The organism is Clostridium lapidicellarium, assembly GCF_041224415.1.
In the GTDB taxonomy this organism is placed as follows: domain Bacteria; phylum Bacillota; class Clostridia; order Clostridiales; family Clostridiaceae; genus Clostridium_B; species Clostridium_B lapidicellarium.
The window spans coordinates 1-57,671 of the sequence record NZ_JBGFFE010000013.1 but is presented as its reverse complement, the minus strand read 5'-3'; the positions used below and the strand labels follow the sequence as shown (position 1 = coordinate 57,671).

Here is a 57,671-nt window from a genome sequence, read left to right as displayed (position 1 = left end):
TAAAAAATACTGGATTCGGAAGTCTTATCTATGCTGTTAAGCCAGGTGATGGATCTGCCCGTGAATATGCTGCCAGCTGTCAAAAAGTTCTTGGTGGATATGCAAACATTGCAAAAGAATACGCTACAAAAAGATATCGTTCAAACTTAATTAATTGGGGTATGATACCATTTACGATAGAAGATGATCCCAAGTTTAGGTGTAATGATTTTATTTTCATACCTAATATAAGAAAAACGCTTTTAAAAAAATGTCAAAAATTAGATGCCTATATTGTGAGAGACAAAATTGAAAAATTTACACTGAATATCCACAAGCTTACGGATAATGAAATTAATATTATATTATCAGGTTGTTTAATTAACTATAACAAAAAACAATAGAATTATCATAAATAAAGGCCACTTAGCAGAATAAACTGCTAGGGTCTTTTCTTTTTTTAATCAACATTGATTTCAAAGCAGGCAAATATAACTTAGTATTATCAAAACTGATCTTATATAAATGAAGGTAAATTAACATGGAAATAATATTTGACTTCAACTTCAAGCTAAATAAATCACAGGTATTTAAGACTTTAAAGTCCTATGGCGAGTTATTGGAAGAAAATAAAATGGCTGTGCGGCTTCTCACTACGGTGTACGAAACAACAGAACTCGTAGGTATGCTAATCATAGAAGAAAATGGTAATAGACACAATACTCACTTCCTGCCCGTTTGAAACAAGCTCTCAGCTTTTCACTCACATCTACAAAAAATCCAAAGAATTGAATCTAGGGTTAAGTTGCAGAATATCACCCAGCGATGGAGAGCTCCGCCTTGAATATCAAAAAAACATACTTGAAAAACTAGATACTAAAAATTTTTTGAATTTAACTATAACAGAAAGTTATACACTTCTTCTAGTTATTCCATAGCATATATACGTAACCGATGAAAATTTGCCCTTAAATAAAAAAGGCTATAATTGCTCATGATGTCCCAACAAAAATATCTTCAAAATAAGGACCATTTGACTTATCAGTTCAATTATCAATAATCAATTACATCTGGATTAGTAAAATTCACATATTCTGACTTTTGAAATTTTTCTTCTTGTTTCCATTTTATAAGCCCCTAATCTTAAACAGGAAATAAAATTCTAGCTATGTATATGACTGATGTAAGTGTACCAGCACTATAAATAGTCGATACCATTACTTCCTGAGATGTAAAGCTCTGCTTATTATAAATCCTAATCCAATCAATATAAAAATAAGTATAATATTATTTCCCAATATATCTTAACTTTTGTTTTATTAAACACTTGAAAAAAGATTTTATTACCTTTTTCTGTTATTTTTACAGCAAAAGCTCCCCCAGCAACTCTATATTTTTTTATTTATAGTATATAATGATTAATTCATAATTAAATATGAAATCATTATAATCATTCTATCAACAAATTTTCAACAAAAACTTAAAGTGTAAATTATAGTCGAATTAATAGATTAGCATTTACACTTTAAGCTCAAAAAACTTTTACCTAGTCGGACGGTATGACTTTTTAGATTTATTTGTTGAAATTCATTATTTTATATTATGTCAGCAAATGCGAGGCAATAGTTCTCCACCCGGCTGGGGAAGAAGCGTCTGTGAGCCAATTGCAGTTTTCATAATCACCTTGCCGGGCATGTCAGAGGTAACCTCACCTATGACTGCGGCATTTCTTGAATAAGGGCATTCGTGAAGTGTTTTTATGACCGACTGAGCTTCTTCCTTTGGTGTAAATACTATAAGCCTGCCTTCACAGGCCAGATACAGAGGTTCCAGTCCGAGCATACTGCAGATGCCGGATACCTCTCCGGCCACCGGGATCTTTTCGGCATCCAGACAGATTCCAACACCGCTCTGTCCTGCAATTTCATACAGTACCGTACCGACACCGCCCCGTGTGGCGTCACGGATAACGTGAATATTTTTGGTGGTATTGAACATTTGTTTAACCGTATCCCACAGCGGTGCACAATCACTCGTGATATCTGCATCAATACCAAACTCATTTCTGGCAAGCAGAACCGCACAGCCGTGCCGCCCGACATCGCCGGTCACTATAACGGCGTCACCTGGACGGGCCAGCTTTCCGGAAGTATTTGCACCTGCCATTATCTGACCGATTCCAGTAGTGGTAATAAAAATATTGTCCACCTGACCTTTTCCTGTCACCTTGGTATCACCAGCCACAATCCTTACGCCGGCTTCCTTTGCCGTCTTTTCCATAGCTGCTGCAATCTGTTCCAGTTTTTCCATGGGAAATCCCTCTTCAATCACAAAAGCACAGGATAGATAAAGCGGTTTTGCACCCATGCAGGACAAATCGTTGACTGTCCCGCATATGCTGAGTTTTCCGATGTTTCCGCCCGGGAACTCATAGGGAGAAACAATAAAACCGTCCGTAGTAAAAGCAATCTTCCCCCCCGCAATTGATAGGACCGCTGCATCATCCGCAGTCAGGTCCGGATTAGAAAAATGAGCTTTGAATACCTGATCAATCAGCTCCGACGTCTGCTTTCCGCCCGCACCATGAGCTAACATAACTGTTTTATACATTGAAATCTCCTCCATACTGATAATAGGCTGAACATGCACCCTCGTTGGACACCATGCAAGCACCCACCGGATGCTGCGGTGTACAGCCAGTTCCGAACATTTTGCAGTCCGGCGGCCTGCATTTTCCCTGAAGCACATCACCGCAGCGGCATGCAGGGTTGCTCCTGCCAGTAACCTTCGGTAGGCTGAACCGAAGTCTCGCGTCAAAATCGCTGTATACCGTCCGGAGCTTGAGCCCGGAACCCTTTATCATCCCAAGTCCCCGCCATTCGGCGTCACATGGCTCCATGACTTCATTTATAAGATTCTGAGCAAGTACATTGCCTTCGGGCTTTACGACTCTTGGATAACAGTTCCGGAAAAATGGCTTTCCACCTTGTGTCAACCTGATCACGACAGCAAGTGCGGTGAGCAGCTCGCTTGCGGTAAATCCCGTCACAACGCCGGAGATTCCCTTTTTAACAAGCTGTTCACAGACGTATGTTCCGGAAATAGCATTGACATGCCCTGGATAGAGAAATGCATCAGCACTGTCCTTCAGCGCCTTGTAAGCGTTCGGCATAGTTTTGTTGGCACCTAGGATAGTGAAATTTTTGAGGCCAGCCATTTTGGCCTTTTTGACAGCGAGACACGCCGCCGGCACCGTGGTTTCAAATCCCACCGCTAGAAAAACAATATTTTTATCTGGGTTTTTCTCCGCATATTCAATGGCATCAAGCGGAGAATATACCATCTTAATCGCCGCACCCTTCGGCCTGGCTCCGGCCAGACTCATCTTTGATCCGGGAACACGGATTAAGTCGCCAAAAGTACAGATGACAGTGCCATGATCGAGTGCGAGCATGACAGCCTCGTCGATAAAGCTGACCGGCGTAACACAGACCGGACATCCGGGACCGGAGATCAATTCAACAGCCTCGGGCAGGATTTTCCGGATACCCAGCCTGAAAATTTCATGGGTATGCGTGCCGCATACTTCCATAATGCGAATGTGCCGTCCATCATAAGATTCAATAATTTCCCTTGCGGATATATTCTGATTTCCCATTAAAGTGTCTCCATAATTTTATTGGTTTCATCAGCATCGCTGTCGGTAATTTTGGCAATAGCCATTCCTGCATGGACCATAACATAATCGCCGGGATCGAGATCCTCGATCAGGTCTACCGATACCTTCCTTTTGGCCCCGGACATATCAATAACCGCCGTACCTTCATCGATGTTGACAACCTTTGCTGATATTCCTACACACATAATTCATACCTCCAATTAATATATAGTCTATTGATTCAAACGATACATGGCAGCAACTGCCTGACCAAGTGAAATTCCTCCGTCATTCGGAGGGATAAGACTGTGAAGCAGCACAGTAAACCCACGTTTCCTCAACCGTGAGGCACACATTTCAGTGAGGAGCCGGTTCTGAAAAACCCCGCCGCTGAGCGCACACACATCGAGCCCTGTTACAGTTCTGGCCTTTTCACAGCCCGCCGCAATCATTTCCGCGAGGACGTCATGAAAAATATAGGCGAGTTCTTGGGTGTCTCCGCCCGAAAGCACTGAATCTGTCAGATATTTCACCAGCTCATCCGTACAAAGTACAAACCTATTTTTCCCGGAAACCAGTATTCGATCGGCCGCACCAAAAACTTTTTTCGAGATATCCGGATGCCGTTCGCAGTAAGTCTCGGCGGCAAACTGGAGAGCCATTGACGCCTCGCCCTCAAACGTCGAGACCTTCCTCACGCCGAGAATCGCACTGACCGCATCGAAAAGCCGTCCGGCGCTGGTTGAAACGACACTATTGATCTTCTTATCCACCATAGTCATCTGCACATGCATCATATTCTGGCTGCACAAACCAAGTGCGGATATAACATCGGTAGCTTTATCTCGATACAGGGCATAAATCATCGAGACAGCAATACGCCAGCCCTCCCGCGCCGAGGCATCACCGCCGATCTGTAAAAACGGGCGGATACTGCCAAGCCGTTCGAATTCTCCATAAGACGACTTTAAAAACTCGCCTCCCCAGATGGTTCCGTCGGTCCCATAGCCAGTACCATCGAAAGAAACTCCAATCACATCGTCTGCATAATCATTTTCCGCCATACATGAAACAATATGAGCATAATGATGCTGTATCTTCATAACTGGCAGGCCAAGTTCTTCTGCAACGGCCGTTGTGTTGTATCTAGGATGCATATCACACGCTACGATCTGCGGCTTTGCTTCAAGCAGCGTTTCCATCCTTTCAATAGATTCGCGCAGAGCACAGACGGTGCGTATATCCACCATATCCCCAACATAGGGGGACGGATAAAACAGTCTATTTTTTCCGATGCAGAATGTATTTTTCAGTTCGCCGCCGATGCCAAGAACCTGTCCATGAAAATCACCGGAGAGCATAAATGGCAGTGGTGCGTATCCGCGCGACCTCCGGATCATATAGGGTTTTCCCTGTAAAAAATCCATAACGGAGTCGTCGACCCTCATACGGATTTTTCGATCGTGCGACAAAACCACATCGCAGAATCCGGAGATCTCATGCAAGACATCCTCGTCGTTTCTACAGATCGGTGCACCTGATACATTTCCGCTTGTCATTACCAGACAGTCCGTCATTTGCACATCGTCATCATAATCAAAGAGAAGCATCTGTATCGGTGCATAAGGCAGCATAACTCCAACCATCGGGTTGTCGGGAGCAATCTGAGTGCAAAGACAGCTAACCAGCCTTTTTTTTAAAAGAATAATTGGCTTTTGGGGGCCATCCAGTATTTTCTCCTGTCCAGGGAGAATCACACACTCGCGTTTTACCGTGTCCAGATCACGCAGCATAACCGCAAATGGCTTCATCGGTCTGTTTTTTAAGGTGCGCAGACGATCAACGGCCTTTTTATTTGATGCGTCACAGCAGAGATGAAAACCGCCAATTCCCTTTACCGCTGCAATTTTTCCATCCATTATGGCACGTCTTGTATAAGTAATTGCATCTGCACCACGCTCCAAGCGACCAAGCAGATACACCTGAGGACCGCAGTCATTGCAGCAAACCGGCTGAGCATCGTACCTTCTGGTTTCGGCATGGGTGTATTCATATTCACAGGCGGGGCACATCGGAAATTCTCCCATACTCGTGCGGACACGGTCGTATGGCATTGAATCGAGGATAGTAAGTCTCGGGCCGCAGGCAGTGCAATTGATAAACGGGTGCAGGTAACGCCGGTTATTTCTGTCAAAAAGCTCCCGCTTGCACTTATCGCATGTGGCAATGTCCGGTGAAATGAAAATATCCCCTGATTCTTTTTCACTTTCAACGATTTTAAAGCTCTCCGCAGCCTTTTCATCAGTCTTGTTCACATCTATCTTCAAAATTGCCGATCTCTCCGGGGATTCATTTTGCAGTGCCTCCAAAAACGCATGGAGTGCTTTGTCCGTCCCCTGTGCATGCACTTCAACATAAGATCCCTTGTTGGCCACACCTCCCTTGATGCCGAACCGATCGGCAATTCTGCTTATAAACGGCCGGAAACCCACACCCTGGACAATACCATAAACTCTGATAATCAAAGAAGACATTTTTATCAATTCACTCCCTTCCCTTCCTTTACCAAACTATCCTTTATACAGTTCATTCTTCCAGTCTGCCAGATACCGCGAAATGTGGAAAATCAATAAATTGGCCATGATAGTGCCTGAGTGCACGTTTCAAAAAACTGTCACCTATAATCACGTCATAGCCGCCGTCTTCAACAGCAGCAGCGAACCGAAGCTCATCCGTGAGTCTGAAGTCACCCTCCTGTTTAAGATCGTCTTTCAGCATGAACCACGATGCAACTGCCACGTCGGCATCGGTACCAGCAAGTATTCTATTGCGCACCGAGTTTGCCAGCACTTGCTGATGGATCACAAGCACCCGTTTTCCTGCAAGTCCCGTTAATTTTCTATTCAGATCTTCTGAAATGAGAGGACAATCTATGATATAAGGTGTCCCGAAAGTTGTTTTCAGATATTCTGCGGTTTTAAGGCCGGCAGGAGAGACAACCAAGTTTTTCTCTGCGGCAGAGGCATGCTGTACACTGTCAAGACCGCTGCCCATTCCATAGCAAACAGCCCTGCCAAGACCGCTGTGCTCCACCGCTGCGGCCATAATGTCACCCGCACGAAGGTTGGAAAATTCAAGTGGTGTCACCCCCAGCACACCTACAGTACCACGTTTCACCGGAAAAGCCTCCGTGGCAAAATTCTGAAAAAGTGCCAGCATAGCATTCTCTTCACCCTCATCGTATAAGCCAGCCCCACTTGTCTCAACGGTTAAAGCCGGAAGCCCGGTTCTTTTTTCGGCCATATGCTTAAGTGCGCGGAAATCTGTTCCTATGACCGCCGGCACAGGTGTTCCGATAATCGCCGTAAACGCTGCATCCGTCTTTGACACGGCGTCCTGCAGTTTGGAAATCAACCGTTCGTCGCATCCTAGTATAGCATCCATATCACGCAGCCCTGCACTGAAAATAGCACTTTTTTTCTGAAACCAGCGCGGCTCATCAAAGCCGCACACATTGCCGGTGCATCCACCCGCATCACAGATTACAATAAGACCTCCCAGTTCGAAGAGCACCGATACAGCTCCTGATATATCGGGTGCAAACGGCGACAGATATTTGATCACAGTAGTCATTCAATCTCCCTCCTTACCAAGCGCCGTATCCAGCGCTTCAAAAAGTCCCGTTACGCCGGCATATCCGAAGGGCTGGAGTTCCTCATTCCAGCAGATTCCGACACATCCCGGATGATAATAGGCAGCATCTTTGCCGATAAAGGCATTTACGTTCGAATCGCATACATCGTAACAGAGCATGGTCGGGGAGAGATTGGAATAAATTTTAGTCTTCGGACTAAGCCGTGCAATTTTTTTGATGTAGGAAAAATTCATGTCACCCACAGTTCCGTAGATTTCAGAAACCGCGAATCCATATCGGATCAATGCCAGCGACAGCTCGAACGGATCAGCATTTGTCCATTCACCCACCGCAAAGATGACATCACCGTGATTTTTGTGAAATTTTTCAACTGAGGCAGACGCCATATCGTAATATTTTTGATCATCAAAAGTCACACCCACGGCCTGCCCAAAAAGATGATACTGATTACGTATTTTGTCCAGCTGATACATCCTCGTCAGTTCAATGCTCGGAATTTTCAGCTTTTTCTCCATATCCAGAGCGGCATATCTCGCCTCCTGGTTCAGTACAAGATTGAAGTTTGCCTGCGACATCTTCAAATATTCACCAAAATCCAGGCATCGGGAAATTTCGCGGATCTTACGCACGCCAGCCTGTCTTAGTAAGGAATACAGCTCACAGTCATCTCTCAGCGGTGAAAAATATCCGAGTATATTCACTGCATCCGGTTTTTTAGAGGCAGGTTTCAGCAGGGAATAAATCGACCGGCGCACCGCAACCATGGGCGGCAGACGCCCTTCCCGCGTCAGCGCATACATATAACAGGGAATCACGGGAACTCCCGCATACTCTGATGCCTTTTTACATACACGTTTCATATCCGTTCCAAGCAGTGCATCAACACAGGTAATACAGATCATAACGGCTGTCGGTGCCGTATCGCATGCCTCGCAGATCTCCCTGACAGCATCAGGAATTTTGGCCAGATGCCGGCCTGTGACAATATCAGTTTCATCCATCATCATGTAAAAAAATCGTTCATTGTAGCCCTCTTTGCTGAGTGCCGCCGTGTTTCTTCCACAGCAGCCCGGTGAAATAAGCAGCATCACGGAACCTGGAACAGCCAGTCCGGCACGTTTGACACCGAAGCCCTGTGCACCTGGAGAATTGAACGCCAGTGTTGCAGGTGAGCTGTAAATCAGGTGTGCAGACGAGAGCAGCTCACTCGGTATATTGGAACGCCCGCGGTGTGCCAGTTCTTCAGCACTTATGTAATAGGCCCTATTCATCATTTTCTTCATCCCCAAGCAACAATTCTGCCAGATCAAAAAATTTGCAGCTTACAGACAGTGAAGCATCCCCTTCTACGACGGTTTTCCCCATATCTTCATATCGGATAATGTCGTCACTTCTCGGAATATCCGCAACAATCGGCAAACCGGCATTTAAGGCAAATTCCCGAACCTTTTCTTCCTCATGATCCACATTTCTGCGGTTAAATACGATACCGCGCACTTTTGCATAACTGCGATCAGCAAAATTATGGACAGCGGTATTGATGTTGTTTGCAGCATAAAGTGCCATCTTTTCTCCGGAAGTGACGATCAGTACTTCTGATGCATACGCTTCCCGTATCGGTGCGGCAAATCCTCCACAGACAACATCTCCAAGTACGTCGTAAAGGATAACATCGGGACGGTATTTTTCAAAAAGATCCAGATCGTTTAGAAGGCTGAATGTGGTAATGATTCCCCGACCCGCACATCCGAGTCCAGGAGTCGGTCCGCCGGTTTCGATGCACAAGACATGTCCAAAGCCTTCCTTGGTAACTTCATCTAGACGATCCGGCTCATGGTCGAATTCCCGCAAATAATTCATAACTGGCATGACCCGATTCCCGGCAAGCAGGTTGAGCGTAGAATCTGCTTTAGGATCGCAGCCGATCTGGATTACCCTTTTCCCAAGAGAAGCAAATGCAGCGCTTAGATTGCTCGTAATCGTTGATTTCCCTATTCCGCCTTTTCCATAAACAGCTATCTTTATCATATCGCTCCCTCCAGTTTCAGTTTTCTATTGATCAAATTCGGTATCCGCTTCCGGTAGCACCTTCCGGAAAACGCCTCATGAGGCAGACTGTAAAACGGCACGCCGTCCGGACATATAGGCTTATAAAGCGGATCCGCTATGACACCGCCGGCCAGAGTAAACTGTCTTGCTGCACTGTCTTCGTCCGGAATAAGAATGTCACCTTCTGCCGTCAGCTCTCCCGTTGTTTCCAGCGGGCAGAGTACCCTGACCGACCTGCCGGATTCTGCCTCGACTGCACGTGCAAGCGATCCGGCGGATATACTTTCTCCGACAACTGCCAGTTCACCACCTGATACATTTCGCCGATCCGCACAGGGCATGCTGCTTTTCCCACTCTTTGCAGCACTTCTGAGCGCACGGGCGAGAATGTCGGCAAACCCGATTCCAAACGGGACACCGGCGACATATGGAGTACCAAACTGTTTTTGCAACACTTTTGCAGCCGCAAGACCGCTGTATGACACAACAAGATTGACATGTGCGCTGCCTGCCATGCTGATATGATCCAAATCGCTGCCCATCGCCATACAGGATACAATCCGAAATCCACTTTCGGCGAGCCACCGTTTGATGGATTCCACGCTGCCGTTGACAGAGAAATCCAGTGGTGTTGCCCCGATGATATTTGCAGAGAGATCTTTCGACCTGACAGCATCTCTGCGGCAAAAATGTTTTACGACAGCCTCCAGTGCACGGGAAACGCCGGAAAGATAGGAGTGCATGCCGTTTGTACTCACGCTGAAGGCCGGAATACCGGTCTTTTCACCGACCACCTTGGCAATTGCCTTAAAATCTGTCCCGATCATTATTGCCACCGGGGAACCGCATATGGCAATGAACCTCGGCGAGAGTTCACCTGCCGTATTCACAATGTCGCCGATCAGCCTGTCATCGTCACCTAGAATAGCTTCCGTCTCCGTCAATGCGGATATATAAACCATGCTGTCCAAATCGTACCACCTCGGCTCATCATGTGTCGTATATGTGGAATTGCAGCCTGACGCATCATGAATTACAGTCATGCCGCCTAGTTCAAAGAGAGCAGAGCATACACCCGAAATGTCTGCCGTATAAATTGATATAATTCTTGCTGTCTGTCTCATAAGCAGCTCTCACACCCCAATCCTTTATATTGGATAACTGTCTTCGTATCCTTTTCATGCAGATATGCATCAGTCATCATTTCAGCAAGACGGACGATCCCATCAAAGCCGTACATTCCACCACCTGCAACAATATTTACAAAATGACCTGTCTTATTGAAATACGCGGCTTTCTGGCCGATTGCCAATACCTCTCTGTCATGAATTCCGTGGGCGGCAAACCGCATTTTCGGGTGTACCGTCGAGGACAGCACAAGTTTCGGTTCATTTTCTTTCAGCCATATAAAATCCTGTTCGTCCTCATCAAGGAAACTGTCCGCATAAACTTTTTTTACCACAAAACCGTGCTCCATAAGCAGACGGGCCAATCCGAGCGGACGCGGTGTAGAGGTGTAGTCAATATCAACAGGCATATTTCCAATAATACGCCGTGCGTCTTCAAGTGCTCTGTCCGCCCTGTCCATAGCATCTGAAAAATCCGGCATCTTAATTTCAAGCACATTTGCAAGTTTTCTATAATTTTCCATGATTTCACTGTACGAATAGCTCAGCGGTAAATACAGATGATCCTGACCAAACCTTCTACGGAGTTCCTCACCAGCAGCAAACGCAGCGGGAAGATAGGTAATATTGACAGCACTTTCCGCCATTTTCAAATAGTCTTCATAAGTTTTACAAAATGTGATGTCCCTGATCTTAAATCCCGCACTGCGTATTAAGAAAATAAATTCACTTGATTCGTCGGTGGGCCTATCATTTCCGATTATATTGACATATTTTTTATTTTTCCGCACCGGTCTCAATGCGCTGTACAGCTGGCGTCGCATAATTTGATCCATTGTCAGTCCGCTTTTGCGCATTGTAGGCGTCATATAGCACTCAATAAAATCAACGCCTGGAAAATGCGTGCGCAGGTCAGTTAGAGCTGCCTTGAAATCACATCCTGTAAAAAGATGGATACAGCTGATAAACACAAGCACAGCCGGCGGGAGAGTATCCATTTTATTCAGGATATCGGCTGTACCATCGGCAATATCCTGTTCCATACTACCGTCCAGAAGGCCATTTTCACAAACCGAAACCCAGGATATTCTGTCCATGGCATTCATCTCCGCCGCGGTGAGAATGACTCCGCGCAGGCATCCCTCGGCACAGACAAACACCTGGTGCGACTGCGGTATCAGCATCCCCGTATGTACAATATTCCACGGTCCTCTGGCCGGTGCGTTGTATTCCAGCCCTGAGGGAAACGGTGACGGAAATTTTGCATCGCATATACAGGTTTCCTCTCCACCCATATCTGCCTTTCCACTGATTTTTTTCAGCACATTCTTTCTCCCTTTCATATGCATATGAAGTATATTCTTGGAGATGCTGCGGTATTGAGAAGCCATTTCACTGTCCGGAAAAGCCTCTATAACTGTTTTCTTCAGCAATTCCGCCTCTCGGACGGTCTCGCTCAAGTCAAGCGTTCCGATGATCTCCGTGTGGAAATCAGCTGCCAGTTCTTTGACCTTTTCCTCCTCATTTTTTACATTCCGGCGGTTTAAGATCAACCCGCCGAGAGAAGCATAACCACGGCCTTTAAAATCTTCCACTGCCATAGCAATATTGGCCGCCGCATAAATCGACATGTTTTCCCCGGACGTTATAATAAACACACTGTCGGCATAGCCACTGCGCATGGGCATGGAAAATCCGCCGCAGACCACGTCTCCAAGTACATCATACATTACAACATCTGGTTTATATGTTTCATACGCACCCTTCTGGGTGAGCTTCCCAAGTGCGGCAATAATACCGCGCCCTGCGCAGCCCCGCCCCGGCAAGGGTCCACCTGTCTCGACACAGATTACTCCTCCAAAGCCCATACATACCATATCCTCCAGTGCAAAATCATTGTTATATTTTCTCACGAGCTCCAGTATAGTGGGTATTTTTGTGCCACCGTGAAGAATCGCAGTTGAATCCGCCTTCGGATCGCAGCCAATCTGCATGACCCGGAGTCCCCTTTCTGCCATCGCAGCTGCCAGATTTGAAACCGTGGTCGATTTCCCGATACCACCTTTTCCGTATACAGCTAACTTAATCATTTTTCCACCTCCTGCATAATTTTTTCTGTACTGAAATTATCATCCAGCCAACTTAATCATTTATTCGCCGTAGGGCGGAAAGCATCGTTCGGCGCTTCCATCTGCCAGTCAAAATGATCTCCCTTTGAGAAATCGGGGACAAAGCCGGCGGCCTGTATACGACCGGCAATACAGTGGAAGCACTCCGCTGATTCCTCGCCCATACATATTTTATTGTCATAGAGAGAGTAATCTCTGCGGTGCTCTATCGGGGAAAGGTTTGGCATAACCACATTGGCACTTGCCTTGAAGCCTTTCTCCCTGCCGATTGGGTCAATGGTACCAAGTGCAGTCGTTGCAGGAAGCAGCGATTTCGGTAACAGAAACCTTAAAAGCGAGAGTAATATCACTGTCCGCCTTGACGAAGGTTTATAATAATTTGCAAACTTAGTGTCCTTATGCGGAATAAACGGGCCTATTCCTACCATATGAGGCTGTAAATCTCGAAGAAATATAAAATCCTCAGCCAGTGTGTCATATGTCTGATAAGGTGAATCCACCATAAATCCAGATCCGACCTGATAGCCTATCTCCTTGAGATTATACAGACACTGCATGCGGTTTTCGAGACTCAGTTCAGGTGGATGAAGCTTTCTGTAATGTGTTTCGTCGGCAGTTTCGTGCCGCAGAAGATATCGATCCGCACCGGCGTCAAAAAGCCGTCTATATGAGTCTCGGCTTCTTTCTCCAAGTGAAAGTGTAACAGCACTGTCAGGAAAACTGGTCTTGATGGCCGAGACAATACGGCATAACCGTTCATCGGTATAATATACATCCTCGCCGCTTTGAAGTACAAAAGTCCGATACCCAAGCCTGTATCCGATTGTACAGCAGTTTAGGATTTCCTCGTCTGAAAGTCTGTATCTGCGCGCATTAAAATTACCTCTTCGGATACCACAGTAATAGCAGTTGTTTTTACAGAAACTTGAAAACTCTATAAGACCGCGAAAATATATTTTCCGTCCATAGTATTTTTCCCTGATTTCTTCCGCACGGCAGGCAAGCAGAGAAAGTATTTCCGTCTGTGCATTCTGCAAAAAAAACCTCAATATTTCAGAAAGTTCCCTTTTACAGGCATCATTCAAAAAGTTGGTCAATTCCGATGCGTCATTCGCGTCATTCAATTGAATCCTCATTGCCCGTCCCCCTCTTCTCTGTCATTCACCATAATAGTTCATACACTTTCATCTTCAAGTTCGTCAAGCAGATCGGGAAACACCCCAAGACAACGTTTTAATATACCATGAATATACGCAATCATTATACCGTAGTTAGTAAACGGGATGTCCTGATCTTCTGCACACTTCATGCGATAGAGCATCTCACGCTTTGTGATCATACATCCGCCGCAGTGAATAATCAGAGAATATGGAGAAAGATCATCGGGATATTCTGTTCCGGAAACGGTTTTAATGTTGACAGTTTTCCCTGTATAATTTTTCAGCCATCTCGGTATTTTCACAGTGCCGATATCGTCACACTGCCTGTGGTGGGTGCAGCCCTCGGCGATAAGCACCGTATCTCCGTCCCTCAGCCGTTCGACAGCTGCAACACCTCGCACAGAAGTATTCAAAAACCCCTTGTATCTCGCCATCAGGATTGAAAATGACGTCAGCGGAATATCAGGTGGGGTATTGGCCGAGACTTTGGCAAAAACTTGGCTGTCCGTGATTACCATGGTAGGCTTCCTGCCGATTCCTTCAAGTGTTGCCCGCAGTTCGTCTTCCTTTACGACTATGGCCGCGGCATCCGCTTCAAGAATATCGCGTATGGTCTGCTGCTGTGGAAGAATCAAACGTCCCTTCGGTGCCGACTTGTCAATGGGAACGACAAGGACTACAAAATCCTTCGGATGGATAAGGTCACCGACAATGCGCAGTTTGGAATCCTCTGTGGAAACTTTTTTAGCAATTTTTTCCTTTAACTCGTATATGCCGGTTTTGTCAACAGTGCTCGTAAATATTTCATTTGATCCAGCCTGTGAAAATTTGCCGGCTAAGTCACATTTGTTGCGGACAACGATGTAAGGAATACCTTTCCGCTTGAACTGGGCAATCAGCTCATATTCACAGTCTCCCATGCTTTCCGTCATATCTGTTACTAAAACCGCGATATCGGTCTTGTTGAGTACCTGTTTAGCTTTTTTTACACGGAGCTTACCGAGACTTCCCGTATCGTCATAACCTGGAGTATCTATTATCACGACCGGTCCCAGCGGGAGCAGCTCCATTGCCTTATAGACCGGATCCGTAGTGGTACCCTTTGTATTGGACACCAAAGCGAGGTCTTGATCTGTAACCGCATTTACGATGCTGGACTTGCCTGCGTTTCTGCGTCCGAAAAATCCGATATGTACACGGTTTGCAGAAGGAGTATCGTTCAATCCCATAATTATACCATCCCTTTTTCTATTTATTTTGGATCAACAAATAATAGCCGTATCCTGGCGGATACGGCTATTTCATATTCAACAGCTATATCGATCTTTCGTCTCAAAAAAATTTTGACGTCAGGCTGATATTGTTTGATTTAATTATTAATTCATAACATTAGAATATACCGTTTTTGCGGTAACTCCCTTAATTCGACCGATTTTCCCCGCCATAGTATTAATTTTGTCCTGCGGAGCATCAACCACAATACTAATAATATTGATTCCTCTTTTACGATAGGGAAGTCCCATGCGTCCGATAATATAGGAACCGTATTCATGCAGCAGAGTATTGATCTGATCTGCAGATTCCCTGCTTTCTGCAATAATTGCAATAATTGCCACTCTTGTTTCCATCGGTACCTCCTCAAGATTTACCAATTCTTTGATCATATGTTTACATCAATTTTATCAATTATATTCCAATTTCAGCAAAAAGTCAAATGAGGTTCAGGTGGAGCATTGAACCTAAAATCACTTACTCGGCCGGTATGACCTTCGTGATCTCAAACATGTTGTTTAGTATATACCAGTTCTGAGGGAAAGGCTGGGACAGTGTCCAATAGCTTACTCCCCTGAGATCATATTCATTGACCAATTTGTATTTTGCCTGTATGCTCCTGGCATCTTCAAACCAGACCACATGCTGCCTGCCCTCTTCATCTACATAGTTGAAGTATGGAGACTGTGCCCTCTCATCAAATTTTATCTCCGCACCATATCTTCTTGCCCTGTTTACAGCTTCCTGATGGCCTATACTCTCTGCAAATTCACCACCCGGAGTATATGGAAGTGTCCAGTCATAACCGTACATGGGTATTCCCATCAATATCTTTTTAGATGGTATCACGCTCACGGCATAATTTATAACTTTTCTGACTTCACTGAGTGGTGCTACGGCCATGGGTGGTCCTCCGGACCAGCCCCATTCGTAGGTCATTATTATAACAAAATCCACTATCCTTCCATGAGAGGCATAGTCATGAGCTCCATGCCATGCACCCGAGGTAACATCATATGTTTTAGGTGCCAGTGCAGTGCCAATTACATATCCGAGCGGATGGGCCCTTGACACCAACTTCTCAAGAAACGAATCATATTTTTCCCTATCTGAAGGCGGAATTCTTTCAAAATCTATTACAGCTCCATAATATTCTCCTTCATCCATTGCTTTGATTATATTGTCTATTAACGTATCTTGAATACTCTCGTTGTTTAACAACCCAGATATCAAATTGGTATCAAAATTCGCCCCGGAAATATTTGTCACTGAAAGCAGTGGTGCAGCTCTGCTATTTCTCCCCATCTCAATTATGGTTTCATCCCTTAGAGGTACAAGTTCGCCTTTTTCAGTCACATGGTGGCTAAATGGTGTTATATAAGTTAAATACGTACCTACATCACTTACAATGGCTCTTTCTCTTTCAGCAGTGGAAGGTTGTATAAATCCATTAGTTTCAATCACACCATAATTTTTTGAATTCTCCGGTATTCTTATTATCATGCCAGGGTAAATAGTTTCGGGATTCAATATATCATTCAGCTGAACTATGCTGTTTACGGAAATTCCGAACCTTTGAGATATGGTCCAGAGTGAATCGCCAGGCACAATTCTATATGCCCTTTCCGTAGTTGGAATCACAAGAGATTGCCCCGCCACCAGGCTTTGCTCAGGGCGCAGAGCATTGACAGCTATTATCCTTTCCTGGGGAACGCCAAATCTCCGTGATATAGACCATATGGAATCACCTGGACGGACTACATATATATTCAAAATATACTGCTCCTTTTTCGATTACTGTCATTAATCATTATATTCTAAAATTACAATTTTGTTCTAAGAACTAGTTGTAAATATTTTTACTGAAATATCTATCTCCCCTGTCAGGAAATATAACTACTATATTTCCCCCATCTATAATTCTTGACAATTTCAATGCCGCAGACATAGCTGCACCCGATGAAGAGCCCACTATAAGGCCCTCTTTCCTGGCAAGTTTTCTTACCATGTCAAAAGCTTCTTCATCATTTACCTTTATCACTCTGTCTACCAGACTCATATCCATAGTACCGGGAATAAAATCATTGCCTATTCCCTCAATAGAATAATTATCTTCTCTGCCGCCGCCAAGAACAGAACCTTCCGGATCCGCCAGAACTGATTTCATATTTTTTATCTGGTTTTTTAAATATTTTACAACTCCTGTAAAAGTACCTCCGCTGCCCGCCCCGGCTACAAGATAATCAATTTTTCCCTCCATGTCCAGATATATTTCAGGACCTGTAGTTAAATAATGGGTCTCGGGGTTATCACCATTTTCAAATTGCCTCAAAGATATGGAATTAGGTATACTCTCAAGTAGATCTCCGGTTTTTTTTACAGCACCGATCATCCCATCTTCTTCAGGTGTATTCACTATTTCCGCTCCAAGAGCTTTCATAAGAATCTGTTTTTCAACAGAAAATTTCATGGGTACCACAAATATAACTCTGTATCCCTTATTCAACGCTCCCAGCGCAATACCCAATCCGGTGTTGCCCGCAGTAGCTTCTACTATAGTATATCCCTTTTTCAATATGCCTTTGTTTTCTGCACTTTCTATCATGTGCACCCCTACTCTATCCTTTATACTGCCTCCCGGATTAAAATTTTCCAGTTTTGCAAATATACCAACATTTTCCCTGGCATTGAAATTATTTAATTTTAACATGGGAGTATTTCCCACCATTTCCTTTATGTCATTATAGTACAGCATTTCCCATCAATCCTCCACAGAATCACCGCTTATTTTGCGAATTTCAATGCATTTTTTAGATCTTCTACTATATCATCCTTGTTTTCAAGTCCTACAGACAATCTCACTAAGTTGTCCACTATGCCTATCTCCTGTCTTATTTCATAGGGTACTGTAGCATGAGTCATAGTCGCCGGATGGGATATAAGTGACTCTACGCCGCCTAAACTTTCCCCCAATGTTATAAGTTTTAAATTCTTCAAAAATTTATTTACATCCAGCCCTTCTTTTAAGACGAATGAAATGACCGCACCACCTCCTGAAGCTTGAGACCTGTGGATTTCATAACCTGGATGGTCCTTGAAACCCGGATAATAGATTTTATCCACCGCATCGTTTTTTCTCAGGAATTCAGCCACATATTCGGCATTTTCAAGGTGCCTGTCCATTCTGACAGACAATGTCTTTATCCCTCTTATCAAAAGCCAGCTGTCGAAGGGACTCAATATGGCCCCTGCCGAGTTCTGAATAAAGTGTATTTTTTCACCTAATTCCCTGTCATTTACTACTAGAAGTCCCGCGATCAAATCGCTGTGTCCTCCTAAATATTTAGTCGCACTGTGCAGCACTATATCGGCACCCAATTTCAACGGCTTTTGCAAATAGGGTGACATAAAAGTATTGTCCACAATGGTGAGTATTTTATTTTCCTCGGCTATTTGGCTTATCTTTCTTATATCTGTGATAGTCATGAGAGGATTTGTCGGCGTTTCAATGAATATTGCCTTTACGTCCTTAGTAATACTTTCTTTTACTTTTTTCAAATTGCTTGTATCCACCAGCTCATAATTTAAATTGAAATTTTTAAACACCTTGTCTATAACTCTGAAGGTCCCTCCATATACATTACTGGAAAGTATGATTTTATCTCCGCTGTGAAAGAGCATCAATGCTGAAGATATAGCTGCCAATCCGGAGGAAAAGGCAAACCCCCTCTCGCCTTCCTCCAGATCCGCAATCAACTTTTCCACTGCATCTCTCGTAGGGTTTCCCGTCCTTGAGTATTCATACCCCCTATTTTTCCCTATTGCATCTTGTTTGTAGGTTGAAGTCTGATATATAGGTACACTGACTGCTCCCGTCCTTTTATCCCCATCTATTCCTCCATGTATTAACAGCGATTCGATTTTCATAATTTTATTCTCCCTTCTTAATTCCACTTGCTATAAATATTCCCGTTTCAGTATATTCCCCTTTGCTCGAATATCCTTTACATTTTAACCCGGTATCCTCAAACTTTACTTCACTAAACCCTGCAGTTTTCATCCATTTGTTTATCTGTTCATCTGAAAATCCCAGCCATTTATCGTGTATTTCAATCTTTGTCCATTTTCCATTGTGCTCCTCCATATCCGATATGAAAAAGCTTCCATTTTTCTTCAAAATTCTGTAAGCTTCCTTTATCACCTTGTCTGCCTCCACCACATGATGCAGAGCCATGTTTATATATACAACATCAATGGATTCGTCAAATAAGGGAATATCTGTTATAGAACCCTTTATAGGATATACATTATTTATTTTTTTATCCAGACATTCATCATGAAGCTGCCTCAACATATTCCTGGAATTGTCCAATGAAAATACCAAATCTGCATCCTTTGACAGTGCAAGTGAAATGAATCCCGTTCCACACCCAAGATCAGCACATATTTTATTTTTTATATCAAATTTAGAAAGTACTACGTATTTTAGCCTATTTTCAAAATAATTTTCTCTTATTACATTCCATTTATCAGCAATAGAATCAAAATACGACACTGAATCCATAATTATTCCTCCTAATAAATTAAATATTTATAAATATTTTTCAAATTCCGGAATTTTGAAAAACAAAAAACCTCCTGCCTCAATACAGAGGCAGAAGGTTACTTCCGCGGTTCCACTCTGTTTAAATTGTATAAATCTAAAAACAAAATCCATACAACAAAACTTATCATATTGGTACAATCATACCTCAACGCTTTTAACGGACGTGCCCGCTGAAATCTACTTCAATTCAATTCAATTCAATCCAGTACTCCAAGATGCAGTTCAATTGCCTCATGCCAAAGTTTCCTTACACCCACGGGAAACTCTCTCTTATGGCCCTCAGTAACCTACTCTTCTTATCATAGTATTTCCTAGTATTCTACTAAGAATTAAATTTACATTCTTATAATACAATATAAGTTTATTTTAATCAAGTATAATTTATAATTTTATTATATATATTACTATGTAAAATGTTCCTAAAACTTTATACATGATCAATATTATTTTATAAAAAGTCACCACAGAATCATCGAATAAATAATAAAAGTCAAATTGACATAACTGCTGATTCAGAATCATTAATTTTTCTATAATGGAGATAAATTAGCTTGTCCAATTGCTGGCTTACTTCTAATATCTCTCCATTATACAGAGATCCATTTTTGACAACCAATGAATTCAATTTTTCTCTTAATTGTTCTATCTGTTCCATAAACTTACCATCTTTCCTATAATTCTAACAATTTTATTTATTGTATTACACAAACCTTTTATAATATACCAGAAAAATACAACAATATCAAGTGGTAATACATTAATATTTTAAAATATTGTATAATATAAATATATTCACGACAGCTCACAAGGAGGATAATATAATGAATTTGGACAAAATGCTGGAACTTATCCCAAAGACGGAGCTTCACTGTCATTTAGACGGCAGCGTAAGACCCACAACAATCTTGGATATTGCAGGCAGAGAAGATATAATCACTTCAGATACAAACCTAAATGTTCTCGAAAAGCAGGTAAAGGTTTTTGGAAAATGTAATTCTCTAAAAGAGTATCTTGATAAATTTAATTTACCTATAAAAATTATGCAGAAAGAAAAAAATATATACAGAGTAGCGGTTGAACTTCTAGAAGATGCATCCAAAGAAAATATAAGATATATAGAAATACGTTTTGCCCCTTTCAACCATCTATTGGACAATTTAAAGCCCGAGCAGGCTGTAGAAGCTGTACTTTCTGCCATGAACTACGGCAGGGATCACCTGGGAATCATGTCAAATTTAATTTTGTGCATTTTAAGACAGGAGCCGCCTTCCAGGGGAATAAAACTTGCTGAACTGGCCAGAAAATATTCATCCAAAGGCGTGGCTGCCATAGATCTTGCAGGGGATGAGGCAAATTTTCCACCTGAAATTCACACAGAAGCTTTTGAACTGGCAAAAAGCTATGGAATTCACCGCACAGTCCATGCCGGTGAAACCGGAATACCAGAAAACATACTAAAATCCATAAAAATTCTGCACGCAGAAAGGATAGGCCACGGTACCTGTGCATATAGAGACAAAAATACACTTGAATACCTGATAGCGCATAAAATTCCGCTTGAGGTATGTGTAACCAGCAATGTAAATACCTCTGCAGTAAATTCTTACAGAGAACATCCCATAAAAAAATATTTAGATAAAAACATTGTGGTAACAGTAAATACAGACAACACAACTGTGTCAAATACAGATATAATCCAGGAATTCAAATATCTCGTAAAATATCAAGACTTTAATTTTGAGGATATAAAAAAAGTTATTCAAAATGGAGTAAATTATTCCTTCGCCTCACAGGAAGATAAAAATAATTTTAAAAACAGCTTCAATTCTTTTATGGACAGCATAAAATGAAAATACAAAAAAAATTCAAAGTACAGATTAAAACACCTGCACTTTGAATTTCAAGAACATTTGATTTTATTTAGAGGAATTGGGTTTTTTCTTCTTTTTTATAGCTTCATCCAGCGTATGCCATGCAAGCACTGCACATTTTACCCTGGCAGGCATCATTGATATATTTTTAAGTGCTATGGCATCCTCCAGCTTTTCCAATTCCTTTTCATCCGTAATTTCCTTTTTTATCATGCCTATAAATGTCTTAATATAATCCAAAGCTTCCTCGACAGTCTTTCCCTTAACCAGATCTATCATCATGGAAGTTGAAGCCTGGGATATGGCACATCCACTTCCCTCATAGGCTATATCATCTATCACATCTCCCTTGAATTTCAGGGAGAGGGTTATATCATCTCCACAACTTGGATTATGACCTCTTTCCTTCAAGTCAGGATCCTTTATTTCTCTTTTATTGGTAGTATCCTGGTTATGTTCTGTTATTATCTGGGAATATATCATACTAAGATCGTCCATATCCCAACCACTTCCTTACATTTTTGAGTGCTTCTATAAATTTGTCTATTTCCTCAAAAGTATTGTAAAAATAGAAGCTAGCTCTGGAAGATGCCTGGATTCCCAGATGTTTCATAAGAGGCTGTGCACAATGATGTCCCGATCTAACTGCCACACCATAGCTGTTCAATATAGTAGCCACATCATGCGGATGAACATCTTTTACATTAAAGGAAATAATTCCACCTTTATCCTTGGCATTTTTAGGTCCATACACTGTTACATAATCCAATTCCGAGATTTTCTTGAGAGCATACTCGGTAAGTTTCTGCTCATAAGCTTCTATCTTGTCAAGACCTATTGAATTCAAATAATCAATAGCTGCTCCAAGAGAAACCGCACCTTCAACATTCTGAGTACCTGCTTCAAATTTAAAAGGCAGTTCTGCAAAAGTGGCACTTTGTTCTGTCACATATTCTATCATGTCTCCTCCACCTAAAAAAGGCGGCATTTTGTTCAAAAGTTCCTCTTTCCCATAAAGTACTCCTATTCCCATGGAAGCCAGCATCTTATGACCTGAAAACACAAAGAAGTCTGCATCAAGGTCAGACACATCGACTTTCATGTGCGGTGTGCTCTGTGCTCCATCCACTATGGCCACAGCTCCCTTTTCATGGGCATATTTCACAATATCCTTGACCGGATATTTTGTTCCAAGTACATTGGATACCTGGGCAATGGACACAATTTTCGTCTTGTCGGTAATTTTATTTTTGTATTCTTCCTCAGTTATTTTTCCATCTTCATTGGTATACATATACTTAAGTACCGCACCTTTTACCCGTGCCACCATCTGCCATGGAAGTATATTGCTGTGGTGCTCTGAGATGGCAATTACTATTTCATCTCCCTTATTTACAAAATTCAATCCATAGCTGTAAGCTATCAGATTCAAAGATTCTGTGGTATTTCTTGTAAATATTATCTCAGAAGATTTCTTGGCTCCAATAAATGCCCTTACCTTTTCACGGGCCCCTTCATAAGCCTCGGTGGATGTAACCCCCAAATAATGAGCTCCCCTGTGAGGGTTCCCATTCAAATTTTCATTATAATGCTCCACAGCCTTTATAACAGAAATTGGCTTTTGTGTAGTTGCACCATTGTCAAAATATACTAAATCCTTTCCCTTTACTTTTATGGAAAGTATAGGAAAATCTTTTCTTATTTTATTTACATCCAATATATCCCTCTGCATTACATTCCCATTACTCATTTACAATCCTCCTCCTAAGTTCTTCAGATAAAAACTTTCTTAAATCCTCTGCGGGAACTCTATCAAATATAGGGCTAAACCTGGCCTCTATAATCAATTTTTCTGCTTCGCCATAATCAAATCCTCTGCTCATCAGGTAGAAAAGCTGATTTTCATCTATTTTTCCTACACTGGCTGCATGCTGCCCGTCTACATCTTCTTCCTGACAGAGAAGCATTGGAATGGTGTCAGTTTTCACTGTCGGATCTAGAAGAAGAACTTCTTCGGCTTGAGCTCCCTTGGATTTAGAGGATCCCATCTTGAAATCTATATTTCCCTTGAAAACTTTTTTTGCCCTGTCTTTCAGCACTCCTTCTATAATCATGTTGCTTGTGCTCTCTTTGCCAAAATGGTTGGTAGTATAATAGAGATCCTGTTTTCTATCTCCGTCAACCAAATAAGCCGAATATATATCGGCGCTGCTGCGCTGACCTTTTAAATCCGAGTTATAATTTGTAACATTTATCTTGCTTCCCATTTCTACTGTAACCCAATTTACCTTGGCTCCATCTTCCACCTCTGCCATATTGGAATCAAAATGGGATGCCCTGTTATTCATTCTCTGGACCTTTACGACATTCACTTCGGATCCGCTTCCTGCAAAGACTTTAGTCAGGCCGTTGTGAAATACCTCCATGTCTCCATCTTCCGTGTAATAATCCACCACCAGTGTAATTTTGCTGTTTGGTCCAGCTACAATTATATTTTGATCTATAACTGACGGATTTTGTGAATTCAAATTAAAATTAAGCCTTATAGGTGAATTTAAAATTTTATTCTCCGGAATTTTTAGAAATACACCTGAATTAAAGCCATTTTCCGCAAGCCTTACAAAATCCTTTGATACAGAAGTGGCATCTTTAAAACTGGAATAGCCTGTGAGACTTTTTCCATCGATTTCCCTTATGTCTTTCAAATACACATTTTTAAAATCTTCAGCTTTAAAATCCATATAATCTGCATTGTATTCATTTATTTCAGGAAAATTATAATCTTTAATATGAAAATTATTCAATCCAAGATGTTTCCAAGTAGGTACATAGGCTTCATTTAATCTGAAATCCTTCTTGTCTTTCAATTTGGAAATTATATTTTTTCTCTTACTCAAATTTTCCTTATTATCTATCATAAAGTACCTCCTATCCTATGGTTCCCTTTAATTCCAATTTAATTAGATTGTTCATTTCCACTGCATATTCAAGTGGAAGTTCTTTTGCCACAGGTTCAACAAACCCTGTAACTATCATTTCTCTGGCTTCTTCTTCCGTAAGCCCCCTGCTCATCAGATAGAAAATGGCATCGTCACTTATTCTACCTATTTTGGCTTCATGTCCTATATCAACATTATTGTTGGCTGCACTTACAATAGGTATTGTATCTGACCTGGACTTGCTGTCCAGCATCAACGACTCACAGGATACACTTGATTTTGCATTCACTGCATTTTTTGTAGAGCCTAAAAGGCCTCTATAAATGGAAACTCCGCCATCTTTGGAAATGGACTTGGAATTCACTACAGATGTGGTGTTCGGAGCTGCATGAACAACCTTGGAGCCTGTATCCAGATACTGTCCGGCACCTGCGAAAGTTATTCCCGTAAAGTCACACCTTGCTCCTTCTCCTTTCAATATACTCATTGGGTATAACATGGATACCTTGGAGCCAAACGAACCGGTGACCCATTCTACATGGGCATTTTTATCCACCAGTGCTCTCTTGGTATTCAAATTATACATATTCCTGGACCAGTTTTCTATAGTACTGTATTTCAGAGAGGCCCCTTCTCTTATATAACATTCCACACAGCCTGCATGCAGGTTATTCACATAGTATTTAGGTGCAGAACAGCCCTCTATATAGTGAATACTTGCTCCCTTTTCCACCACTATTAAGGTGTGCTCAAACTGACCTGCTCCCGGTGCGTTTAATCTAAAATAGGATTGAATCGGTATTTTAACCTGGACTCCCTCCGGTACATATACAAAGGAACCTCCAGACCAAACTGCCCCATGAAGTGCTGCAAATTTATGATCAGTTGGAGGTACAAGTTTCATGAAAAGAGGTCTTACCAGATCTTCATGCTCCCTTATGGCCGTTTCCATATCCATATATAAGACGCCCTGTTTTTTCAACTCGTCACTCACATTATGATAGACTATCTCCGAATCGTATTGAGCACCCACTCCTGCAAGAGACTCGTGTTCTGCCTTGGGTATTCCAAGCAAATCGAAAGTCTTTTTTATATCCTTTGGCACATCATTCCAATCATGTTTCATGTTGGTATTGGGCCTCACATAAGTAACTATATTGTTCATATCCAAACCCGACAGATCAGGTCCCCAGCTCGGCATAGGCATCTTATTGTAAATTTCCAGGGATTTAAGCCTGAATTCCCTCATCCAATCGGGATCATTTTTTTCATCAGATATCTCTTCTATTATTTCTTTTGTAAGACCGGAACTAGTTTTATAACTGGATTCATCCTTATTTTTCATATCGTAAATATTTCTTTTTATATCCTCTATACGAGTTTTTTCTTTTTCCAATAAAAACACCTCTCCTTTAAGACAATTAATTAAGCCAGTGCCTTAAACTTATCGTATCCATTTTCCTCTATTTCTTCAGCCAAAGACGCATCGCCGGTTTTAACTATTTTTCCGTTTACAAGTATATGGACATAATCAGGTTTCAAATATTCCAAAATATTGTTGTGATGTGTGATTATAAGTACGGAATTATCCTCCGTCCTGAGTTTGCTTACCCCTTCTGACACTATTCTAACTGCATCCACATCAAGTCCCGAGTCAGTTTCATCCAGCATGGCAAGTTTAGGCTCAAGCACCGCCATTTGAAGTATTTCATTTTTCTTTTTTTCTCCACCTGAGAATCCCACATTCAAATATCTCTTTGCATAGCTATCATCTATTTTCAAAAGTTTTAACTTCTCCTTCAATGCCCTTCTAAATGCCAGTATTCCACTTTTCTTGCCTGTAACAGCAGCTTTTGCGTTGCGTAAAAAATTTTCAACAGTTATTCCCTGTATTTCTTCAGGATATTGAAAGGACATAAATATTCCACGCCTTGCCCTTTCATCCACCTTCAAGTCATTTATCTTCTTTCCGTCAAATATTATATCCCCTGCTGATACAACATATTTGGGATGGCCCATTATAGTATTTACAAGGGTAGATTTCCCCGCTCCATTGGGACCCATTATAGCATGGATTTCACCTTTCCTAATTTCAAGATCAACTCCCTTTAATATTTCATTACCTTCAACTTCCGCCTTTAAATTATTTATTTCCAATAATTTTTTTCCCATTATATCTCTCCTTTATATCAGAGTATTTAAGTCATATTTGATTTTAAAAATCAACTACAATGTAAATGAGTATATAGCTGCGATAAAAATACCCGACTTAAATACTCAACATTGTATCTGATTATATTTTACTATTTATTTATCGAATAATCAACAATGAAATACCATTTTATATTTTCCCTAAAAGTTTTTATTTTCTGATAATATCCCAGTTCCCTTCAAACCACGTAATTTTATTTAAGCCTTATCTTTTCCTTTGTCTCTACCTGAATCACTATTCCATCCTGTATAACCAGCGTTATCGAGCCGTAATTTATACTTTTCAATGACTGTAATATTTTTTTAATATGCTGCTCTGAGATCTGATTTTTCTTCTTTACAACTTTCTCTCCCATTTTAATATTACCCCCTTTATATTAATTTATGAGCCAATTAAAAAATCCTCTTCATAAAAGAAGAGGATTTATATCAAATAAACGTAAAAGATTCAAATTAAGATTCTGCACTCACCTCATCTTCCAGAACTGCATTCTGATGGACTTAGCACCTTACATGCATTGATATGTCTAGCTGCACGGGTTGCTGAAACTTCATCGGGCCATTCCCTAAGTTTCTCTTGATAAGGATCAATATTAAATTATTAGTTTTAATTATATATCATAAAATCAACGTGGTCAACAAATTCTTAATTATTTTATTCAATTAAATATAACCTTCCGCATTTTCAGTTTCCAAGCTGAGTCCGTCTATGGACATACCTTCCTTAAGCTCTATCAGCAGACATTTTTTCCCTCTTTTATCCACTATCTGCCTTACACTGCCCAGGTCTTGAGGCCTTATGGTTATACTTGCACTCTCGTTCTCAATTTTCACTGATTTACTTTTAAAATTGGGAACTACATTTCTCGCCTTAAACTCATGATCTCCGCCGCATACTTCTTGAAAGGCATTTTTTACGGACTTGACACCTTCCACACCGCTTTCCTTCAAAACCCTGGCAATCTCGTTCGTATCCAACACCGGCTCTTCATCCTCTTCATCTTCTCTTTCAAATTTTTCATTTATTCTCCCATATATACTTTCCATCACACCTGGTTTTATTTTGCCTCCTACCACCGTATTCAACACATTTTTGAAATTTTCCCTTTCTTCAAGAGCAGTAGGTTTTACGGCACATTCCAATACCTTTTCCACAAAAGTGCTGTTAATTTGCTTCTTCTTAGAAGAGTAGTATACTACCTTGTTTATATCCACACATCCGCAGGTAAAACTCGGAAACATAAAACCATCCAGTGGTGCATTTAAATTTATAATCATGTCCAATGCAGAATTGGGTTTAAATTTCATTTCACTATAATCAAATTTCAATACTTTCTTTGGAATTTCCACTTTGTTTACACTGCATAATATAAATTCCACAGACTGCATGTAATCTTCAGCATCGTCTTTTTTATGACCCCTGTTTTTATTACTGCTGTAATACTCTGCTTTCACGAAATTTATCACCACGTCCGTATCATATGTATAATTCTCAGATATCCTGTCAACTATCTTGTCTCCAAAAGCAGCTATGTTTTCCCTGGAACTTAAAGCGCTGTACAGTATATGCTGCGTACTTTCACCGTCATCTGAACCAGTATCTTCCCGCCCGTTCTTTTTCTCGAAATCAAGTTCAAATATTTTGGAATCCAGGGATCCTGTAAGCACCTTTCTAAAATTATTCAAATAGAGCTCCCTTTTTTCTATCTCCATTCTTTCAAAATACTCCAGATCTCTCGTTATTATATTCCCGCCGTCTTTTTTTAGATACACACTATAAATTTCTTTAATAGGCAGCATGCAGCTACCCAATTTAAATTCTCTTCTTATATTCGACAAATCTTTTTTATTCATTTTCACATCTCCGCTCTACAAAATAAGTTATAAATTCACCTTATACATACTTATTTTAACAAAATATAATAACATTTGCCAAGAATATAGTATAAATCAAAAAAATTTGATACAATATAAACATAAAAATTTAAGGAGAATAACGAAATGTCTTGTAAAAAATCTGAAAATACAAATGAAAACACAATTAAAATTTATAATATAAGACAAGCTCTTAAAGAAAATATAAGAGAAGATCAGCTAAATGCCCTGGCTTTGGAAAAATCAACGGACAATAGGGCAAAAAACAGTACCAAGGCCAAAATTCATCACAGGGTACCCTTTTACAAAAACAAAAATATAACACTGCCGCTTCTGTCCGCAGTACTCGCTTTAAGTTTCACCTGTGCATCCTATTTCTATGAAACCCATATTTCTAAATATGTCGAAAAAAATAGAATTGCCGCTGAAAACATGGCTCTTCAAGGAAATATATCAGGTGCTTGTTCTCTAGTAGATAGAGCTTCAAATTTACGTCCGAACAACAAAACTCTAAAAGCGGATAAAATATTTTTACAGGATGGCAAAACTGTGGATTTACATATAAATATTGCAGATAATTACATAAAAGATAAGAACTACAACATGGCTTCGAATGAATTGGATGAAGCTGCAAATCTGATATCCGATAAAGCCGGAAACTTTTATTCACTATTAAATAAAAATATAGAAAATAAGAGAATGGATATAACTGTACTGCAGATAAAAAATGAAATGAACAATAAAAGCAGCATAGAGGATTTGGCTGAACTTTTAAACAAAATATCCAACTACAATGTGAAAGAAGCCGGCGAAACCGCTTTGGAACTTAGAAAGAGGATAAGTACCGTAGCTTATAACACAGCCAATGAATATTTGAAAAAAAATGATTTCACCTCTGCACTTCAAACTATAAACAAAGGTATTGTCTATAATCCAGGAGATAAAAAGCTGATAAAATTTAAACAAGTTGTAATATCTGAAAAAAATTCTTTTGAAACCGCCGAAAAGACTAGAATTCAAAATGCCATAGCTTCAGCTGCCCTTGAAGATAAAAACAACAAAACCAATGCAGTTCAAGTAATTTCATCTTCCACTGATATAGATAAATATGGAGATCTCACAATCAATGGAACTGTCAAAAACATAGCTACAAAACCCGTAAGTTCCATACAAATATACTACACCATATACGACTGCAACAATGTTGAACTTGGAAACGATTCTACCTACGTTTATCCCAACCAGCTATCAGTGAATGAAACAGGCAAATTTGAAAATACAGAATATAAAATGCCAAAGGGACATCACTTCAAAATTACAAAAATAACCTGGTCATTACCACAGGAGGACAGTCATGAAGATAAATAAAATTTCTGTTATTATATCGGCAATACTGATAAGTGCCAGTACTGCCGCATGTTTTACCATACATAAAAATATGAGGTCCAAACCTTCCGAAAATTTATCCAAGCTGGGAAATATAACTGAAGTAACGAGCACCTCTAAAACAAGGGATCTAAATTCAATAATCCACGAAAATCAAAAATCAGTGGTATCCTTAGAAGTAAAAAATGGCAGTAAGAGTACAACTGGTTCTGGTTTTATATACGATAAAAAAGGTGATATAGTAACCAATGCACATTTGATAAAAGACAGACTTCCTATAATTATAAGAATGGCCGATACTAAAACATACAGGGGAAAACTCCTGGGTAAAAGCGAAATTACAGATATAGCCTTAGTCCGGGTTGACGCCTTAAAGGGAAAAAATCCCATGAAAATTTCAAGAGATAAAAAAGCAGATATAGGAGATGAAATAATAGCGCTTGGAAGTCCGCTCGGCCCTCAAAATACAGCTGACATAGGTATAATAAGCGGATCAAACATAAACTTCAGTCTGGAAAATTATCAATACAAAAATGTCTACCAGATTTCTGTTCCCGTATCTTCTGGAAATAGCGGCGGTCCTCTTTTAGATAAAAATACAGGACAAGTTATAGGCATAATTTCCACAAAAGCGGATAATAAATCAGTGGGTTTCAGTATACCAATAAACCAGGTTACTCCAATGCTGGACAGCTGGTCCTCAAATACAAATACCACCGAATTTTCAACTCAAAATAGGGATTCATATGAAAATCCAAAACCATCTACAAAAAATGCTGTCTATCTGGTTTCATATTTCTACAGCAGCTTAAATTCCAAAGACTATGTGACTGCTTATTCCTTACTTGGATCAGGCTGGCAGGGAAAAATACCCTATGAAAACTTCCGGAAAAGTTACCTTCAAACCATATCTGTAAAGACGGACAATATGCTCTGTCACCAAATGGAAAATGGCAGCATTGAGGTTTCAGCATCAATCGAGGCATTGGAGGGAAATGAAACAAATTCAGGAACAAACACCTACAATGTAATTTACACTATAGGTTATGAAAATAACAGCCTAAAAATTTTAAGCGGTAAAATCACACCCGCAAAACAGCAGTAAAAAATGAATGCCGCAAAACTGTTTTTTTGCAGCATTCATTTTTTTAACTTCAATTAAAAAATTCGGTATTTTCTATAGCCTCTCCTACAAGAGCATCTATATCCAGAACACTTTCCGCCTTCTTTATCTCCTCAAGCCTCGGTTTAATTTTGGGATGCTTGGGTACAAAAATGGTACAGCAGTCTTCATAGGGAAGTATTGAAATTTCATAAGTACCAATTTTCCTCGCCACATCCATTATATCCACTTTATCCATGGCTATGAGGGGCCTGAACACAGGTCTGTCCGCCGCATCATTGCTTACGACAAGGCTCTCCATGGTCTGGCTTGCAACCTGACCTATACTTTCTCCTGTAGTCACGGAATCTATACCGTACCTGGCAGCCAAATCACAGGCTACTCTCATCATAAATCTCCTCATTATTATAGTCAATTCATCTTCCCTGCAATTTTCAATAATACCCATCTGTATTTTTGTGAAGGGAACCACATAGAGATTTACACTCCCCGTATATTTTTTCAATACGCCAGCCAATTCCTTGACTTTTTCCTTGGCCCTTTCGCTGGTATAAGGGTGGCTGTGAAAATATACATAATTCAAACGTACTCCCCTTCTCGCCATCATATAACCTGCCACCGGAGAATCTATGCCGCCTGAAAGCAAAAGCATGGTACTGCCGTTAGTACCATAGGGCATTCCCCCTATACCCTTGATTCTCCTTGAATATACATAGGTTTTATCTCTTATCTCTATATTTACAAAAAAATCAGGTTTTCTTACATCAACAGATAATCCATGTGTATTCTGAAGTATATAGGCTCCGACCTCCCTACTTACATCCATGGAAGTTTGAGGAAATTTTTTATTTGCCCTTTTTGTCACAACTTTAAAAGTTTTACCTTCATTTTCCATGGAATTTTCAAGAGCCTGCGACTCGATGCTTTCCATGTTGGAATCTACTTCATCCACTACACATATTTCTGATATCCCACATACGTTCTTAAGCCTTTTTATGCCTCTCTTCAAATCATCACATTCTATAAACCATCTTCCCTGATCCACCACAAAAGAATAATCAGTGTCCTTAAAAACATTTTTTATATTATTTTTTAACTTTCTCTCAAATTTTCCTTTATTCAATCCTTTCAGGAATATTTCCGGAGCACATTTCACAAGCAGCAACTTTTTCATTTACCTACTCTCCTTAAAAATTTTAAAGATTTGTCAAGCACATCCACAGTATAGTCCACTTCTTCTTTTGAATTATCTTCTCCAAAACTAAATCTTATAGTACCTTTTATATAGTCTTGGGGCAATCCAATAACTTCCAGTACGTGACTGTTTTTACTGCTCTTAGCAGAGCAAGCGGAACCCGTGGAAACATAAATACCTTTTTCTTCCATCATATGAAGCAGTACTTCTCCTCTGACACCTATAAATGAAACACTCAGTACATAGGGTGAATACTCCGCTCCACTGCTGTTTATTTTAACCCCATCCATGCCAGCGAGTTTTTCCATGAAATATCTTTTTACCTCAGCTGTATGGTGAAAATTTTTATCTCTATTTTCATATATTTTTTCAGCAGCTTTTGCAAGCCCCACAATGGCGGCTAAATTTTCCGTACCCGATCTAAGGCCCTTCTCCTGTCCGCCTCCGTATATCAAAGGTCTTGGTTTTAGACCTTTTCTCACGTAGGCGATTCCGATTCCTCTAGGTCCGTGTATCTTATGGCCGCTGACAGACAGCAGATCTATGTGCATTTTTTTAACGTCTATATCGTATTTTCCGTATGCCTGAACCGCATCTACATGAAATTTTATCCTACCGCTCTTTTCCTTTATGAGCTTTCCTATATCTTCAATATACTGGACTGTGCCAATTTCATTGTTCGTATGCATTATGCTGACCAGCTGGGTTTGTTTGTTTATATTTTTTTCAAGCTGATCAATATCAATACGTCCGCTGCTGTCCACATCAAGATATGTAACCTTGACTCCGCACTTTTCCAGAGCCCTACAAGTATTCAAAACGCTGGGATGCTCTATCTTGGTAGTTATAATTTCGTTCCCGGGCTTTGCAAAACCTCTTATCAAAAAATTATTGCTCTCACTTCCTCCAGATGTAAATACTATCTCATCTCCATCACAATTTAAAGTATTTGCAATTGTATTTCTGCTATCATTCATTTTAAGTTCCGCTTTTAATCCAAGGGAATAAGCTGAAGAAGGATTTCCATAATAGTTTTTCATAGTATCTGCCATTGAACTCACCACTTCAGCATATGGCCTTGTCGTAGCACTATTGTCAAAATAAACTTCCATTACTGTCCACTCCTTACATATGTAAAATAATCAAAAAATAATAGAATTAACATAACAATATTATCATACTTATAAAAAAATAATAAGGGCATATACTAATCGAAGAAGTAAAACAAGGAGGATTTCAAAATGAAAATAAGACACATTTTATCAATTGTGTTGTGTGCCATATATATAACACTAAGCTGCACAACTTATGCAGGATCTGCCGCAGTGGATTCACCTTCCGAAGGGAATATTCCGGATTCATCCTACAGGAATAAAATGATATACCTTACTTTTGACGACGGCCCCAGCACTGAAATCACCAACAAAATACTCGACATACTAAAAGAAAAAAATGTTAAAGCCACATTCTTTGTAATAGGTTATAAAATAAGTGACAATGAAAAAACATTGAGGAGAATCTACAATGAAGGGCACAGCATAGGGCTGCATACCTATACCCACAGGTGCAGCAAAATATATTCAAATGAAGATTCATTTATAAATGAGATGAATAAAACCAGTGAAGAATTAAAAAGTGTCCTGGGATTCGCACCAAAAATAATAAGATTTCCAACTGGAAGCAAAGGGCATTTGAATGAAAATTTTCTGGAAAGATTACATTCTCTCGGATACAGGGTATACGACTGGAACCTATGTTTATCAGACGGCATAGATTACAAAACACCTGTCGACAAGTTATACAGGGAAGGTACAGAAAAATGTGTCAATCCCAATAAAATATTTCTTCTTGCCCACTGTGACAGCCGGAATAAAAACACCTGCGAGGTACTGCCCAAAATAATCAATTACTACAAAGACCTGGGATATGAATTCAAAGCCATCACAAAATATACTCCTGAGTACCATTTCAGGGTGTCAAAATCAAGTATTAATTTACGGGAATGAGTCTATTCTGACCCAGGTCCAATTTATACGCCCTACCGTTTTTTTCGTTTATATAATACCAATCACTGGTGGCAGAATGATCTTCCATACTGTCAAAAACCTGTATAACATAATAGGGCACATTATCTCTTACGTCTTCATGATCAAATACGAATCTAGTATTCTCATTCTTATTTTCATAACATTCTGCAGCCTTCTTCACTGCCTGCTCTGTCGTAATATTTTTTTGTGAAGTGCTGGAAATCCTATTTTTGTTTTTTACAGTGTTTCCATTATCAGTATAAGTACTTTTTCCATAACTTGTTTCCTGGCCTGTTTTTTTATCCGTTTTTGCCCTGTAAGCTGTATTCTCTCCACTGCTATTATGCCCAGCTATCTTGTATTCATAAACTCCAAAACATATTGCCGCAAGTAAAATTACCGAAATTATACCGCATACTTTTTTATATTTCCCGCTCTTCAAAATATCACCTCTCCATTACTCACTTTTAACATTGGCAAACCATCTTAACGCATAATCAAAAGAATCGACAATCAAATCTGCTTTCGTCAATTCTTGATTGCCGGAATTTAAATTCCTAAAAGCCGTGCAGTACATTCCTGCATTTTTTGAGGCCTCTATTCCATTTTTTGAATCCTCTACGACCATACAGCGGCTCGGTTTCACTTTCAAAAGTTCCGCAGCTTTTAAAAATATATCCGGTGAAGGTTTGCTGTTTTTAACGTCATCACCTGAAATAATCTTATAAAAATATTTTTCCAGTTCAAACTTTCCAATGACAATTTCTATAACATTTCTAGGAGAAGATGAAGCTATCGCCAATTTCAAATTTCTCTCGTAGAAAAATTTTATGAATTTATCCACTCCTTTTATAGGTTCTATATTCTTGTCTTTTTTCAAACTATCCAGGTAAAGCTTTCTATCTTTTTTTATCAATTCTTCCACAGGGACAGACAAATTATACTTTCTCTTGATTCTCTCCCACTTACAGCAGCTGGTAACACCTATAAAACCAAGCTGTTCCTCTTTACTTACCTTTATACCATATTGAGACAGCAAGACATCGTCCAGTTTCCTGTGAAGCGGCTCACTGTCTATTATAACCCCATCCATGTCAAAAATAACCGCCTCTATGTTCACATACACCAGCTCCTTCTCTCAAATTAACATTACAGAAAAAATCAGAGCAGATAACGGCCCTGATTTTACACTGTTAAATTCAATCTTTATATAAATAATCCCTTGTCATGGGAAGTTCATTATTAAGACCCTTGGTAAACAGGAATTGGTGTATATCCACCACTCCATAATGAAAAGATGCCGCGCAGGCATTTAGATAAAGTCTCCACATTCTAATAAATCTATCATCTTTAATTTTCTTTATCTCATCCAGGTTATTTTCAAAATTTTCAGCCCAGCATTTCAATGTCATGTAATAGTGAAGCCTAAGGCTCTCTGCATCTACCAGGTGAAGATCATTGTCCGCCATTAAACTTACTAACTCCCTTATAGATGGAATGTATCCTCCTGGAAATATGTATTTCTTTATCCATTCGTTTGCCTCGCCTTCCTTTTGTGCAGTAATACAATGTAAAAGAGATACACCGCTTTCCTTCAACATGTCTCTAACATCCTTCATATAAACGGGCAAATTTTTTCTGCCTGAATGTTCAATCATTCCTACGCTAACTATTCTGTCAAACTTATCTGTTTTTCCTACAAGCTCCCTGTAATCCATCAATTTTATTTCAACTTTTCCCTCCAGATTATTTTCCCTGACCTTTTCAGAAGCTTTTTTGAACTGTTCTTTGCTTAAAGTTACTCCCAGTGCATTTACTCCATATTTTTTGGCAGCTTCAATTACAAGCTCTCCCCAACCGCATCCTATATCCAGAAGCCTCTGTCCCTCTTTTAAATTGAGCTTTTTCAATATGTAATTTACTTTGTTCACCTGGGCATCATATATAGAATCATTTTCATTTTTAAAATAAGCACAAGAATAGGTCATGGTTTTATCCAGCCAGAGACTGTAAAAATCATTTCCCAAATCATAATGATACTGCACGTCTTTTTTGCTTTTCTTTAAAGTATTTGGAAGAACCTTGTATATTTTTGAAAAGCTGTCCGCTTTATGTAAAAAGCTTTCTTTGTTCTTATATATAGATTCTATTATTTCTCTGACATTTCCATCAAAATCCAGCGTTTTATCCATATAAGCTTCTCCCAAAGTGAGAAAGGGATCTCTTACGATGTCTTTATTAGGTATATCTTTATTTATATATATCTTGAATTTTTCCTGTCCTTCTCCATACTTTTCTTCTGTGCCGTCCCAATACCTCACTTTAACAGTATCCGAAAACAAATTTTTTAAAAACTTTTCAAAAAACATTTTGTCTAAACTCATATTATTACCCCTTTTTTATATATTCTGTATACCAATAGGCAGAGATACCCTTATTTAAAGAGCCCTCCGCCTAACTTTCCAAAAGTCAATTCGATTCTTCTATCTTCTTCGGGCAATTTTGAGAACTTATTTTTTTGGGAATATATATTTTCAAATTTTCTATTCTCTTTTCATCTACTTTTTCTACTTTAAAAGTGACATCTCCATATTCTACAGTATTATCTTCCCCCTCTTTAGGAATACTTCCCAAGAGTTCTACTACAAACCCACCTATCGTATCTGAGTTCTCCGATTTTAAGTTGAGATTCAAAAATTCATTTACTTCATCTATAGACAACAGCCCGCTTACCAGATAAGTGTTCTGATCAATCTTATTTATATACTGATCATTGTCATCATATTCATCAAATATATTTCCCATCACTTCTTCAATTAAATCCTCTATTGTTACAATTCCTGAAAATCCGCCATATTCATCGATCAAAATTGCCATATGATTTTTCGTGCTCTGAAGCTCTTTAAAAAGTACATCTATATTTTTGTTTTCCGGCACGAAATAAGGAGCTCTCAACATTGATTCTATATCAATATCTTCCACAGGAGTTTTCATCAATTTGGCAAATAAATCCTTAATATAAAGTATTCCCACTATATTGTCTATTTCATCCTTATATACGGGTATTCTGGAATATTTTTCCTGAACAATGCTTTCTACCGTACCGGCACTCAAATCGTCTATGTCTATGACAAATACTTCCGTTCTGGGAGTCATTACCTCTTTGGCCAGTTTATCGTCAAATTTAAAGACTCCCTCTATCATTTCTTTCTCGGATTGATTAAACACGCCTGTTTCCTGACCCTCTTCGAGCATAGATCTAATCTCCTCTTCAGATACCTTATTTTCGATATCTTCTGTACTTATATTAAACAGCTTCATTAGAATGGTTGTGGATCCAGATAACAATTTCACAAAGGGCAGCATCAATTTACTTATGAATAAAATGGGTTTTATAAATGTCATAGACATTTTTTCTGAATTCTGAAGTGCAATTCTCTTTGGGAGTAATTCTCCAAATACAAGAGTGACATATGACAACAACAGCGTAATCACAATAACAGATATCTTATCACTATAGGGGATACTAAACTTATCCAAAAAAGATGCAAACCTCGTGGACAATGTAGTGGCTGCAAATGCACTGGCAAAAAAACCAGCAAGAGTTATTCCCACCTGTATAGTAGCCAAAAAATTATTAGGTTCTTTTAATAGATTCAGTATTATCTTTGCCTTTTTATCCCCCTGTTCTGCTAAATAATTTATCCTGCTTCTATTCAAAGCAACCACAGCCATCTCTATGGCCGAAAAAAATGCATTAATCACCGTGAGTATTAATATCAGCATTACCTCGAATATTATACCCTGCCAGGTAACTTCCATGCTAAATCAAACGTCCTTTCATTTACTTTTTAAAAATAAATAGGAATTAGATGATAAGTCTAATTCCTGCAATAAAATTCTTTATTTATATTAATATCTTATGATCCATATAAATCATTCTTATCATTTAAAATGCAGTTAAATAGTGGTTTACCAAAGTTCATAGTTCATATAAGACAAAGTTAACAAAACTCTGGCTGGGATGGGTCAAAATCCACTGCCTTACCACTTGGCCACACCCCAATAATTTAAACTTATATTTATAATAGAATTTTTTGTAATTGTAAGTTACATTATAAAGCACAATTTTTGGAATGTCAATAGCTTTTCCAGGGCAATAACCGCGTGAATTAGTCTAATTATCCAATTTGATTTTTTTCTCTTCTAAAAGCATATTTATACATTCTGAAGGCATAGGTTTTCCAAAATAATATCCCTGGATTTTATTGCAGTTTTTCTCTTTTAAATAACTGATCTGCTCTTCCATTTCCACACCCTCAGCTACAACTTCCAGTTCCATTTTATGGGCAAGTTCTATTATTTCTCCAGTTATAATATTTTCATAGGACCCTTTACATATACCGTCTATAAAAGTTTTGTCAATTTTAAGAGTATTGATTGGAATGCTTTTTAAATAATTTAAAGAAGAATACCCGCTTCCAAAATCATCCAGTGCCACTTTTATCCCCATATCCTTAAGTTCAGTTATCACCTGTAAACTCCAGTCAAAGGATTCCATCATAACACTTTCAGTTATTTCCACTTCCAGACATTCAGGCTTCAAACCCGTTTCTTTCAAAGTGTCCCTAACCGTATCTATAAAATTATTATCTTTAAGCTGCACCGTAGAGACATTTACGGATATGAAATCATAAGAATAACCTTTGTTTTTCCACAATTTATTTTGCATACAGGCAGTTTTGAGGACCCAGTCACCTATGGGAACTATGAGACCTGTTTCCTCGGCAAGACTTATAAACTTCTGTGGCATAACCCAGCCTAATTTCGGGCTATCCCATCTAATCAAAGCTTCAAAGCCGACTATGTCCCGGGTCTTGATATCAACCTGGGGCTGATAATACAAAATAAATTCATTGTTTTTTAAAGCTTTTCTCAATTCCCTTTCCAATTCCGTCTTTTCCAAGATTTCATCGTACATGTACTTTTCAAATATTACATATGAATTTTTGCTTGTCAACTTAGCTCTATTCAATGCTACATCCACATTTCTTAGCAGCTTTGCAACTTTTCTTCCGTCTTTAGGAAAAACTGTTATTCCTATGTTAACTGAAACCAGAACTTCATTTCCGCTAAAAACCCACAGACCACTTATGTCGTCGATTATATGTTGAGCTAAATTCTCCAATTCTATTCTGCCATTTATTTCTCGTTTTAAAAGTAAAAAACCATCTCCGCCAGTTCTCGAAACCATTCCGATCTTCATTTTTCTCAAAGTATTCCCTATTTTCTTTAACAGCTTGTCACCATACTCGTATCCAAAAATGTCATTTATACTTTTAAAATTATTTAACTCAATTTGAAATATTGAAAAGTTGTCCTCGGGATACATTTCAATTTGTTTTTCAATTTTTTCCGTAAAATAATTGAAATTATACAGTTTTGTCAGTTTGTCATAATAAGCTATTTTCTTCATTTCATTATAGTGAAGCTTAAAATTACAATATACCTTATACAACTCGTTGTACATACTGTAAAACTTCTTATAATCTCTGCCTAAAATATTATTTCTATATTCAAGTTCAGCCAATATGGTAAATTCATTGTAAAAAAAGTTTATGATTTCATTTATATTTTTTTTTGAAACAACAGGTATTCTAATATTTCCCCTAAAACATCTAAAATTTTTATTTTTATGATTCCCTTCAAGAAATATCGGATTCAAAAAAACTGTTGCAGCACGTTTTCCATTTACAACTATAGGTATACCTATATAAACCAGGCCGTTTTTATCCCTATAAACACCTAATTCATTTCCCCTATTAATCTGGGAAAGTATCTGTTTTTCATGAATTTCAAATTTTAAACAGGATACATTGTATATATATCCATCGGCATATTTCACCAAACAGGATACACCTGTCATGTGAAAAAAATTTTCCATTAAATCTTCAAAATTATGCCCGCTAATTATATCAGGTAACCTATATCCCACATTAACACCAACTTTCATACATTACATCTTTTTTCTGTTCACAACCTTGCTCTGACAAATACTGCAACTATGTTTACACTAATATCAAACTGCCATAGGACATAGTTAATTATATCTGGGTATTTTTCCTTAATCGAACTTCATATTTTTAAATTTATCCTTAAACAAATCTCCCAGAGTAACCCCGCTATCGGAATTGTCTGAATATCCCTTAAAGTTTCCCTTAGAATTGTCTGAGGCATCTTTTATGCTGAGAGACATTCTATTGGCTTTTGCATTTATATTGAGTATTTTTACCTTTACCACATCACCTACATTTAAAACATCTGAAGGCTTTGCAATATGATCCTGGGATATTTCAGATATATGCACAAATCCCTCCAGTCCGTCTTCAATCTCTACAAAAGCACCTATATTTATGACTTTAGTTACAGTTCCCTGAACTACATCATTCACCTTATACTTCTCATCAACATCATTCCACGGATTATCCTCTTCACGTTTCATAGAAAGTGAAATTCTATTCTTCTCCCTATCTGCATCTATTACGGAAACTTTAACATGATCTCCTTCGGACACTACCTCTGAAGGATTTTTTATTCTCTTCCATGAGAGCTGGGATATATGCACTAGACCCTCTACACCGCCTAAATCAACAAATGCTCCAAATCCTGTGACTCTGCTGACAGTTCCCTCCATCTCATCACCTTTTTTTATATTGTTCCACAGCTGTTCCGCTTTCTTTTCAGCCTCCAATTGTTCAACTTCTTTTCTTGACAGCACAATATTATGTCTATTTTTATCCAGTTCAATCACCTTTACAGTCAGTGTCTTATCTAAAAAGTCGCTTAGATTTTTTACATATCTTATTGAAAGTTGAGATGCCGGTATAAAAGCTTTAAAATTATAAAGATCCGCCAGTACCCCTCCCTTTACCACTTCTTTTACAGTCACGTCAAAAGTCTCACCATTTTTAAAGGAGTTTTCAATCTTATTCCAGCCTCTTATTTCATCGGCCTTTATCTTTGAAAGCATCAATTTATCTTCGCCTTTGTTAAGTTCCACTATATATACGTATATTTCATCTCCGGCTTTTAAAAGATCTTCCATGTTTGCATTTTCATCACTACATGTTTCACTCTTAGGCAGCACTCCATCCACCATATATCCGATATCCACTACAGCTTCTTTATCATTTACGGAAATTACCTTTCCCTTTACTATCTCTCCATTTTTTACATTTCCCATAGTTGAATCAATTTGATCAATAACTTCATTCATTGAATTTACTTCTTTATCACTAGCCATTAAAATATCTCTCCCTTTCATTCATACTCACATTATTATACATAGTCAACAGTTATATTTTAACACATAATAGCTGTAAAACTAAACTTTAACTGCAATTTTCGATAATTATCACATATTTTTGACCTGATTAAAATTCATGCAGTCCAAATATCTTTATAACTTCTGTATCCCAAAACCGAATCCGCATTTTTTATTGCTCTTACAATGGCCCTTTCCACAACCTTGGCAGCCAAAAATCCGGCTACACTCAAATCCGACTTTACTTTTCCGGTAGCCATGGTAAATATAGTATCTCCATCAAACATAGAGTGGGCGGGTCTAATAGCTCTTCCATATCCATCCTGGGCCATGGACGCCATTTTATTCATCTCGGATTTTGTAAAATCACCATTGGTAACAACTACTCCAATAGTAGTATTCCCGCTAAACATATTTTTTTTCTCCGAGTACATATTTAACATTACCTTTTCTGTATTCACAAAGGACTTTTTATCTTTCCCCAAAGCACCTGCTATTATACTTCCGCTTCCACTGTCTATTATATCTCCAAGACAATTTACTGCAACTACTGCACCAATTTTAAGATCTCCTATTTGAAGAGCGAAAGAACCAAGTCCTCCCTTCATGGCATATTCATCTCCGAGTATCTTACCCACAGTTGCCCCCGTTCCTGCACCTACACTGCCATTTTTGCATAAATTCAATTCGGAATTTATACACGCTTCATATCCCATGGACTTATCAGGCCTTATCCTATAATCGCCTATATTCAAATCAAACAGTACAGCTCCACAAACTATGGGAACCTTTGTAACACTCACATCAAATCCTATGCTTCTTTCCTCCAAATACTGCATCACACCACCTGCCGCATCCAGTCCAAAAGCACTGCCACCCGTAAGAACTACAGCATGTATTTTATCCACCAAATTAACAGGATTCAATAGATCCGTTTCACGTGTACCTGGAGAACCACCTCTAACATCCACTCCCGCAGATGCACCTTTTTCACATATAACTACGGTACAGCCTGTAGGTCCTTTTAATTTTTCTGCATTTCCTATTTTTATCCCACCTATATCATTCAGCAAAATTTCCCTCATTTTTAACCTGCACCTCCATATTATATTATAAAACCCCAAGCTGGTAAAAGCTCAGGGTTGATTTTACACTTGATTTAATTAAAAACAAGTCTACTTATGTCTTATTTTAAAAACGGCAGTAACAACAGATGCCGTAATAAGCACGGATAAAATCATTTCTGGTATTCCATTTGTAAAGGCCACTGCCAATATACCCTTTTTAGCCGCACTCAAGCTTATATTCAATGCTTTTGAATAAGGCTCCAGATATATAAGATATATCATTCCCAGTACACCAACCGTATTTATCAATGAACCGGCTGCAGCAGCTATACCTACAGAAAAAACCCTTCTCTTTATTTTTATAGCTTTAAATACATAATAGCTTCCTATTCCTATAAGCACTCTCGGTAAAACCGATACCAGAGGGTTCATAAATACAAAAGAAACAGGTGAAGGTGTAGTTATAGACTGAATCACACTGAATATACCAAAAATAAGCCCCACCATGGAACCTACCAACGGTCCCTCCAAAATAGCACCTATTATAACTGGAATATGCATTATAGTAGCTTTTACCGGTGGAATAGGTATAAAACCAAGTCCTGTTACGCCAAGTACGACAGAAATTGCAGATAACATGCCGATTATAGTAATCTTTCTAACGGTCAGCTTTGACCATTCATTAACTTGTCTTTCCATAATTTTCCTCCGTTGTTATTCATTACGATATAACACGGAAACCTCCTTCAAAAAAATTTTAGTTCAGTTTTTTTATAAATACCGACGATTTTATTCTATCACTTTTATCAAAAAGTTCAATAAATCAGTTAAAAAAAACACAATATCTTTTAACCCCTGCGTATTGGGAATCCCCCATTAAAATATTCCTCGGGATACAATAAATCTATAACTTTACTTCTGCTGCACTTTCCTTTCTCCATAAATACATCAGGTATCCCGCTCAAATTTACCCTTATATTCTCCAGTGGAAATATATCACATATATTATCTATACACTCTGCCGCAGAATTATTTCTTGATTTTTTTATATATTCCAATATGTTCTTCCCCTTTAGCCAACCCGAGTTTTCATATTCTTTGTCATAATTCAATATGGTGCATTTCAGTTTATGTTTATCGCTGCCGGATATAGAGGACATAAAAAAAGTTTTAACCATAATATCGTCTATAGGCAGACTATACCCCGCAAAAATTATATGTTTTGCATTTTTCATAAGAAGTCCCATTTCAGTCTTAAGTTCTTCTAAAATAGGGGCATTTCTCTTCTTTGAAAGGCTCTGTATTATGAGATTCATATCATATGGATAAGTTATCTGGCCGCAGTAGGGACATTCTATGGCACCTCTCTCATACAACTTCTCCTTCTCAGTGGTGTATTTCCAATTTTTCTGAAGAGGTTTTAAAATGGACGGTCCAAAAATTTCGGTAGACAGCCTATCCCATTTTTCTGCAAAGCTTATTATCGATTTGCCGCATTCAGGACAAATCCTAGTTCCAAACATACCGTGTGGAAATAGTATTTTCCCTATTCTTATTATCCTAGAAGGATAATTATAATCATTTATGCTCTTACATTGAGGCTCATCTGTAACATAACATATACCTGACTCACCATCATCCAGCTGGGTAGAAGATATCTGGGTTCCAAAATCATCGTAAAGCTGTAATTTTAAGCCATCTTTCAATTTAATCGGATTCTGGTTTCTCTCCTTGTGTACATTAAATAGATTCCAGAGAATTACAGGATCCCAGTTAAAAGATATTATGGCATAGGAAAAAAGATAAAAACGTCTTGTATTTCTCTTATAATTTCTGTTTTCAAATGCCTGTGCTTCTTCTATCATGAGATCAGTAAGCACTTTTGCAAACTCATAATAAGGTTCCATTTTTTCTCTATCCGTGTAACCTGGAACATTTTGAATGCTAAATCTCTCCAATTCTTCAATAATCAAAATAAGGCATCTCCTAGCTGCCTTGACCCTCTCTGCCCTCAAAAATTGTGTTCTTCCATTTACAAAAGCATTGAATCCCATATTGTTGTCAATAAGTTGATCAAGCAGGGTGAAAAGTTCATGCATATTGATCTTGTTATTTGTATTTACTATGGCTTCAAGGGCCCTTAAATCATATATCTCTGATATTTTTGAATCTTCAATCAGATCCTCAACAATCAATTTTTTAAAGGCACCGGCCAGTTTTTCGTTTTTCCCTTTCAAAAAAGAAAAATCGCCTCTACTAATTTTTGAAATAAGCTGCATCAACTCCTTGGTTGCATGGAGCCCCAGGCTTTTAGTTGCACCGGCTCCCCAGAGTATAACGGTTTCAGGCCAATATTTCTCAGACATGATCTTATCCTTCCTTTCAGAAACACTTGATATTATTATAAACCAATGTTACAATATTTAAAATATAAAAAATGCACCTATTTATCCATGACAAACAAGTGCATTTTTAAAGGGATTAGATATGTTTAAGTTAACACCAACATATATAAAAAGGGACTTCTTTTGGAAGTCCCTAATTACCACACTACAAAACTCTGTCACTAAAAATAACAGCAGTATTACAATTGATAAATCCTTCCCTCCGAAAGATTACTACATACCTAGACACAGGCAGGTCTCCTGACTATCGGTTCATCCTTTTTTCCCTTCCCAGAAACTTTCCAGTGGAATCCAAAATCGTCACCTTATACAGTAGCGGGGGCTGTAAGGGTATCTCACCCTATTCCCTTTTAATTATCAACTAAACCTTATGCCTTTTTATTAAGTTATATTCTATATTATATACTTACTGTCCATATTCGTCAAGTGAAATTTTTTTACATTCACGTTTTTTACTTAAGTCCCTCTTCATAGGACTGTATCATTTTCTTTACCATCTGTCCTCCGATGGATCCTGCTTCTCTAGATGTAATATCTCCATTATATCCATTTTTCAAACTTACTCCTACTTCTCTAGCTGCCTCCATTTTAAATCTATCAAGAGCTTCTTTTGCGTCTGGAACTAAAGATTTTCTTCCATTGCTTGCCATATTAATTCCTCCTTTTATCCACATAGATTTTTTATTGAAGTATTTTATTAATTGTGTATTTAGAGTTTATGCATTTCGTAATTTTATAAACTATTAAATTAATAGCAAATATGAAAAAATCACTGAAATCTTGTTAAAAATTCCAGTGACAGTACATCATTTTTTATTTTCTAAAACATTCTTAGCTTGTCCAATAGTAAGAGGAAGGGTATCAACTTTTAATACTCCATCTTTCTCCAGTATTTCAACAAGATGGGCTACTCTTGGAAGCCTTAAATTAATTTTCCGAATAAGCTCCTTCTGATTAAATACTTCCTTGGTAGTGCCTCCCATCACAATACTTCCCTTATCCAAAAGATACACTGTATCAGCTAAAAGGGGAACTGTATCTACATCATGTGTTGCAAAGATCAGGGTAATTCCAAGTTTTTCATTTATTGAATCCAAAAGCTTAATTAATTTATATACCCCTCTTGGATCAAGAGCTGCGGTAGGTTCGTCCAATACCATAACTTGAGGTTTCATCGCAAGAACACTTGCGAGAGCAATCCTCTTTTTCTGTCCTCCGCTTAAATTATGCGGGCTCTTATCATCATATCCTGTCATTCCAACCACTTTTAATGCCCATGCTATGGTATCCTCCAGCTTTTTTCCCTTCATTCCCATATTTAAAAGTCCATAGGCTATTTCCTGACGAACTGTGGAATTAAAAAGTTGATCATCGGAATCCTGAAATACCATACCTACCATCTGCCTTATTTTGACCAAGTTTTTTTTGCATACCTGCAGTCCGTCTATTGTAATAGTACCTGATTTAGGTTTTGAAATTCCATTAAACAGGTGAAAAAGTGTCGACTTGCCTGCACCATTTGGTCCTAGTATTGCCACTTTCTCACCTTTTTCTATCTTCATATTAACATTTCTAAGTGCCATGCTGCCGTCACCATAGGCATAGCTGACATCATCCACTTCAATAAGTGACATAAATTATTCTCCTTTAAATAAATATATTTACAAGAATTAAAACCAACAATAAAACCGCTATTAAAATTCCAAAGCGAAAATCTTTAACCGGAACAGGATAAGTAAAAAACTTGGCTTGTTTACTATCTTCGTTATATCCCCTCGAAAGCATGGCATTATAGACTCTCACACTTCTATCCAGGGATTCTATCATGACATACACCGCTATTTTTCCTGTATCTTCTATGCGCCTCAGCCAGCTGGATCTATCTCCCATACGGCTCAGTTGGGCGTGTCTCATATTTTTTCCCGTATCCTCAATTATGAATATATACCTGTACATCATATCAGCCAAATCTATTATAATTGAGGGAACTTTAAGTATCCTGAGTGTCTCAAGTATTTCAATCATAGGAGTGCAAAAGGAAAGTATACATGCCAAGCTAACTGCTGCCATTATTCTGAGCATCAACAAAATTCCAAGTGATAGTCCCTCGCTGTATATGTTCAAATGATAGGCTCCAATGGGAATATAGGTCAAAACAGTTTCCCCATTTGTAAAAAGTACACTTACAAATACAAGCCATGCTATACTAAATGGTATTAAAAGCCTTTTTATAAGCCTCTTCCAGGGAATACCCAAAGTATAATATCCAATTATAGACAGTACCCACAAAAACACTATGAGGTACCATTTGGAAAGAAAAGTTGTTATTACAATTGCACTTAGAAACAATACGGTCTTTACCCTTCCGTCCAAACGATGTAAAAAACTTTTATTTTTAGATATCCTTCCAAATGAAGATAGTTCCATAATTCATTCTTCCTCTAATTAATTTTTATCTTTGCTGGATTCGCCAAACAATTTTTCCCAATGATGTCCTACTATCATACCCGCAAAAAAATTTGCCACGGAAAAAGCTCCCACCTGTGCATCTCCAGGAAGTTCGATAAAAGGCTTGTGCTTACTAGAAGCCATGGTATTTACCTTGTCATCTGTACCTCCACCTTCCATCTTATGATTTACCATATATTTCGACGCTCCAAATATGAAGACAAATAAAATTATCATAACTATTAACATAACACGGGTAAAGCCATCAAAAAATTTAATACTTTTTCCCTTATTATTTCCATTTTTTGTATTACCATTTGATTCCATAATTACTTTGCCTCCTTTTCTCTGAGCACTCCCGGCAACAAATCTGGACGTCTCTTTACCATGGCCTCGAGAACTAAGGCTGTAAATATAGCTTCCGCAATGGCTAAAGGTATTTGTGTAGGTCCATACCCTAAAAAGAATATCATCCACTGTTTCATCAAAGGAACATGTCCATGTAAACTTATTGCCAATTCCAAGGCAGCCACCAGATAAGTAACTATATCTCCCACAAAACCTGCTACACCTGCTGCAAGCCAAATGGGGCTCTTAAAATGCCGCAAAATTTTCCAGCACAGATATCCCAAAATACCCGCCGATATACCCATTGAAAAAGTGTTTGCACCAATAGTGGTTATACCTCCATGTCCTAAAAATATAGCTTGAAAGAACAATACAATAGCTGAAATCACACCTGTAGCCCAGGGCCCAACAACAATAGCAGCTAAAGCTGTGCCACAGGGATGAGAACAGGAACCTGTTACGGGAACGGGAATATGCATACATGATATAACAAATACAGCTACTCCCATCATTGCTAAAAATGGTTTATAATACAAATTTTCCTTAGCTCTTCTTTTTATTTCTTTAATACCAGGCACCATAAACACGGCACTTATCGCATACCATGTTCCCCATGCCTGCGGTGATAAAATACCATCTTCAATATGCATTTTTAAAATACCTCCAGTTTAATTGTAAGATTTTTAACAAAAAGCCAAATAAATCATAACCCCTCAGCAAATGCTAAGTGGTTATGATTTATCTGAAGAATCATAAAATTTCATCACCTAAGTCACCTCCCTATCACTCGTAGAGTCAAATGGTCACTAACATATAGGCAGGTCTTCTGACTTGGATTCATCACCCTTACAGCCTTCCCAGTTTCCCAGTGGCATATATTGCAAGGATTCCTCTTTTACAGCGGCGGGACCGTGCAGACTTTTCATCTTGCTTCCCTTTTAAGCAAAAGCACCTATATATTCATATTATATTTTAAAATAAAATTAAAATTATCATTCAATCAATAACTAAAATAAGTTTCTCACAAACTTATAAAACTGTCAAGTTAAATTTACCATCTAAGCATGGCTTATCTTTCCCCTCTTTACTGCTATACTTATTATATTGAATAAAATAATACCTACTACGGTATTTATAGCAGCTGCAGGTAAGACTACACTTAAAAACAATACCTTGAAGCCGGTGCTGAGTCCTACTGTAAACAAAACCACCGATAAAAATGTAGTTCCACTCACTACTGTACCAACTGCCGTGGCCAGTATTATATTTATTTGGCTGCTTATTCTATCTCTAAGGGGTTTTATCAGAAAAAACATTACATTTATAGTCACCAGCCTGTCAATTATATTGGCAAATTGTCCTCCTGGAAAGGCAGAAGTCGCCGCCGCCAAAATTCCGGCCACGGCACCAGAGCAAACACATATTTTATAATCTCTATTGAATATAAGTATTACAAAAAGCATGGCCAGAGATATATCCGGTTTCATGCCGAACAAAACTGGAGGCACCACTTGATGCAGAACCGCACCTACTGCAAGTAATATTGAATTTATAATCATTTTTTTCAAATCCATAATTTACACACTCCTAAAAATTAAAATCATAATTTTAAATATTAAACTCTAAGACAACACTCCAAATTTATACATATATCTTAAATATTTCTCTCATAACATAATAAACACCACCAATTTTCACATTTTCCCATCAAGTGATTCTTAGGTCCAGGTGGAGTTTACTTATAAGGAATACTTTTCTCAACCTGAAACTTAGAAGAACTTATCCAGACGTGCAGCATTTAGATAAAAAAAAACTCCATCCTGAAAACAGGACGGAGATTTCCGCGGTACCACCTAAATTGTGCTTTAAAAAAGCACCTCTTTTTTCGGATACAAACATATCCTATCCATTATAACGTATGGCCAACGTTAACCACTACTTTCTACACCGGGTAGATTTCAATTTACTCCTCTTAGGTCCATTCACTACATATTTGGTGCCGGGATCCCACCTTCTCCGGCTCTCTTCAACTTGAGTACATAGTTACTCTTCCTCGTCAAAGGATTTAATATTTGAATTATACAATGTCAATTACATTATTCTTTTTATTAAACAATTGTCTATAACAATAATTTATTATGTCACTTCTCTTTATTATGCCTATAAACACGTTCTTGTCATCTATCACAGGTACAAAATTCTGATTTACCGCCAGTGATATCAGATCTTTCATATCCGAATTGATCCTCACTGATTTATTATTCATGCGGGTTGGAATTTCCCTTAAAAGCACCCCATCGGTATTTTTGAAATTCAAATCAGGAGTATTTTTAAGCTTCCAAAGCAGATCACCTTCAGTAAGAGTTCCCACATACCTGCCTTTATTATCAATAAGTGGAATAGCCGTATATCTGTACTTCTCCATTTTTTCCAATGCTTGCTTCATAGTAGAATTTGGTGTTTCATAGACCACCTCTGCCTTAGGTGTAAGAAAAAATGCTACATTCATACCTTTTTACCCCTCAATAACTTTATTTATACAATATAGTAATTCAATTAGATAACTGGAAAAACTGTTCATCAAAATTTAAGCTCTGTCACCTCATGCCGGTAGGCCAATGTAAATTGGCCCAACAGCACAGGCTTTTAACAAATATTACTTTGAACACTCAGCTTCTACTTGAAGTAATTTTCTAAGTACATCCTCTATATTATCCGCCAATTTTTCATCAATCTTCATATTGTTTTCATTTACAGCATCAATCGCAATTTTCAAACCTTTAGTTATATTACTTATTTCCTCCAGTGTTAATAACATAAGTATATTCTCTTTCATGTCAATAACCCCCTTATCTAACTTAATTTTTTAGAAAGCGACTATTATCTATTATCCCTTTTTTATTTTGTAAAATTTAAGTTAACATAGAGTGTTTATTTAGAGATAATCTATAAATTAGTGTTTTTGTAAATATTTTTTATAGTAAACAGCAAATTTATAATTAATTTGCCGTTTATTTTTAATTTTATTAGAAGTTCGCTATAAAATCATAATATTCTTCCATCATAGATTCCGTGTATATCTTTCTGCCCATAAGTCTGTATATCACATCAAAACTTTTATATCCTTCTTTGTACAATTTACAATCTTTTAAAAGTTTTTTCAACATACCCTTATTTATTTGAAGAAGAGTAATCAATTCATCCAATGTATAGAACTTTTTATAAAGCAATTTCTCAAGTTTATGCTGCATTTCCAGCTTATATTTCAAATCCAATTTTCTATTCTTGTGAGGTCCATATTCTCCCCTGTGATGTTCAGGACACAAATATTTAAAATTCAAGGGGAAATCCACACCTCCCTGACTTTTATAAACTATATGATGTCTCTCCGCTGGCTTACCGCATATTTGGCATCTTAGCAATTTATTCCCTCCTAGTTTTCTCTAATGGATATTATAATTTATATTAACATTATAACACAGGTTGTACTGTATTACACTTACAAAAATTTATGAATTAACTAAATTATTTTTTATTGTTTTTTATTGTTTTAATAAAAACCACTAGAAGGAAAATAAATAATGCTACAAAAATAGGTACAGCCGAATAATATATTATTTTATCAAAATCAAAATTCATCAACCCAGCCCCTTCTTTACATACCCTGATATTTATAGAACTTCTACATCAAGAACAAAATTCCTTTAAAAATTATAACTTAAATTTAACTGCCCCGTCAAAATATTCAAATTTTGACGGGGCAGCCATTTGATGATTTATTCTACGTCATTATTGTTATATTCCTTGATAAGTCCCTTTCTATAGGCTATCAGAAGCTTTTCCAGATCAGCTATCTGTTTTTTAAGTTCCTTCCCTATATCCGTATCCGCTACTCTTTTTCTCTTTGCAGCATGTTCTAGAATTATAGTAGAGGATATGATATCTTTATCCTGCTCTACAGCATTTTTTATAGCTGAAAAAGGTTTATGGGAGGTAAGCAGCAGTCCATAGGAATTATATATGAGTGTGTACCCTGCAATTCCGGTCTCAGGCTGATAAGCCTTGCAAAAGCCGCCATCTATTACAAGAAGCTTTCCATTTGCCTTTATAGGACTCTCGCCTTCTTTAGTCTTTACCGGAATATGTCCATTTATAATGTGTGAGTTATCTGGATTCAAATTAAATTCTGACAATATATTCCTGCACACTTGTTCATTATCTCTATACTGATAGTAATAAGTTTTGGGCTCATAGTGGGATTCTTCGTCATCAATAAAGTACCTTTCAAAGGTGGTCATCCTGGTTTTCCCAAACATGGGTGAATCCTCTCCACACCACATGTACCAAACCATATCCATTGCATAATTTTTTGCAGCACTGTCGGGTTTCAAAAAATATGCATCCCTTGCTATCCTATCATATCTGTCCATAAGCTTTTTCCCGCTGTAGCTTATTTTACCTATCTTAACTTCCTTGAGACTTCCGTCCTTATTCAGGGGAATACAGCCGTGATACAGAAGGTTGGAATTATATACGAGATACATGCTTCCCTTTCCATATAAAAACTTAATATGTCTTTGAAGCTTCTCACTGTTTACAAAGGAATCAGTCAACTTTTCAATAATTTCCTCTTCCCTGCCTGTCAGCTTATAAGGATCATTCCAATCCATCGTGGGAAAACTGGTATCATTTAATTTATAGGTATGTCCATATACAGTTATCTCCCACTTTTTGCTATCTATTTTATCTAACAGAAGTCTGTCATCCATTTTAAACTCAGGGTGTCTTTTTATTATCTGTCCTTCTATCTTAAATTGCATTATGGCAATGGCCTTATGCATTTTTGCCAGAAGCTGCAGTTCATTTTTATTTACCTTTTTGTCCAGAGTTCTGGGAGTAAAGCTCCTGCAGGGATCATCACGATAAAATTCCAGAGCAAAAGTTGCAAGTGGAAGTAAATTTATTCCATAACCATCTTCTACAGTCTTTAGATTGGCATACCTGAGAGATATTCTAAGTACATTTGCCACACAGGCCTCACAGCCGGAGGCTGCTCCCATCCAGAGCATATCATGGTTCCCCCACTGAACATCCACAGAATGATGATCCATAAGGGCATCCATTATTATTTCAGCTCCAGGCCCCCTGTCATATATGTCCCCTATAATGTGAAGCCTGTCCACCACCAGTCTCTGTATTACGTTGGATATTGCTATAATAAATTCAGGAGCACGGTCAATGTCTATAATAGTCTTTATTATGCCGTTGTAATAAGCTTGCTTATCTACTCTGTCTTCCTGTTCATTAAGAAGTTCATCTATTATATATGAAAAATCCTCGGGCAAAGCTTTCCTGACTTTAGAACGGGTATATTTTGAAGATACATTTTTACACAGCTCGATTAATTGGTACAGTGTAACCCTGTACCAATCTGTAAGATCCGTTTCTTTTTCTTTAATGAGTTCCAATTTTTTTTCCGGATAGTATACTACTGTAGCTAAAGCTGCTTTTTGGTCCTCACTCAACGAATTTCCAAATACATCATCTATCTTCCTCTTAATAACTCCGGACGCATTTCTAAGCATATGGGTGAAAGACTCGTACTCACCGTGAATATCGCTTATAAAATGTTCTGTAGCTTTCGGTAAATTCAATATAGCTTGAAGATTTATAATTTCCGTACTCGCGCTGGATATAGTAGGATATTCCTTAGATAATAATTGAAGGTACCTCAAATCCTTTTCTATTACATCCAAATTGTTATCATCATAGAAAATCATTCTTGCTTTCTCCTTCTCAAATATTATAAAAATAAAAAATGATATACTATTAATATATTATAGTATATCATTTTTAACATGTATAGTACAAATTAAGGTATCTAGCATAGCACATATCCTATAAATTAAAGCTATTAATATCCAAATCCCTATATTTTGTGAAAAATGTTCTTAACCTTCTCATAATTATCTCTGGACCTGTTTCAGTATCCGATTCGATATTTAAACACATTACCGGTTCATGAAGGGAAAGCCTCAATAAAAACCATCCGTCTCCATTTTTCCTGTCACACTCAACTCTTATTCCTTCATAATCATTATTTGCTTCTTTCCATCCATTGACTTTCTCTGTATACTCTTTTAATTCTTCTATTATTCTGGAACCATATTCTCCAGGATTTTCTTTCAAAATGGAAAATCTAAATTCCAGGCTCTTAAGCGGTATTTTCAAATTCACTATTAAATCCTTTATATTTTTTCCCAGTTCTTTAAGTTTAGCCATCTTTACAAGTATCTTAGCTATCAAATAGGCACCGTCATCCAGAAAGTAATTTTCCCTCAAAGCTGCATGGCCCGAAGTTTCAATGGCCAAAAAACACTGCTGTCCCTCATTATTCAGTTTTATCCCCTGATCTATAACGTTTCTGTAACCTCTTTTAAATCTAAAATGTTTTCCACCTAGATTTTGGATAAATTCGCCCAATCCCCTGGAAGTCACAGAATCAGTAACTACAGTAGTACCCGGATGTTCCTCCAAAACTATGGAAGATATCAAGGCTATAAGTGCATTCCTATTTATACTTCTTCCTGAATCATCTACAATAGCTGCCCTGTCTACATCTGCATCGAAAACTATGCCCATGTCAGCCTTATTTTTAATAACTGCATTTTTCATGGAATCCATGGCTTCTTTAGCTTCCGGATTTGGAATGTGATTCGGAAAATTTCCATCCGGATCTATAAATTGGCTTCCATCGGTCTTTGCACCTAAAGGCTCCAGAACCTTGTCTGTGAAAAATCCGCCTGCTCCATTGCCTGCATCTACTATGATTTTAAATCTACTCAACGGTTTTTCATAATCTACTTTGGAATTTATTCCTTCCCTTATTTCTTTGACAAGTAATTCAGAATACTTATCTATAAAATCCACCTTTAAAACTCTACCATTACATGAAATTGCTTCACCGTTATCCCGCAAAGCTTCTGTCAATATATACTCTATATCTTCATTTTCACAGCCTCCCTCATCTGTAAAAAATTTTAACCCGTTATAATAATAGGGAAGGTGGCTTGCGGTTATCATAATGGAACCATGGCATCTACAAGTTGGATATACAGTTGTCATAAACATGGCTGGTGTGGTGCAAAGTTTGCAATCATATACGGTACATCCCAATTTTGAAAGCTCGCGGGATATAGTATCCTTAATTTGAGGTCCCGACAACCTTGAATCCATTCCCACAGCAACTTTTAATTTTCCTCTCTCAACATCTTTTTTATTCTCAAGCCATGCTACAAATCCTCTTGTTATCATTTTCACTCTCTCTAAATTTAAATTTACATCTCTCTTACCATTTTCAATGGCAACTCCCCTTATATCCGTTCCATTTTGAAGTTCATATAATTTTCCTCTCATATTTGTCCTCCACTTTTTAATTCTTAATGTATATTAACATTATACAACAAATTAAAATCTCAAGGTTCTCATAGAGTTTAATACTGCTATAATGGCAACTCCAACATCCGCAAATACCGCTTCCCACATATTGGCCATTCCCAAAGCTCCCAAAATCAAAATCACCAATTTTACTCCCAGCGCAAACACTATATTCTGTGTAACTATCTTTTTAGTTTTCCTCGCTATTTTAATTGCCACAGGTATTTTCGAAGGTTCATCCGTCATTATAACTACATCTGCAGCTTCTATGGCGGCATCTGAACCAATTCCTCCCATAGCCACCCCTACATCTGATCTTGCAAGTACCGGGGCATCGTTGATTCCATCTCCCACAAATGCAAGTTTATTTCTTCCATGATTCCTGTCATATATTTCTTCCAATTTTTTTACCTTATCATCTGGAAGAAGTTCTGCATACACTTCATCCACTCCTATATTTTCCGCCGCTTTTTCACCTGCTGAATAACTGTCTCCGGTTAACATCACTACTTTTTCTATTCCCATTCTTTTTAAATTTTCTACTGTTTCTCTGGAATCTTTTTTTATTTCATCAGATATAACTATATATCCTGCATACTCGTGACCTACAGCAACATGTACCACAGTTCCCATTTGCTGAACTTCTTTTACCGGAATTCCCTTATCCAGCATGAGGTTTCTACTTCCAACCGATACCTGTACGCCGTCTACAACAGCTTCCACACCCTTACCCGGGACCTCATTGCAGTTTTTTATCAAATCCCTTTTTATTTTTCCACTATAAGCTTTCAATATTGAAGTTGAAATAGGATGGTTTGAATAGGATTCAGCATAAGATGCATACTTCAAGACCTCTTCCTTTCCGAAATCCCCAAAAGCTTTTATATCCGTAACCTCAAACACTCCCTTAGTCAAGGTGCCGGTCTTGTCAAACACCACCGTATTCACATTATTCAATGCTTCCAGATAATTTCCTCCCTTTACAAGAATTCCATTTCTGGAGGCACTTCCTATTCCACCGAAAAATCCCAGAGGTATTGATATAACAAGTGCACAGGGGCAGGAAACTACCAGAAATATCAATGCCCTGTAGAGCCAGGTGGAAAAAATCTCTCCGCTGATGAAAACCGGGGGCAGCACGGCCAATACAATAGCCAGTATAACTATTATAGGAGTATAATATCTTGCAAATTTGGTTATAAAATTTTCAGTAGGAGCTTTTTTACTCCCGGCATTTTGAACCAGATCCAATATTCTAGCTGCAGTGGATTGTCCAAATTCTTTAGTCACTTTTACAGACAGCACACCATTTTTATTTATAAATCCACTCAATATTTCATCGCCTGAAGATACCGACCTAGGAACTGATTCACCTGTAAGAGCTGAAGTATCCACCATTGAACTTCCCTCTACTATTCTTCCGTCCAATGGTACTTTTTCTCCCGGCTTAATCAGTATCATATCTCCAACATTTATTTTTTCCGGAACAACTTTTATCATTTCACCATTTATTTTCACATTTGCGAAATCCGGTTTTATATTCATCAGATCCGATATGGACCTTCTGGAATGATCTACAGCTTTATCTTCAAAATATTCACCGATTTTATAAAATAACATTACTGCTATAGCTTCTGGAAATTGTCTAATGGAAAGAGCACCTATAGTCGCAACACACATAAGAAAATTTTCATCAAACACATGTCCTTTAATTATATTTTTAAACGCTTTCAAAAGTACTTCTTTCCCAATTATGAAATAGCTTATCAAATACAGTGCTATTTCTACTTTTAACTGGAAATTAAAAATTATAGCAATTGCATAGAGTAAAACACCAATTCCCAAAACTATATTTTCAGCTCTTCTGTTTCCCAATTCACGACTATCCTCATTTTTTTCAAGTTCATTGATTTCTCCGCCGTATAGAACCTTTACTTCAGGTTCTATGGTACTTACTATATCTTTTATCTTATTCACTACACAATCCAGTTTCTCTTCATCTTTCAGCTGTACAACAAGTTTCTTGGACAGGAAATCCAAATAAGCTGTTTTTATTTCAGGAATACCTTTTACCTGATTTTCAATTTTACCGGCACAATTGGCACAGCACAGATTTTGAAGTAAAAATTCTCTTCTTTGGGAATTGCCCCTGGCATCTGTATTCTCGCTTTCCTGTGACATTCCTCCTGCGGTCATGTTCATTTAAGCTCCCTCCATTTCCATTTTATCCAGGTACCTGATATTTTAATATTTATATATGAATATATGATTATTTGTTCATATGTTTATACTATTAGTATATTTATATAATGTGAAAATGTCAATACCATATAAAATTAGAGTTTCCCCATTTTTTTAGAAATGACTAGATGACAACTGT

Annotated in this window: 52 protein-coding genes, 3 pseudogenes, 3 riboswitches and 1 other annotated feature (1 of these 59 running past the window's edge); of the genes and pseudogenes, 6 read left to right on the top strand and 49 right to left on the bottom strand. The window is 38.3% G+C overall.

All coding sequences use genetic code 11. The features are described from left to right. Both AB8S09_RS09935 and AB8S09_RS09930 read left to right on the top strand, forming a co-directional pair. Nucleotides 1-383, top strand: the 3' end of a protein-coding gene (locus AB8S09_RS09935; protein ID WP_369869041.1) for a hydratase. The gene continues 1,909 nt to the left of window position 1, outside the view; the window shows 383 of its 2,292 coding nt (coding positions 1,910-2,292); the start codon falls outside the window, past its left edge; its stop codon occupies nt 381-383. A gap of 300 nt (nt 384-683) precedes the next feature. After that, a complete protein-coding gene (locus AB8S09_RS09930) occupies nt 684-917 on the top strand; it encodes a hypothetical protein (RefSeq protein ID WP_369869040.1) in 234 nt (77 codons plus the stop codon). 667 nt (nt 918-1,584) lie between these two features. Here the strand turns inward: AB8S09_RS09930 and hypE are convergent. The 19 genes and pseudogenes from hypE to AB8S09_RS09835 all read right to left on the bottom strand — a co-directional run bounded on the left by hypE (nt 1,585) and on the right by AB8S09_RS09835 (nt 20,290). Then, nucleotides 1,585-2,589 (bottom strand): hydrogenase expression/formation protein HypE, encoded by a 1,005-nt coding sequence (gene hypE, locus AB8S09_RS09925; protein WP_369869039.1) that lies wholly within the window; start codon nt 2,587-2,589, stop codon nt 1,585-1,587. Further along, the gene (gene hypD / locus AB8S09_RS09920; RefSeq protein ID WP_369869038.1) at nt 2,582-3,637 is read right to left on the bottom strand and encodes a hydrogenase formation protein HypD; all 1,056 of its coding nucleotides are present in this window, start codon (nt 3,635-3,637) and stop codon (nt 2,582-2,584) included. Before hypD ends, hypE begins: the two co-directional genes overlap by 8 nt. Next, on the bottom strand, nt 3,637-3,843 hold the full coding sequence (locus tag AB8S09_RS09915; RefSeq protein ID WP_294180739.1) for a HypC/HybG/HupF family hydrogenase formation chaperone: 207 nt from the start codon (nt 3,841-3,843) through the stop codon (nt 3,637-3,639). The genes hypD and AB8S09_RS09915 overlap by 1 nt, the downstream gene beginning before the upstream one ends. A 27-nt stretch (nt 3,844-3,870) precedes the next feature. After that, complete coding sequence (gene hypF / locus AB8S09_RS09910; protein WP_369869061.1) at nt 3,871-6,171, bottom strand: carbamoyltransferase HypF; 2,301 nt, start codon at nt 6,169-6,171, stop codon at nt 3,871-3,873. A 52-nt stretch (nt 6,172-6,223) separates the two neighbouring features. Continuing rightward, on the bottom strand, nt 6,224-7,270 hold the full coding sequence (locus AB8S09_RS09905; protein WP_369869037.1) for a nitrogenase component 1: 1,047 nt from the start codon (nt 7,268-7,270) through the stop codon (nt 6,224-6,226). Next, nucleotides 7,271-8,566, bottom strand: coding sequence for a nitrogenase component 1 (locus AB8S09_RS09900; RefSeq protein WP_369869036.1), 1,296 nt, complete (start codon nt 8,564-8,566; stop codon nt 7,271-7,273). Further along, nucleotides 8,556-9,320 carry a nucleotide-binding protein gene (locus AB8S09_RS09895; protein ID WP_369869035.1) on the bottom strand — a complete coding sequence of 255 codons (765 nt, stop codon included), beginning with the start codon at nt 9,318-9,320 and terminating at the stop codon, nt 8,556-8,558. Before AB8S09_RS09895 ends, AB8S09_RS09900 begins: the two co-directional genes overlap by 11 nt. Continuing rightward, nucleotides 9,317-9,682 (bottom strand): hypothetical protein, encoded by a 366-nt coding sequence (locus tag AB8S09_RS09890; RefSeq protein WP_369869062.1) that lies wholly within the window; start codon nt 9,680-9,682, stop codon nt 9,317-9,319. The genes AB8S09_RS09895 and AB8S09_RS09890 overlap by 4 nt, the downstream gene beginning before the upstream one ends. A 75-nt stretch (nt 9,683-9,757) precedes the next feature. Further along, nucleotides 9,758-10,384, bottom strand: a pseudogene (locus AB8S09_RS09885) (nitrogenase component 1); the annotation flags it as partial. A gap of 77 nt (nt 10,385-10,461) precedes the next feature. Then, nucleotides 10,462-11,466: pseudogene (locus AB8S09_RS09880) on the bottom strand (nitrogenase component 1); the annotation flags it as partial. 354 nt (nt 11,467-11,820) lie between these two features. Next, nucleotides 11,821-12,558: pseudogene (locus AB8S09_RS09875) on the bottom strand (nucleotide-binding protein); the annotation flags it as partial. 56 nt (nt 12,559-12,614) lie between these two features. Beyond that, nucleotides 12,615-13,733, bottom strand: a complete 1,119-nt coding sequence (gene hydE / locus AB8S09_RS09870; protein ID WP_369869034.1) for a [FeFe] hydrogenase H-cluster radical SAM maturase HydE — start codon at nt 13,731-13,733, stop codon at nt 12,615-12,617. A gap of 38 nt (nt 13,734-13,771) precedes the next feature. Further along, nucleotides 13,772-14,986 (bottom strand): [FeFe] hydrogenase H-cluster maturation GTPase HydF, encoded by a 1,215-nt coding sequence (gene hydF / locus AB8S09_RS09865; protein WP_294180749.1) that lies wholly within the window; start codon nt 14,984-14,986, stop codon nt 13,772-13,774. 147 nt (nt 14,987-15,133) lie between these two features. Then, entirely contained in the window at nt 15,134-15,385 is a 252-nt protein-coding gene (locus AB8S09_RS09860; RefSeq protein WP_294180751.1) for a TM1266 family iron-only hydrogenase system putative regulator, read from the bottom strand. 121 nt (nt 15,386-15,506) lie between these two features. Next, nucleotides 15,507-16,802, bottom strand: coding sequence for a glycoside hydrolase family 18 protein (locus AB8S09_RS09855; RefSeq protein WP_294180752.1), 1,296 nt, complete (start codon nt 16,800-16,802; stop codon nt 15,507-15,509). 70 nt (nt 16,803-16,872) lie between these two features. Further along, nucleotides 16,873-17,784, bottom strand: coding sequence for a PLP-dependent cysteine synthase family protein (locus AB8S09_RS09850; RefSeq protein WP_294180753.1), 912 nt, complete (start codon nt 17,782-17,784; stop codon nt 16,873-16,875). A gap of 29 nt (nt 17,785-17,813) precedes the next feature. Continuing rightward, nucleotides 17,814-18,956 carry a trans-sulfuration enzyme family protein gene (locus AB8S09_RS09845; protein ID WP_369869033.1) on the bottom strand — a complete coding sequence of 381 codons (1,143 nt, stop codon included), beginning with the start codon at nt 18,954-18,956 and terminating at the stop codon, nt 17,814-17,816. Between the two features lie 4 nt (nt 18,957-18,960). After that, nucleotides 18,961-19,593 (bottom strand): class I SAM-dependent methyltransferase, encoded by a 633-nt coding sequence (locus tag AB8S09_RS09840; RefSeq protein WP_294180758.1) that lies wholly within the window; start codon nt 19,591-19,593, stop codon nt 18,961-18,963. A 532-nt stretch (nt 19,594-20,125) separates the two neighbouring features. Continuing rightward, nucleotides 20,126-20,290, bottom strand: coding sequence for an aspartyl-phosphate phosphatase Spo0E family protein (locus AB8S09_RS09835; RefSeq protein ID WP_294180759.1), 165 nt, complete (start codon nt 20,288-20,290; stop codon nt 20,126-20,128). 166 nt (nt 20,291-20,456) lie between these two features. Here AB8S09_RS09835 and add point away from each other — a divergent pair, with 166 nt between their 5' ends. After that, nucleotides 20,457-21,485, top strand: coding sequence for an adenosine deaminase (gene add / locus AB8S09_RS09830; RefSeq protein WP_294180760.1), 1,029 nt, complete (start codon nt 20,457-20,459; stop codon nt 21,483-21,485). Nucleotides 21,486-21,551: 66 nt separating this feature from the next. On the opposite strand, the gene sufU is transcribed toward add, so the two are convergent. The 7 genes from sufU to AB8S09_RS09795 all read right to left on the bottom strand — a co-directional run bounded on the left by sufU (nt 21,552) and on the right by AB8S09_RS09795 (nt 28,510). Beyond that, nucleotides 21,552-22,004, bottom strand: coding sequence for a Fe-S cluster assembly sulfur transfer protein SufU (gene sufU / locus AB8S09_RS09825; protein ID WP_294180762.1), 453 nt, complete (start codon nt 22,002-22,004; stop codon nt 21,552-21,554). Beyond that, nucleotides 21,991-23,256, bottom strand: a complete 1,266-nt coding sequence (locus AB8S09_RS09820) for a cysteine desulfurase (RefSeq protein WP_294180764.1) — start codon at nt 23,254-23,256, stop codon at nt 21,991-21,993. Before AB8S09_RS09820 ends, sufU begins: the two co-directional genes overlap by 14 nt. After that, on the bottom strand, nt 23,249-24,424 hold the full coding sequence (sufD, locus tag AB8S09_RS09815; RefSeq protein ID WP_294180767.1) for a Fe-S cluster assembly protein SufD: 1,176 nt from the start codon (nt 24,422-24,424) through the stop codon (nt 23,249-23,251). The genes AB8S09_RS09820 and sufD overlap by 8 nt, the downstream gene beginning before the upstream one ends. A 10-nt stretch (nt 24,425-24,434) precedes the next feature. After that, the gene (gene sufB / locus AB8S09_RS09810; protein WP_294180768.1) at nt 24,435-25,841 is read right to left on the bottom strand and encodes a Fe-S cluster assembly protein SufB; all 1,407 of its coding nucleotides are present in this window, start codon (nt 25,839-25,841) and stop codon (nt 24,435-24,437) included. A gap of 29 nt (nt 25,842-25,870) precedes the next feature. Beyond that, the gene (gene sufC, locus AB8S09_RS09805) at nt 25,871-26,617 is read right to left on the bottom strand and encodes a Fe-S cluster assembly ATPase SufC (RefSeq protein WP_294180769.1); all 747 of its coding nucleotides are present in this window, start codon (nt 26,615-26,617) and stop codon (nt 25,871-25,873) included. Nucleotides 26,618-26,850: 233 nt separating this feature from the next. Next, a complete protein-coding gene (locus AB8S09_RS09800; protein WP_294180770.1) occupies nt 26,851-27,012 on the bottom strand; it encodes a YezD family protein in 162 nt (53 codons plus the stop codon). 113 nt (nt 27,013-27,125) lie between these two features. Next, nucleotides 27,126-27,243: riboswitch (SAM riboswitch) on the bottom strand. 76 nt (nt 27,244-27,319) lie between these two features. Further along, nucleotides 27,320-28,510, bottom strand: a complete 1,191-nt coding sequence (locus tag AB8S09_RS09795) for a DUF4317 family protein (RefSeq protein WP_369869031.1) — start codon at nt 28,508-28,510, stop codon at nt 27,320-27,322. Nucleotides 28,511-28,657: 147 nt separating this feature from the next. Between AB8S09_RS09795 and AB8S09_RS09790 the strand changes: the two genes are divergently transcribed. Both AB8S09_RS09790 and AB8S09_RS09785 read left to right on the top strand, forming a co-directional pair. Further along, a complete protein-coding gene (locus tag AB8S09_RS09790; RefSeq protein ID WP_369869030.1) occupies nt 28,658-29,899 on the top strand; it encodes an FxLYD domain-containing protein in 1,242 nt (413 codons plus the stop codon). Beyond that, nucleotides 29,886-31,022, top strand: a complete 1,137-nt coding sequence (locus tag AB8S09_RS09785; RefSeq protein ID WP_294180776.1) for a S1C family serine protease — start codon at nt 29,886-29,888, stop codon at nt 31,020-31,022. Before AB8S09_RS09790 ends, AB8S09_RS09785 begins: the two co-directional genes overlap by 14 nt. Nucleotides 31,023-31,071: 49 nt before the next feature. Here the strand turns inward: AB8S09_RS09785 and thiI are convergent, their stop codons facing one another. Both thiI and AB8S09_RS09775 read right to left on the bottom strand, forming a co-directional pair. Further along, nucleotides 31,072-32,214 carry a tRNA uracil 4-sulfurtransferase ThiI gene (thiI, locus tag AB8S09_RS09780; RefSeq protein WP_369869029.1) on the bottom strand — a complete coding sequence of 381 codons (1,143 nt, stop codon included), beginning with the start codon at nt 32,212-32,214 and terminating at the stop codon, nt 31,072-31,074. Then, entirely contained in the window at nt 32,211-33,347 is a 1,137-nt protein-coding gene (locus tag AB8S09_RS09775) for a cysteine desulfurase family protein (protein WP_369869028.1), read from the bottom strand. Before AB8S09_RS09775 ends, thiI begins: the two co-directional genes overlap by 4 nt. A 129-nt stretch (nt 33,348-33,476) precedes the next feature. On the opposite strand from AB8S09_RS09775, the gene AB8S09_RS09770 reads away from it, so the two are divergent. Continuing rightward, complete coding sequence (locus AB8S09_RS09770; protein WP_294180783.1) at nt 33,477-34,241, top strand: polysaccharide deacetylase family protein; 765 nt, start codon at nt 33,477-33,479, stop codon at nt 34,239-34,241. Here the strand turns inward: AB8S09_RS09770 and AB8S09_RS09765 are convergent. From AB8S09_RS09765 to AB8S09_RS09665, 21 genes are all read right to left on the bottom strand, one after another. Next, nucleotides 34,225-34,704, bottom strand: coding sequence for a hypothetical protein (locus tag AB8S09_RS09765; RefSeq protein WP_294180784.1), 480 nt, complete (start codon nt 34,702-34,704; stop codon nt 34,225-34,227). The two genes, AB8S09_RS09770 and AB8S09_RS09765, sit on opposite strands and share 17 nt — an antisense overlap. A 15-nt stretch (nt 34,705-34,719) precedes the next feature. Continuing rightward, nucleotides 34,720-35,382 carry an HAD family hydrolase gene (locus AB8S09_RS09760; RefSeq protein WP_369869027.1) on the bottom strand — a complete coding sequence of 221 codons (663 nt, stop codon included), beginning with the start codon at nt 35,380-35,382 and terminating at the stop codon, nt 34,720-34,722. 79 nt (nt 35,383-35,461) lie between these two features. Next, the gene (locus AB8S09_RS09755) at nt 35,462-36,646 is read right to left on the bottom strand and encodes a class I SAM-dependent methyltransferase (protein WP_369869026.1); all 1,185 of its coding nucleotides are present in this window, start codon (nt 36,644-36,646) and stop codon (nt 35,462-35,464) included. Between the two features lie 85 nt (nt 36,647-36,731). Further along, nucleotides 36,732-38,084: a hemolysin family protein gene (locus AB8S09_RS09750; protein WP_294180790.1), complete on the bottom strand. Its 1,353-nt coding sequence runs from the start codon at nt 38,082-38,084 to the stop codon at nt 36,732-36,734. 355 nt (nt 38,085-38,439) lie between these two features. Continuing rightward, nucleotides 38,440-40,275, bottom strand: a complete 1,836-nt coding sequence (locus AB8S09_RS09745) for an EAL domain-containing protein (protein ID WP_369869025.1) — start codon at nt 40,273-40,275, stop codon at nt 38,440-38,442. A gap of 111 nt (nt 40,276-40,386) precedes the next feature. After that, complete coding sequence (rpsA, locus tag AB8S09_RS09740; protein ID WP_369869024.1) at nt 40,387-41,565, bottom strand: 30S ribosomal protein S1; 1,179 nt, start codon at nt 41,563-41,565, stop codon at nt 40,387-40,389. Between the two features lie 137 nt (nt 41,566-41,702). Then, nucleotides 41,703-42,671: a P1 family peptidase gene (locus tag AB8S09_RS09735; RefSeq protein ID WP_294180796.1), complete on the bottom strand. Its 969-nt coding sequence runs from the start codon at nt 42,669-42,671 to the stop codon at nt 41,703-41,705. Nucleotides 42,672-42,761: 90 nt separating this feature from the next. Further along, complete coding sequence (locus AB8S09_RS09730; RefSeq protein WP_294180797.1) at nt 42,762-43,352, bottom strand: ECF transporter S component; 591 nt, start codon at nt 43,350-43,352, stop codon at nt 42,762-42,764. Between the two features lie 149 nt (nt 43,353-43,501). Next, nucleotides 43,502-45,019: a hypothetical protein gene (locus AB8S09_RS09725; RefSeq protein WP_294180799.1), complete on the bottom strand. Its 1,518-nt coding sequence runs from the start codon at nt 45,017-45,019 to the stop codon at nt 43,502-43,504. Nucleotides 45,020-45,272: 253 nt separating this feature from the next. Further along, nucleotides 45,273-45,444, bottom strand: a riboswitch (cobalamin riboswitch). A 66-nt stretch (nt 45,445-45,510) separates the two neighbouring features. Further along, the gene (locus AB8S09_RS09720) at nt 45,511-45,708 is read right to left on the bottom strand and encodes an alpha/beta-type small acid-soluble spore protein (RefSeq protein ID WP_294180801.1); all 198 of its coding nucleotides are present in this window, start codon (nt 45,706-45,708) and stop codon (nt 45,511-45,513) included. A gap of 156 nt (nt 45,709-45,864) precedes the next feature. Then, nucleotides 45,865-46,692: an energy-coupling factor ABC transporter ATP-binding protein gene (locus AB8S09_RS09715; RefSeq protein ID WP_369869023.1), complete on the bottom strand. Its 828-nt coding sequence runs from the start codon at nt 46,690-46,692 to the stop codon at nt 45,865-45,867. Between the two features lie 13 nt (nt 46,693-46,705). Then, nucleotides 46,706-47,485: a cobalt ECF transporter T component CbiQ gene (cbiQ, locus tag AB8S09_RS09710; protein ID WP_294180806.1), complete on the bottom strand. Its 780-nt coding sequence runs from the start codon at nt 47,483-47,485 to the stop codon at nt 46,706-46,708. 18 nt (nt 47,486-47,503) lie between these two features. Continuing rightward, complete coding sequence (locus AB8S09_RS09705; protein WP_294180808.1) at nt 47,504-47,833, bottom strand: hypothetical protein; 330 nt, start codon at nt 47,831-47,833, stop codon at nt 47,504-47,506. Between the two features lie 2 nt (nt 47,834-47,835). Next, a complete protein-coding gene (locus AB8S09_RS09700; RefSeq protein ID WP_294180810.1) occupies nt 47,836-48,504 on the bottom strand; it encodes an energy-coupling factor ABC transporter permease in 669 nt (222 codons plus the stop codon). 149 nt (nt 48,505-48,653) lie between these two features. Next, nucleotides 48,654-48,825, bottom strand: a riboswitch (cobalamin riboswitch). An 87-nt stretch (nt 48,826-48,912) separates the two neighbouring features. Then, nucleotides 48,913-49,428 (bottom strand): tryptophan transporter, encoded by a 516-nt coding sequence (locus AB8S09_RS09695; protein WP_294180812.1) that lies wholly within the window; start codon nt 49,426-49,428, stop codon nt 48,913-48,915. A 250-nt stretch (nt 49,429-49,678) separates the two neighbouring features. Beyond that, nucleotides 49,679-49,923, bottom strand: a binding site (T-box leader). 8 nt (nt 49,924-49,931) lie between these two features. Next, nucleotides 49,932-50,363 (bottom strand): CBS domain-containing protein, encoded by a 432-nt coding sequence (locus AB8S09_RS09690; RefSeq protein ID WP_294180814.1) that lies wholly within the window; start codon nt 50,361-50,363, stop codon nt 49,932-49,934. 147 nt (nt 50,364-50,510) lie between these two features. Next, nucleotides 50,511-50,690: a hypothetical protein gene (locus tag AB8S09_RS09685; protein ID WP_294180816.1), complete on the bottom strand. Its 180-nt coding sequence runs from the start codon at nt 50,688-50,690 to the stop codon at nt 50,511-50,513. Between the two features lie 190 nt (nt 50,691-50,880). Further along, on the bottom strand, nt 50,881-51,276 hold the full coding sequence (locus tag AB8S09_RS09680; protein WP_294180819.1) for an HNH endonuclease: 396 nt from the start codon (nt 51,274-51,276) through the stop codon (nt 50,881-50,883). 354 nt (nt 51,277-51,630) lie between these two features. Next, nucleotides 51,631-53,634, bottom strand: coding sequence for a fructose-1,6-bisphosphatase (locus AB8S09_RS09675; RefSeq protein WP_294180821.1), 2,004 nt, complete (start codon nt 53,632-53,634; stop codon nt 51,631-51,633). 118 nt (nt 53,635-53,752) lie between these two features. After that, nucleotides 53,753-55,270: a phosphohexomutase domain-containing protein gene (locus AB8S09_RS09670; RefSeq protein WP_294180823.1), complete on the bottom strand. Its 1,518-nt coding sequence runs from the start codon at nt 55,268-55,270 to the stop codon at nt 53,753-53,755. Nucleotides 55,271-55,321: 51 nt separating this feature from the next. Beyond that, nucleotides 55,322-57,487 carry a heavy metal translocating P-type ATPase gene (locus tag AB8S09_RS09665; protein ID WP_369869060.1) on the bottom strand — a complete coding sequence of 722 codons (2,166 nt, stop codon included), beginning with the start codon at nt 57,485-57,487 and terminating at the stop codon, nt 55,322-55,324. Nucleotides 57,488-57,671 lie beyond the last annotated feature (184 nt).

Excerpts from the sequence above, each read along its gene's own strand:
- AB8S09_RS09930 (WP_369869040.1), top strand. The coding sequence starts at position 684 with ATGGTAATAGACACAATACTCACTTCCTGCCCGTTTGAAACAAGCTCT.
- hypE (WP_369869039.1), bottom strand. The coding sequence starts at position 2,589 with ATGTATAAAACAGTTATGTTAGCTCATGGTGCGGGCGGAAAGCAGACG.
- hypD (WP_369869038.1), bottom strand. The coding sequence starts at position 3,637 with ATGGGAAATCAGAATATATCCGCAAGGGAAATTATTGAATCTTATGAT.
- AB8S09_RS09915 (WP_294180739.1), bottom strand. The coding sequence starts at position 3,843 with ATGTGTGTAGGAATATCAGCAAAGGTTGTCAACATCGATGAAGGTACG.
- hypF (WP_369869061.1), bottom strand. The coding sequence starts at position 6,171 with ATGTCTTCTTTGATTATCAGAGTTTATGGTATTGTCCAGGGTGTGGGT.
- AB8S09_RS09905 (WP_369869037.1), bottom strand. The coding sequence starts at position 7,270 with ATGACTACTGTGATCAAATATCTGTCGCCGTTTGCACCCGATATATCA.
- AB8S09_RS09900 (WP_369869036.1), bottom strand. The coding sequence starts at position 8,566 with ATGATGAATAGGGCCTATTACATAAGTGCTGAAGAACTGGCACACCGC.
- AB8S09_RS09895 (WP_369869035.1), bottom strand. The coding sequence starts at position 9,320 with ATGATAAAGATAGCTGTTTATGGAAAAGGCGGAATAGGGAAATCAACG.
- AB8S09_RS09890 (WP_369869062.1), bottom strand. The coding sequence starts at position 9,682 with ATGCCCTGTGCGGATCGGCGAAATGTATCAGGTGGTGAACTGGCAGTT.
- hydE (WP_369869034.1), bottom strand. The coding sequence starts at position 13,733 with ATGAGGATTCAATTGAATGACGCGAATGACGCATCGGAATTGACCAAC.
- hydF (WP_294180749.1), bottom strand. The coding sequence starts at position 14,986 with ATGGGATTGAACGATACTCCTTCTGCAAACCGTGTACATATCGGATTT.
- AB8S09_RS09860 (WP_294180751.1), bottom strand. The coding sequence starts at position 15,385 with ATGGAAACAAGAGTGGCAATTATTGCAATTATTGCAGAAAGCAGGGAA.
- AB8S09_RS09850 (WP_294180753.1), bottom strand. The coding sequence starts at position 17,784 with ATGCTGTACTATAATGACATAAAGGAAATGGTGGGAAATACTCCCATG.
- AB8S09_RS09845 (WP_369869033.1), bottom strand. The coding sequence starts at position 18,956 with ATGAAAATCGAATCGCTGTTAATACATGGAGGAATAGATGGGGATAAA.
- AB8S09_RS09840 (WP_294180758.1), bottom strand. The coding sequence starts at position 19,593 with ATGGATTCAGTGTCGTATTTTGATTCTATTGCTGATAAATGGAATGTA.
- AB8S09_RS09835 (WP_294180759.1), bottom strand. The coding sequence starts at position 20,290 with ATGGAACAGATAGAACAATTAAGAGAAAAATTGAATTCATTGGTTGTC.
- add (WP_294180760.1), top strand. The coding sequence starts at position 20,457 with ATGAATTTGGACAAAATGCTGGAACTTATCCCAAAGACGGAGCTTCAC.
- sufU (WP_294180762.1), bottom strand. The coding sequence starts at position 22,004 with ATGGACGATCTTAGTATGATATATTCCCAGATAATAACAGAACATAAC.
- AB8S09_RS09820 (WP_294180764.1), bottom strand. The coding sequence starts at position 23,256 with ATGAGTAATGGGAATGTAATGCAGAGGGATATATTGGATGTAAATAAA.
- sufD (WP_294180767.1), bottom strand. The coding sequence starts at position 24,424 with ATGATAGATAATAAGGAAAATTTGAGTAAGAGAAAAAATATAATTTCC.
- sufC (WP_294180769.1), bottom strand. The coding sequence starts at position 26,617 with ATGGGAAAAAAATTATTGGAAATAAATAATTTAAAGGCGGAAGTTGAA.
- AB8S09_RS09800 (WP_294180770.1), bottom strand. The coding sequence starts at position 27,012 with ATGGGAGAGAAAGTTGTAAAGAAGAAAAATCAGATCTCAGAGCAGCAT.
- AB8S09_RS09795 (WP_369869031.1), bottom strand. The coding sequence starts at position 28,510 with ATGAATAAAAAAGATTTGTCGAATATAAGAAGAGAATTTAAATTGGGT.
- AB8S09_RS09790 (WP_369869030.1), top strand. The coding sequence starts at position 28,658 with ATGTCTTGTAAAAAATCTGAAAATACAAATGAAAACACAATTAAAATT.
- AB8S09_RS09785 (WP_294180776.1), top strand. The coding sequence starts at position 29,886 with ATGAAGATAAATAAAATTTCTGTTATTATATCGGCAATACTGATAAGT.
- thiI (WP_369869029.1), bottom strand. The coding sequence starts at position 32,214 with ATGAAAAAGTTGCTGCTTGTGAAATGTGCTCCGGAAATATTCCTGAAA.
- AB8S09_RS09775 (WP_369869028.1), bottom strand. The coding sequence starts at position 33,347 with ATGGAAGTTTATTTTGACAATAGTGCTACGACAAGGCCATATGCTGAA.
- AB8S09_RS09770 (WP_294180783.1), top strand. The coding sequence starts at position 33,477 with ATGAAAATAAGACACATTTTATCAATTGTGTTGTGTGCCATATATATA.
- AB8S09_RS09755 (WP_369869026.1), bottom strand. The coding sequence starts at position 36,646 with ATGAGTTTAGACAAAATGTTTTTTGAAAAGTTTTTAAAAAATTTGTTT.
- AB8S09_RS09750 (WP_294180790.1), bottom strand. The coding sequence starts at position 38,084 with ATGGAAGTTACCTGGCAGGGTATAATATTCGAGGTAATGCTGATATTA.
- AB8S09_RS09745 (WP_369869025.1), bottom strand. The coding sequence starts at position 40,275 with ATGAAAGTTGGTGTTAATGTGGGATATAGGTTACCTGATATAATTAGC.
- rpsA (WP_369869024.1), bottom strand. The coding sequence starts at position 41,565 with ATGGCTAGTGATAAAGAAGTAAATTCAATGAATGAAGTTATTGATCAA.
- AB8S09_RS09735 (WP_294180796.1), bottom strand. The coding sequence starts at position 42,671 with ATGAGGGAAATTTTGCTGAATGATATAGGTGGGATAAAAATAGGAAAT.
- AB8S09_RS09730 (WP_294180797.1), bottom strand. The coding sequence starts at position 43,352 with ATGGAAAGACAAGTTAATGAATGGTCAAAGCTGACCGTTAGAAAGATT.
- AB8S09_RS09725 (WP_294180799.1), bottom strand. The coding sequence starts at position 45,019 with ATGTCTGAGAAATATTGGCCTGAAACCGTTATACTCTGGGGAGCCGGT.
- AB8S09_RS09720 (WP_294180801.1), bottom strand. The coding sequence starts at position 45,708 with ATGGCAAGCAATGGAAGAAAATCTTTAGTTCCAGACGCAAAAGAAGCT.
- AB8S09_RS09715 (WP_369869023.1), bottom strand. The coding sequence starts at position 46,692 with ATGTCACTTATTGAAGTGGATGATGTCAGCTATGCCTATGGTGACGGC.
- cbiQ (WP_294180806.1), bottom strand. The coding sequence starts at position 47,485 with ATGGAACTATCTTCATTTGGAAGGATATCTAAAAATAAAAGTTTTTTA.
- AB8S09_RS09705 (WP_294180808.1), bottom strand. The coding sequence starts at position 47,833 with ATGGAATCAAATGGTAATACAAAAAATGGAAATAATAAGGGAAAAAGT.
- AB8S09_RS09700 (WP_294180810.1), bottom strand. The coding sequence starts at position 48,504 with ATGCATATTGAAGATGGTATTTTATCACCGCAGGCATGGGGAACATGG.
- AB8S09_RS09695 (WP_294180812.1), bottom strand. The coding sequence starts at position 49,428 with ATGGATTTGAAAAAAATGATTATAAATTCAATATTACTTGCAGTAGGT.
- AB8S09_RS09690 (WP_294180814.1), bottom strand. The coding sequence starts at position 50,363 with ATGAATGTAGCATTTTTTCTTACACCTAAGGCAGAGGTGGTCTATGAA.
- AB8S09_RS09685 (WP_294180816.1), bottom strand. The coding sequence starts at position 50,690 with ATGAAAGAGAATATACTTATGTTATTAACACTGGAGGAAATAAGTAAT.
- AB8S09_RS09675 (WP_294180821.1), bottom strand. The coding sequence starts at position 53,634 with ATGATTTTCTATGATGATAACAATTTGGATGTAATAGAAAAGGATTTG.
- AB8S09_RS09670 (WP_294180823.1), bottom strand. The coding sequence starts at position 55,270 with ATGAGAGGAAAATTATATGAACTTCAAAATGGAACGGATATAAGGGGA.
- AB8S09_RS09665 (WP_369869060.1), bottom strand. The coding sequence starts at position 57,487 with ATGACCGCAGGAGGAATGTCACAGGAAAGCGAGAATACAGATGCCAGG.